The 57,671-nt window shown below is 63.3% G+C and carries 50 protein-coding genes and 1 pseudogene (2 of these 51 only partly in view); 26 read left to right on the top strand and 25 right to left on the bottom strand.

The features are described 5' to 3' along the window. Positions 1-3,232: the 5' portion of a methionine synthase gene (metH, locus tag AC04SH_RS22550; protein ID WP_488576700.1), read on the bottom strand. It extends 578 nt beyond the left edge of the window; only the first 3,232 of its 3,810 coding nucleotides appear in the window; it begins with the start codon at positions 3,230-3,232; the stop codon falls past the left edge of the window. 139 nt (positions 3,233-3,371) lie between these two features. Continuing rightward, the gene (locus AC04SH_RS22545; protein WP_488576699.1) at positions 3,372-4,472 is read right to left on the bottom strand and encodes a KamA family radical SAM protein; all 1,101 of its coding nucleotides are present in this window, start codon (positions 4,470-4,472) and stop codon (positions 3,372-3,374) included. Between the two features lie 271 nt (positions 4,473-4,743). Here AC04SH_RS22545 and AC04SH_RS22540 point away from each other — a divergent pair, with 271 nt between their 5' ends. From AC04SH_RS22540 to AC04SH_RS22530, 3 genes are all read left to right on the top strand, one after another. Next, positions 4,744-6,393: an acyl-CoA synthetase gene (locus AC04SH_RS22540; RefSeq protein WP_488576698.1), complete on the top strand. Its 1,650-nt coding sequence runs from the start codon at positions 4,744-4,746 to the stop codon at positions 6,391-6,393. 310 nt (positions 6,394-6,703) lie between these two features. Further along, positions 6,704-7,387: a hypothetical protein gene (locus tag AC04SH_RS22535; RefSeq protein ID WP_488576697.1), complete on the top strand. Its 684-nt coding sequence runs from the start codon at positions 6,704-6,706 to the stop codon at positions 7,385-7,387. 305 nt (positions 7,388-7,692) lie between these two features. Continuing rightward, positions 7,693-10,296: a bifunctional diguanylate cyclase/phosphodiesterase gene (locus AC04SH_RS22530; protein ID WP_488576696.1), complete on the top strand. Its 2,604-nt coding sequence runs from the start codon at positions 7,693-7,695 to the stop codon at positions 10,294-10,296. A gap of 132 nt (positions 10,297-10,428) precedes the next feature. Here AC04SH_RS22530 and AC04SH_RS22525 read toward each other — a convergent pair whose 3' ends face one another. Then, on the bottom strand, positions 10,429-10,713 hold the full coding sequence (locus AC04SH_RS22525; RefSeq protein ID WP_488576695.1) for a hypothetical protein: 285 nt from the start codon (positions 10,711-10,713) through the stop codon (positions 10,429-10,431). Here AC04SH_RS22525 and AC04SH_RS22520 point away from each other — a divergent pair. Then, positions 10,713-12,233, top strand: coding sequence for a winged helix-turn-helix domain-containing tetratricopeptide repeat protein (locus AC04SH_RS22520; RefSeq protein WP_488576694.1), 1,521 nt, complete (start codon positions 10,713-10,715; stop codon positions 12,231-12,233). The genes AC04SH_RS22525 and AC04SH_RS22520 overlap by 1 nt on opposite strands. A 54-nt stretch (positions 12,234-12,287) precedes the next feature. Here AC04SH_RS22520 and AC04SH_RS22515 read toward each other — a convergent pair whose 3' ends face one another. The 4 genes from AC04SH_RS22515 to AC04SH_RS22500 form a co-directional block, all read right to left on the bottom strand. Next, positions 12,288-13,910, bottom strand: coding sequence for an ABC-F family ATP-binding cassette domain-containing protein (locus tag AC04SH_RS22515; RefSeq protein WP_488576693.1), 1,623 nt, complete (start codon positions 13,908-13,910; stop codon positions 12,288-12,290). A gap of 176 nt (positions 13,911-14,086) precedes the next feature. Continuing rightward, complete coding sequence (locus AC04SH_RS22510; protein WP_488576692.1) at positions 14,087-14,830, bottom strand: 2OG-Fe(II) oxygenase; 744 nt, start codon at positions 14,828-14,830, stop codon at positions 14,087-14,089. A gap of 246 nt (positions 14,831-15,076) precedes the next feature. Beyond that, a complete protein-coding gene (locus AC04SH_RS22505) occupies positions 15,077-15,601 on the bottom strand; it encodes a carboxymuconolactone decarboxylase family protein (protein ID WP_488576691.1) in 525 nt (174 codons plus the stop codon). 13 nt (positions 15,602-15,614) lie between these two features. Further along, positions 15,615-16,040, bottom strand: a complete 426-nt coding sequence (locus AC04SH_RS22500) for an OsmC family protein (RefSeq protein ID WP_488576690.1) — start codon at positions 16,038-16,040, stop codon at positions 15,615-15,617. A gap of 147 nt (positions 16,041-16,187) precedes the next feature. Between AC04SH_RS22500 and AC04SH_RS22495 the strand changes: the two genes are divergently transcribed. The 4 genes from AC04SH_RS22495 to AC04SH_RS22480 all read left to right on the top strand — a co-directional run bounded on the left by AC04SH_RS22495 (position 16,188) and on the right by AC04SH_RS22480 (position 21,141). Beyond that, positions 16,188-16,850, top strand: a complete 663-nt coding sequence (locus AC04SH_RS22495; RefSeq protein ID WP_488576689.1) for a phytochelatin synthase family protein — start codon at positions 16,188-16,190, stop codon at positions 16,848-16,850. Positions 16,851-17,054: 204 nt separating this feature from the next. Beyond that, entirely contained in the window at positions 17,055-17,507 is a 453-nt protein-coding gene (locus AC04SH_RS22490) for a (2Fe-2S)-binding protein (RefSeq protein ID WP_488576688.1), read from the top strand. A 15-nt stretch (positions 17,508-17,522) separates the two neighbouring features. Next, the gene (locus AC04SH_RS22485; RefSeq protein WP_488576687.1) at positions 17,523-19,823 is read left to right on the top strand and encodes a xanthine dehydrogenase family protein molybdopterin-binding subunit; all 2,301 of its coding nucleotides are present in this window, start codon (positions 17,523-17,525) and stop codon (positions 19,821-19,823) included. A 10-nt stretch (positions 19,824-19,833) separates the two neighbouring features. Then, a complete protein-coding gene (locus AC04SH_RS22480) occupies positions 19,834-21,141 on the top strand; it encodes a c-type cytochrome (protein WP_488576686.1) in 1,308 nt (435 codons plus the stop codon). Between the two features lie 22 nt (positions 21,142-21,163). Here AC04SH_RS22480 and AC04SH_RS22475 read toward each other — a convergent pair whose 3' ends face one another. After that, complete coding sequence (locus tag AC04SH_RS22475; RefSeq protein WP_488576685.1) at positions 21,164-22,657, bottom strand: AMP-binding protein; 1,494 nt, start codon at positions 22,655-22,657, stop codon at positions 21,164-21,166. Between the two features lie 33 nt (positions 22,658-22,690). After that, positions 22,691-23,506, bottom strand: coding sequence for a p-hydroxycinnamoyl CoA hydratase/lyase (locus AC04SH_RS22470; protein ID WP_488576684.1), 816 nt, complete (start codon positions 23,504-23,506; stop codon positions 22,691-22,693). 153 nt (positions 23,507-23,659) lie between these two features. Here AC04SH_RS22470 and AC04SH_RS22465 point away from each other — a divergent pair, with 153 nt between their 5' ends. The 9 genes from AC04SH_RS22465 to AC04SH_RS22425 all read left to right on the top strand — a co-directional run bounded on the left by AC04SH_RS22465 (position 23,660) and on the right by AC04SH_RS22425 (position 30,616). Continuing rightward, positions 23,660-24,136: a MarR family winged helix-turn-helix transcriptional regulator gene (locus AC04SH_RS22465; RefSeq protein ID WP_488576683.1), complete on the top strand. Its 477-nt coding sequence runs from the start codon at positions 23,660-23,662 to the stop codon at positions 24,134-24,136. 323 nt (positions 24,137-24,459) lie between these two features. Then, on the top strand, positions 24,460-25,191 hold the full coding sequence (locus AC04SH_RS22460; RefSeq protein WP_488576682.1) for a 3-keto-5-aminohexanoate cleavage protein: 732 nt from the start codon (positions 24,460-24,462) through the stop codon (positions 25,189-25,191). A 182-nt stretch (positions 25,192-25,373) separates the two neighbouring features. Further along, positions 25,374-25,883, top strand: a complete 510-nt coding sequence (locus AC04SH_RS22455) for an Lrp/AsnC family transcriptional regulator (protein ID WP_112560910.1) — start codon at positions 25,374-25,376, stop codon at positions 25,881-25,883. After that, complete coding sequence (locus AC04SH_RS22450) at positions 25,880-27,043, top strand: saccharopine dehydrogenase family protein (protein WP_488576681.1); 1,164 nt, start codon at positions 25,880-25,882, stop codon at positions 27,041-27,043. Before AC04SH_RS22455 ends, AC04SH_RS22450 begins: the two co-directional genes overlap by 4 nt. Before the next feature lie 101 nt (positions 27,044-27,144). After that, complete coding sequence (locus AC04SH_RS22445; protein ID WP_488576680.1) at positions 27,145-27,933, top strand: ABC transporter substrate-binding protein; 789 nt, start codon at positions 27,145-27,147, stop codon at positions 27,931-27,933. Between the two features lie 126 nt (positions 27,934-28,059). Then, positions 28,060-28,737: an amino acid ABC transporter permease gene (locus AC04SH_RS22440; protein ID WP_488576679.1), complete on the top strand. Its 678-nt coding sequence runs from the start codon at positions 28,060-28,062 to the stop codon at positions 28,735-28,737. After that, positions 28,734-29,408 (top strand): amino acid ABC transporter permease, encoded by a 675-nt coding sequence (locus AC04SH_RS22435; RefSeq protein ID WP_142869840.1) that lies wholly within the window; start codon positions 28,734-28,736, stop codon positions 29,406-29,408. Before AC04SH_RS22440 ends, AC04SH_RS22435 begins: the two co-directional genes overlap by 4 nt. Before the next feature lie 25 nt (positions 29,409-29,433). Then, positions 29,434-30,192: an amino acid ABC transporter ATP-binding protein gene (locus AC04SH_RS22430; RefSeq protein WP_488576678.1), complete on the top strand. Its 759-nt coding sequence runs from the start codon at positions 29,434-29,436 to the stop codon at positions 30,190-30,192. 106 nt (positions 30,193-30,298) lie between these two features. After that, entirely contained in the window at positions 30,299-30,616 is a 318-nt protein-coding gene (locus AC04SH_RS22425) for a hypothetical protein (protein ID WP_488576677.1), read from the top strand. Positions 30,617-30,693: 77 nt separating this feature from the next. Here AC04SH_RS22425 and AC04SH_RS22420 read toward each other — a convergent pair whose 3' ends face one another. The 4 genes and pseudogenes from AC04SH_RS22420 to AC04SH_RS22405 all read right to left on the bottom strand — a co-directional run bounded on the left by AC04SH_RS22420 (position 30,694) and on the right by AC04SH_RS22405 (position 36,038). Then, on the bottom strand, positions 30,694-32,574 hold the full coding sequence (locus tag AC04SH_RS22420) for a polysaccharide biosynthesis protein (protein WP_488576676.1): 1,881 nt from the start codon (positions 32,572-32,574) through the stop codon (positions 30,694-30,696). 798 nt (positions 32,575-33,372) lie between these two features. Next, positions 33,373-33,609 (bottom strand): annotated as a pseudogene (locus AC04SH_RS22415) (ATP-grasp domain-containing protein); the annotation flags it as partial. A gap of 44 nt (positions 33,610-33,653) precedes the next feature. Beyond that, a complete protein-coding gene (locus AC04SH_RS22410) occupies positions 33,654-34,394 on the bottom strand; it encodes an alpha/beta fold hydrolase (protein WP_488576675.1) in 741 nt (246 codons plus the stop codon). A gap of 99 nt (positions 34,395-34,493) precedes the next feature. Further along, positions 34,494-36,038, bottom strand: a complete 1,545-nt coding sequence (locus tag AC04SH_RS22405; protein ID WP_477234759.1) for a bifunctional AfsR/SARP family transcriptional regulator/alpha/beta hydrolase — start codon at positions 36,036-36,038, stop codon at positions 34,494-34,496. A gap of 294 nt (positions 36,039-36,332) precedes the next feature. Here AC04SH_RS22405 and AC04SH_RS22400 point away from each other — a divergent pair, with 294 nt between their 5' ends. Beyond that, a complete protein-coding gene (locus AC04SH_RS22400; protein WP_488576674.1) occupies positions 36,333-36,875 on the top strand; it encodes a class I SAM-dependent methyltransferase in 543 nt (180 codons plus the stop codon). A gap of 45 nt (positions 36,876-36,920) precedes the next feature. Here AC04SH_RS22400 and AC04SH_RS22395 read toward each other — a convergent pair whose 3' ends face one another. The 7 genes from AC04SH_RS22395 to AC04SH_RS22365 all read right to left on the bottom strand — a co-directional run bounded on the left by AC04SH_RS22395 (position 36,921) and on the right by AC04SH_RS22365 (position 44,766). Further along, on the bottom strand, positions 36,921-37,967 hold the full coding sequence (locus AC04SH_RS22395) for a glutathione synthetase (RefSeq protein ID WP_488576673.1): 1,047 nt from the start codon (positions 37,965-37,967) through the stop codon (positions 36,921-36,923). 11 nt (positions 37,968-37,978) lie between these two features. Next, complete coding sequence (locus AC04SH_RS22390) at positions 37,979-39,841, bottom strand: flavohemoglobin expression-modulating QEGLA motif protein (protein ID WP_488576672.1); 1,863 nt, start codon at positions 39,839-39,841, stop codon at positions 37,979-37,981. Further along, positions 39,838-40,653, bottom strand: coding sequence for an N-formylglutamate amidohydrolase (locus AC04SH_RS22385; protein ID WP_488576671.1), 816 nt, complete (start codon positions 40,651-40,653; stop codon positions 39,838-39,840). The genes AC04SH_RS22390 and AC04SH_RS22385 overlap by 4 nt, the downstream gene beginning before the upstream one ends. 54 nt (positions 40,654-40,707) lie before the next feature. Further along, on the bottom strand, positions 40,708-41,109 hold the full coding sequence (locus AC04SH_RS22380; protein ID WP_488576670.1) for a GFA family protein: 402 nt from the start codon (positions 41,107-41,109) through the stop codon (positions 40,708-40,710). 23 nt (positions 41,110-41,132) lie between these two features. Next, entirely contained in the window at positions 41,133-42,191 is a 1,059-nt protein-coding gene (locus AC04SH_RS22375; RefSeq protein ID WP_488576669.1) for a Gfo/Idh/MocA family protein, read from the bottom strand. A 101-nt stretch (positions 42,192-42,292) separates the two neighbouring features. Beyond that, a complete protein-coding gene (locus AC04SH_RS22370) occupies positions 42,293-43,078 on the bottom strand; it encodes a ThuA domain-containing protein (RefSeq protein ID WP_488576668.1) in 786 nt (261 codons plus the stop codon). A gap of 173 nt (positions 43,079-43,251) precedes the next feature. Further along, positions 43,252-44,766, bottom strand: a complete 1,515-nt coding sequence (locus AC04SH_RS22365; RefSeq protein WP_488576667.1) for a DUF2778 domain-containing protein — start codon at positions 44,764-44,766, stop codon at positions 43,252-43,254. Between the two features lie 526 nt (positions 44,767-45,292). Between AC04SH_RS22365 and AC04SH_RS22360 the strand changes: the two genes are divergently transcribed. The 3 genes from AC04SH_RS22360 (at position 45,293) to nanR (ending at position 47,289) form a co-directional block, all read left to right on the top strand. Then, positions 45,293-45,844 (top strand): cytochrome c, encoded by a 552-nt coding sequence (locus tag AC04SH_RS22360; protein WP_488576666.1) that lies wholly within the window; start codon positions 45,293-45,295, stop codon positions 45,842-45,844. 135 nt (positions 45,845-45,979) lie between these two features. Further along, on the top strand, positions 45,980-46,402 hold the full coding sequence (locus AC04SH_RS22355) for a hypothetical protein (RefSeq protein ID WP_488576665.1): 423 nt from the start codon (positions 45,980-45,982) through the stop codon (positions 46,400-46,402). Positions 46,403-46,605: 203 nt separating this feature from the next. Beyond that, a complete protein-coding gene (nanR, locus tag AC04SH_RS22350) occupies positions 46,606-47,289 on the top strand; it encodes a transcriptional regulator NanR (protein ID WP_488576664.1) in 684 nt (227 codons plus the stop codon). A gap of 338 nt (positions 47,290-47,627) precedes the next feature. Here nanR and AC04SH_RS22345 read toward each other — a convergent pair whose 3' ends face one another. Together AC04SH_RS22345 and AC04SH_RS22340 are read right to left on the bottom strand one after the other, a co-directional pair. Then, positions 47,628-48,560, bottom strand: a complete 933-nt coding sequence (locus AC04SH_RS22345; RefSeq protein WP_488576663.1) for a dimethylarginine dimethylaminohydrolase family protein — start codon at positions 48,558-48,560, stop codon at positions 47,628-47,630. Between the two features lie 31 nt (positions 48,561-48,591). Further along, a complete protein-coding gene (locus AC04SH_RS22340) occupies positions 48,592-50,184 on the bottom strand; it encodes a zinc-binding metallopeptidase family protein (protein WP_488576662.1) in 1,593 nt (530 codons plus the stop codon). Between the two features lie 83 nt (positions 50,185-50,267). On the opposite strand from AC04SH_RS22340, the gene AC04SH_RS22335 reads away from it, so the two are divergent. The 5 genes from AC04SH_RS22335 (at position 50,268) to AC04SH_RS22315 (ending at position 55,391) form a co-directional block, all read left to right on the top strand. Then, positions 50,268-51,155, top strand: coding sequence for a LysR substrate-binding domain-containing protein (locus tag AC04SH_RS22335; RefSeq protein WP_488576661.1), 888 nt, complete (start codon positions 50,268-50,270; stop codon positions 51,153-51,155). Positions 51,156-51,439: 284 nt separating this feature from the next. Continuing rightward, the gene (locus tag AC04SH_RS22330; protein ID WP_488576660.1) at positions 51,440-52,531 is read left to right on the top strand and encodes an ABC transporter ATP-binding protein; all 1,092 of its coding nucleotides are present in this window, start codon (positions 51,440-51,442) and stop codon (positions 52,529-52,531) included. Between the two features lie 83 nt (positions 52,532-52,614). Beyond that, positions 52,615-53,730, top strand: a complete 1,116-nt coding sequence (locus tag AC04SH_RS22325) for an ABC transporter substrate-binding protein (RefSeq protein ID WP_488576659.1) — start codon at positions 52,615-52,617, stop codon at positions 53,728-53,730. A 24-nt stretch (positions 53,731-53,754) separates the two neighbouring features. Then, on the top strand, positions 53,755-54,588 hold the full coding sequence (locus tag AC04SH_RS22320; protein WP_488576658.1) for an ABC transporter permease: 834 nt from the start codon (positions 53,755-53,757) through the stop codon (positions 54,586-54,588). After that, positions 54,588-55,391: an ABC transporter permease gene (locus AC04SH_RS22315; RefSeq protein WP_488576657.1), complete on the top strand. Its 804-nt coding sequence runs from the start codon at positions 54,588-54,590 to the stop codon at positions 55,389-55,391. Before AC04SH_RS22320 ends, AC04SH_RS22315 begins: the two co-directional genes overlap by 1 nt. Before the next feature lie 34 nt (positions 55,392-55,425). On the opposite strand, the gene AC04SH_RS22310 is transcribed toward AC04SH_RS22315, so the two are convergent. From AC04SH_RS22310 to AC04SH_RS22300, 3 genes are all read right to left on the bottom strand, one after another. Beyond that, a complete protein-coding gene (locus AC04SH_RS22310) occupies positions 55,426-56,316 on the bottom strand; it encodes an alpha/beta fold hydrolase (protein WP_488576656.1) in 891 nt (296 codons plus the stop codon). Next, a complete protein-coding gene (locus AC04SH_RS22305) occupies positions 56,316-56,651 on the bottom strand; it encodes an antibiotic biosynthesis monooxygenase family protein (protein ID WP_488576655.1) in 336 nt (111 codons plus the stop codon). Before AC04SH_RS22305 ends, AC04SH_RS22310 begins: the two co-directional genes overlap by 1 nt. A 277-nt stretch (positions 56,652-56,928) precedes the next feature. Beyond that, on the bottom strand, positions 56,929-57,671 hold the 3' portion of the coding sequence (locus AC04SH_RS22300) for an FAD-binding oxidoreductase (RefSeq protein WP_488576654.1). 697 nt of this gene lie beyond the right edge of the window; 743 of the gene's 1,440 nt are visible here — the last part of the coding sequence; the start codon falls outside the window, past its right edge; its stop codon occupies positions 56,929-56,931.

Raw genomic sequence — 57,671 nt, 5'->3', positions numbered from 1 at the left:
GCGCGACATTGGCCTTGCCGTCGCGCTTGGTCAGTTGCTGGCGCAGCGTGAAGAAGGTCGCCAGCTCCTGCGAGCGTTCCTCATCCGTGAACAGCCTTATGTCGTCGCCGACGGCATTGGCCGGCCAGAAACCGATGACGCCGCGCGGCGCAAACCACTTTTCGGCGATGATCTTCTTCAACATCGCCTGCGCATCCTCGAACAGCTGGCGCGCTGCCGGACCCTGCGCTTGATCCTCGAGGATCTTGGGATAACGGCCCTTCAGCTCCCAGGTCTGGAAAAACGGCGTCCAGTCGATGTAGCGCGCGAGTTCCGCAAGGTCCCAGTTCTCGAAAACCCTCACGCCGGTGAAGGACGGCTTCGGCGGCTGGTAGGCAGACCAGTCGATCTTGTGCGCATTGGCCCTCGCTCTGGCCAGCGGCAGCCGCTGCTTGTCGGCCTCGGAGCGGGCATGGGCGTCGGCGACCTTCTTGTACTCGGCCCGCACCGTCTCGACATAGTCCGCCTTGCCGTCGTTGGACAGCAGCGATGAGACCACGCCGACCGCCCGGCTGGCGTCGGTGACATAGACCGTCTGCCCCTTGGAATAGCGCGGGTGGATTTTCACCGCCGTGTGCACGCGGCTGGTTGTCGCGCCGCCGATAAGCAGCGGGATATCAAAACCTTCGCGCTCCATCTCGGCGGCCATGTGCACCATCTCGTCCAGCGACGGCGTGATCAGGCCGGACAGGCCGATGATGTCGACATTTTGCTCGCGCGCCGTCTGCAGGATCTTCGCCGCCGGCACCATGACGCCGAGATCGATGATCTCGTAATTGTTGCAGGCCAGAACCACGCCGACGATGTTCTTGCCGATGTCGTGGACATCGCCCTTCACCGTCGCCATCAGGATTTTGCCCGCCGTCTGGCGCTCGCCATTGTCGATGCCGTTGGCGGCGTTGGTCAGGTTCTCCGCCTCCATATGCGGCAGCAATCCAGCCACCGCCTGTTTCATGACACGCGCTGATTTCACCACTTGCGGCAGGAACATTTTTCCGGCGCCAAACAGGTCGCCGACGACATTCATACCGGCCATCAGCGGGCCTTCGATGACATGCAATGGGCGCTCGGCGGCAAGCCGCGCTTCCTCGGTGTCGGCGTCGATGAATTCAGTGATGCCGTTGACCAGCGCATGCGAAATGCGCCCTTCGACCGGCAGCTCGCGCCAAGCGAGATCGCGCTCCTTGGCCTCCTTGCCGGCAGCGCCCTTGAAGCGTTCGGCGATCTCCAGCATGCGCTCGGTGGCGGTGCCGCCGGCCTTGGGCACGCGGTTGAGTACGACATCCTCGCAGGCTTCGCGCAGCTCCGGCTCGATCGTGTCGTAGACGGCAAGCTGCCCGGCATTGACGATGCCCATATCCATGCCGCGCTGGATGGCATGGTAGAGGAACACCGCGTGCATGGCCTCGCGCACCGGCTCGTTGCCGCGGAACGAGAAGGACAGGTTCGACACGCCGCCGGAAATGTGGACATGCGGCAGCGTACCGGTGATCTCGCCGGTGGCCTCAATGAAGTCGACGCCGTAATTGTCGTGCTCCTCGATGCCGGTGGCGACCGCGAAGATATTGGGGTCGAAGACGATGTCCTCGGGCGGGAAGCCCGCCTGTTCGGTGAGGAGTTTGTAGGCGCGGGTGCAGATCTCGACCTTGCGCGCCTTGGTGTCGGCCTGGCCGGCCTCGTCGAAGGCCATGACGACCACCGCCGCGCCGTAGGCGCGCACCAGCCTGGCATGATGCAGGAACGCTTCCTCGCCTTCCTTCATCGAGATGGAATTGACCAGCGGCTTGCCCTGCACGCATTTCAAGCCGGCCTCGATGATTTCCCATTTCGAGGAGTCGACCATGACGGGGACACGGGCGATGTCCGGCTCGGCGGCGATCAAATTGAGATACTCGACCATCGCCTTCTTCGAATCGATCAGGCCTTCGTCCATGTTGATGTCGATGATCTGCGCGCCATTGGCGACCTGGTCGCGCGCCACGTCGAGTGCGGCGACATAGTCGCCCGCCGTGATCAGCTTTCTGAACTTGGCCGAGCCGGTGACGTTGGTGCGCTCGCCGACATTGACGAAGGGAATCTCGTCGGTCAGCGTGAACGGCTCCAGCCCGGACAGGCGCATCTTGCGTGCGATCTCGGGAATGGCGCGCGGCGGATATTTTTTGACCGCCTCGGCGATGGCGCGGATGTGCTCCGGCGTCGAGCCGCAGCAGCCGCCGACGACATTGACCAGCCCTTCCCTGGCAAAATCCTCGATCTGCGCGGCCATGAAGTCCGGGCTCTCGTCATACCTGCCGAATTCATTGGGCAGGCCGGCATTCGGATAGGCGCAGACGAAGGTGTCGGCAACGCCGGATATCTCAGCCAGATGCGCGCGCATGGCGTTGGCGCCGAGCGCGCAGTTGAGGCCGATGGTGAACGGGCTGGCATGGCGCACGGAATGCCAGAAGGCTGTCGGCGTCTGGCCCGACAGCGTGCGGCCGGAGAGATCGGTGATGGTGCCGGAAATCATCACCGGCAGATGCACGCCCTTCTCGAGAAAAATCTCGTTGCAGGCGAAGATCGCTGCCTTGGCGTTCAGCGTGTCGAAGATGGTCTCGATCAGGATGATGTCGGCGCCGCCGTCGATCAGCCCGCGCAACTGCTCGCCATAGGCCAGCCGCAAATCGTCGAAGGTCACAGCACGATAGCCGGGATTGTTGACGTCGGGCGACATCGAGGCGGTGCGGTTGGTCGGCCCCAGCGCGCCGGCGACGAAGCGGCGCTTGCCGTCTTCCTGCTCGGCGCGAATGGCGGCGCGCCGCACCAGCCGCGCACCGTCGCGGTTCAGCGCATAGACGGCATCCTCCATGCCGTAATCAGCCTGGGCGATCGAAGTGGAGGAGAAGGTGTTGGTCTCGAGGATGTCGGCGCCGGCGATGGCGTACTGATAGTGGATCTCCTCGATCGCTGCGGGCTGCGTCAGGATCAGCAGGTCGTTGTTACCCTGCTGGTGGCAGGCGCAGCCGGCGAAGGCCTCACCGCGGAAATGCTCCTCGTCGAAACCGAGACCCTGGATCTGCGTGCCCATGGCGCCGTCAAGGATGAGGATGCGCTCGCGCGCCGCCGCGGTGAGTGCCGCAAGCACTTCGGAACCGTCGGGCTTTACCGCGACGGGGCCGAACAACGCATCCAGCGGTGCAGAATTCTGCGACATTTTTTATCCTTGGGGCGACAACCCTCACATAAGGATATCTTTATGTCAATATACGATATGCCGACGAACGTGTCAGGGCCGGTCAATCAACATGATCACAGCGGGTCGCCAGCGGTCATTGGCGGAACCGCCGTGCCTACTACCCCACCACGTCGCGATAGACCCTCACCTCGCCGTCCAGCCCGCGAATGCGCCAGTTGGCCCCTTCCCGCGCCTCGATATAACACGGCCCGAGCGGCACCTTGCCGCCGCCTTCCGGCAGGTCCAGCACATAGACGGGATTACAGATGCCCGACAGGCGCGCGCGCAGCGCGCCGGCCAGCGCCTGTCCCTCGGCAATGGAGGTGCGCCTGTGCGCCATGCCGCGCGCGAGGTCGCCGTGGTGCAGGTAATAGGGCTTCACCCCCAGACGATACATCAGCTCGCGGCAGAGTTCCTCCAGCACTTCCACCGTGTCGTTGACACCCTTGAGCAGGACGCTCTGGTTGAGCAGCACGAAGCCTGCCTGGCGCATGGTGCGGCAAGCCAATTCGGTGTCCGGCGTGATTTCGCGCGCGTGGTTGAAATGGGTGACGATTGTGACCATCAGCCGACCCTGCAAGGCGCCAACCAGCCCCGGCGTGATCCGCGCGGGCAGCACGACAGGCACACGGGTGTGGATGCGCAGCAGCCGCACATGCGCGATCGCCTCGATGCGGGCGCGGATTTCGGCCAGCGCCTTGTCCGGCAGCGACAGCGGATCGCCACCGGTCAGGATCACCTCGCGGATTTCGGGATGGGCTTCGATATAGGCAAAAGCCTCTTCGAGAGCCTCGCGCGTATAGCCACGCCCGATCGAGGTCAGGGACTCCTTGCGGAAGCAGAAGCGGCAATAGACCGCGCATTGGTAGGTCGGGAACAACAGCACGCGGTCGGCATGGCGGTGCGTCAGTCGCGGCACCGGACTGAAGGCATGGTCGGCGATTGGATCGTCGAGTTCGCCTTCGGTTTCCACCAGCTCATCCGGCGACGGAATGATTTGCGCGCGGATCGGGTCGCCGGGATCGTTCCAGTCGATCAGGTCGAGATAGGTTTTTGGGGCACGCACCTTGTGCCGCACGGCGGCTTCCTGCGCCGCCGCGCGCTCGGCCGGCGACAGCGGCAGCGAAGCGAGATCGCGGACGTGGCGGACGCCGGCGCGGACGTCGTCCTGCCAGGCGCTGTCGGCATCGGCGGCTTTGAGATTGGTGTCTGTGGTCATCGGGGGTCTCGGGGCAGCATTTTGCGCGGAGCTATCGGCCGGATGGCGCAGTTGGTCAACCGTCTGTTGCCCCCTCCCACTTTGATCCGCAGAGTCCCGCCATCTCGGAGGCAGGAGCCGCCCCTCATTGCCCTGCCGGGCATTTCTCCCGCAAACGGCGAGAAAGTGGCTGATCCCCGACTTTCGCCTCAATCGACCAGCTGAACGATTTCAGGCAATCTAAAGGACGAGGCGTTCCAGGGGGAGATGGGCGCTGCCAGGGAGGACTGCTATGAGCAAAAGGCCGCGCTATGAGGATGCCGTTCAACGCTTTCGCATCGAAGACGAGATCGCCCGGTTGCATGGCAACCCTACAACCGGCATCAACGCCTATGTCGAATGCTGCGGCCGCTATACCGGAGAAAACCGGCTGGCGCTGCGCGCGATCTCGGCCAGCGGCGAATTGCGAGAATTCAGCTTCGACGATCTCGCCGACATGTCGGGTCGCGCCGCCAATGTGCTCAAGGCTGCCGGCGTCGGTGCCGGCGATGTCGTCGCCGGCATGCTGCCGCGCGTCCCCGAACTGGTGGCGCTGATTCTCGGCACATGGCGCATTGGCGCGGTCTACCAGCCGCTGTTCACCGCCTTCGGCCCGAAGGCCATCGAGCACCGTCTCGGCTATAGCGGCGCCAAGGTCGTGGTGACCAATATGGCCAATCGCGGCAAGCTCGACGAGGTCGAGACACCGGCGCAAGTCGCGACCATTCTTGGCCCCGGCGAGGCACTGCCTCAAGGCGACATGGACTTCCGAGCCGCCCTTGCCGCAGCCTCGCCCGACTGCCAACCGGTGATGCGCAAGGGCGACGACCTGTTCATGATGATGTCGACCTCCGGCACGACCGGCCTGCCCAAGGGCGTGCCGGTGCCGCTGCGCGCCCTGCTCGCCTTCGGCGCCTATATGCGCGATGCGATCGGGCTGCGTGCCGACGACATCTTCTGGAACATCGCCGACCCCGGCTGGGCCTACGGCCTCTATTATGCCATCACCGGTCCGTTGCAGCTCGGCATCGCCACCACCTTCTATGAAGGCGCCTTCAACGCCAAAAGCACCTACGACATCATTGAGCGGCTCGGCGTCACCAGCCTTGCCGGCTCGCCCACCGCCTATCGCTTGCTGATGGCAGAAGGCGCGGAAGCTGCCGCTCGTGTAAAAGGCAAACTGCGCGTGGTCAGCAGCGCCGGCGAACCGCTCAATCCGGAAGTGATCTGCTGGTTCGACGCCAATCTCGCCGCCCCCATCCATGACCATTACGGCCAGACCGAAAACGGCATGATGGTCAACAACCATCATGGGCTCTCGCATGTCGTGCGCACGGGTTCGGCCGGCTTCGCCATGCCCGGCTACCGCATGGTGGTGCTGGACGAGGCAGGTAACGAGCTCGGTCCCAACCAGCCCGGTATCCTTGCCGTCGACATAGGCAGATCGCCGCTGCGCTGGTTCGAGGGTTATCATCAGGCCGAGACGCCGGCGATATCAGGCGGCTACTACCGCACCGGCGACACGGTGGAGTACGAGCCGGACGGCTCGGTGTCCTTCATCGGCCGGGCCGACGACGTCATCACCTCGGCCGGCTACCGCATCGGCCCCTTCGACGTCGAAAGCGCGCTGATCGAGCATCCGGCGGTCAACGAAGCGGCCGTCGTCGGCGTACCCGATCCGCAGCGCACCGAGATCGTCAAGGCCTTCGTGGTGCTGGCGCCGGCCTACAAGGGCAATCCGGACCTCGCCGAAGAGCTTGCCCAACACGTCAAGAAACGGCTTTCGGCGCATTCCTATCCGCGCGAGGTCGAGTTCGTCACCGAACTGCCAAAGACCCCAAGCGGCAAGATCCAGCGGTTTTTGCTGAGGAAGGCGGAAGTGGAGAAGCGCCAGGCAGGCTGAAGCCTTCGATCTTCTTCCAAACCGCTTCTCGTTGATTTCCGCCACGCAATAGCCGCGAAGTCCCCGGAGGCTCTCAGGCCTGTCGATGATCAATGAGGGGACTGCGTCATGCGGTTGATGTGGACGTTTCTGTTCGCGCTCGTCAGCAGCGTGGCTTTCGCGGCCTCGCCGGAGGTTCGCCGCGCGCGACAAGGCGATTGCGGCCATCGCGGCGCTGAACGACGCGAACACGGCGATCGAAACCATCGACGCCCAGAACGAGAAGGCGCTGGCCGACCTGCAACAGCGTCTTTCCGGCATCATCGGCCCCTTGGCGGTCAAGGATTTTCCGGCAACCGGCACGATCAATATCGAAAGCCTCAGCGACTCCGACATCGGCTACGGCATGCTCGATGGGCTGCGATACACCAAAGGCGACGATGGCCCCACCCTGGTGGCAACGACGCGAGGGCTGCTGGAGCGCTGGCTGCAGGCCAAAGCCGCCGAGACCGACGAGAGTTTCACACTGCCTGACAGTATCGATGCGGCGCTGAAGCTCGATGCTTTCTATACCCAGGCGATCAACAGCGACGCCGCCTTTGAAGGGACGCTGGACTTTCCGCTGAAGACGCCTCAAGGCGCCGACATTGCCTTCGCACGGCTCGGCGGCTGGACGCAGGACGTCGGACCGATCTACGAGCAGGAAGTCGTCGTTACGCTCGTCAAAGGCAAGAGCGTCATGATCACAGCAGCGCCGGCGGCCCCTGCCGTTCCGAAGATCGCCGCCTGCGACGCCGTCTGGGCTGCTGCGGATGCCGCCGCGCAGAAATTCCAGGAGGCCTACCAGGCTTCGGACCTCAAGGACGAAAAAGCGTTCGATTCCTCCAACGCCGCCTGGGACAAGGGCGACAGCGACTATCGCGCCTGCATGGGCCAGCATCTGCCGGCAGACCCGGCTTTCCCGGCGCTTCTCACCCAGGCGCAGGCGCTGGCCGATCAGATGGCGGGAGAGTAAGGCTCGCGGAAGAGCCTCGCGGCGAGATCAGTCGGCTTTTCCCGATTTCGGATGCGAAGGTTCCGAGCGGCCGCCCGATGCCGCTTTGCGCAATTCATTGTTCAGGGAACCGCTCTGGACCTTCGTTCTTCGTCGCAAGCACTCAGCTTTCGCCCTCTATGCTGACAACCAAGATCTCAACGTTTATTCTCAGGATCGCCTTGAAGTTCAAATTTAAACTTTAGCTACTATGGTCGATCGACGGACTACTGTCCTGGAAAGGTATTCGGATCGAATTGGCAGGAGCGAAGTTTAATCCCGGCCGGTTGAAACGGGCCATTTTTTCTTCCGCCAACTTGCCGGCGGCGATTGCCTTTGTTGTGCTTCTCGTCTGTGCCCTGGTTGCCGACCAGAGGAACAGAGAGGTTTCCGATCAGCTGGCGCGCGCTGACGTCCTTGCCAAGGTCAACATCATACGTGCCAAGCTCGAAGGCAACATTGCCGGCAACCTCCAGCTGGTTCAGGGTCTCGTTTCGACGATCGTTACCGAGCCCTATATGGGCCAGCAGAGATTTGCGGCGCTCGCCCGCAATCTGTTCGAGCAAAAATCGCAGTTGCGCGACGTTGCCGGCGCGCCCGACCTCGTCATCGCGCTGATATATCCGCTGGAAGGCAATGAAAAAGCCATCGGGCTGGACTACCGCAAGACCGAGGCGCAACGCATGGCTGCGCTTCGGGCCCGTGACCAGCGCGCACTGGTGCTCGCCGGGCCGGTCAAACTGGCGCAAGGCGGGCGTGGATTCATCGGCCGTATCCCGGTCTTCGTGCCGACGGCGGGTGGCGGCGACCGTTTTTGGGGGATTGTCTCGGCCGTGATCGATATCGATCGGCTCTACAGCGCGAGCGGACTGACCGACCCTGACCTGGATATCGATGTGGCGCTCATCGGCAAGGATGCGCTGGGGGGCGGCGGCGAACTGTTCTTCGGCGGCGACAATGTCGTGGCCGGCAATCCGGTGACGGCGGAGGTGCAACTGCCTTCAGGCTCCTGGCAGATTTCGGCCATACCGAGGGGCGGCTGGTCGACCGCTCCGAAAAATGAGTGGCTGCTGTGGACGCTCATGGCGCTCGCCGGCGCGCTGGTGGTGCTGCCGATCCTCGTGGCCGGACGTCTTTTCGGTGAACGACAGAAAAATGACGCCGAGTTGAGGCGCCTGTCCAGGCGTCTGGAACTGGCATTGGAGGCCTCGGGGATAGGCGTGTGGGAGCACGACCTCGTCAGCAACGAGCTCGTATGGGACGACCGCATCAACGAAATCTATGGCAAGCCCGCCGACGGAAAGACCCGCGGCTATGACGACTGGGCGCGGGCAATTCACCCTGAAGATTTCGAGCGGGCGAAAGCGGATTTCGATTCGGCTGCGGCGACAAAAGGCCCCTACTCTTCGCAGTATCGGCTTTTGCGCCCGGACGGCACCATTCGCCATGTCCGCACACGCGCCAGTTTCTTCCAGGACATCAACGGCGGATCAAAAATGATCGGCGCCGAATGGGATGTGACCTGGGATGTGCTGCTCAACGAGAATCTCGTGCGCGAACGTCGCCTTTCAGAAACGAAGAATGCCGAACTCAATATGGCCAAGGCCCGCATCGAGCATGTCGCGCTGCACGATTCGCTGACCGGCCTGCCCAACCGTCGGTATCTGGATGAGATGCTTGCCGAAAACCACGAAGCCGAGGGCCGCGCAGCATTGCTGCATCTCGACCTTGACCGCTTCAAGCAGATCAACGACACGCTCGGCCACGCAGCCGGCGATGCATTGCTGGTGCATGCCTCGAAAGTCATCCAGGCCAGCGTCGGCGGTGCCGATTTCGTTGCGCGCATAGGCGGCGACGAGTTTGTCGTGCTGAGCCATGGACGCGACGACAAGGAGCTCGCCGCGCTTGCCGACCACATCATCGACGCCATGCGCCAGCCGGTCGACTATCTGGGTCACCAGTGCCGGTTCGGCGTAAGCATCGGCATTGCAGCCAACAGCGGCGTCGACGCCAAGCAACTGCTCGTCAATACCGATCTCGCCCTGTACCGGGCGAAAGGCCGTGGCCGCAACCGCTACGAGTTTTTCAACGAAGAGCTGCAGAGCGAGATCGTTCGGACCAAGCAAACCGCCGACGAGATTCTGGGCGGACTCGAGCGGAACGAATTCGTCGTCTACTACCAGCCGCAGTTCGACGCCAGGACGCTGGAGATCGTCGGCGTCGAGGCGCTGTCGCGTTGGGACCATCCGCAACGCGGCATGCTGACCCCCGACGCCTACATCAAGGTGGCTGAAGAACTCAATGTCGTGGCGCTTATCGACCGCACTGTCTTGACGCAGGCGCTTGATGATTTCGAGCGCTGGTCGCGTAGCCACCTGAACATCCCGCGCGTGTCGGTCAACGTCTCCGCCAGACGCCTGGAGGACAAGGACCTGATCAAGGGTTTGCGCAAGCTTGCCATCAAGAAAGGGACCGTGTCGTTCGAGCTGGTGGAGTCCATTTTCCTCGACGAAAACGATGAACTGGTCACCTGGAACATCGAGCACATAAAGGGGCTCGGTATCGACATCGAGATCGACGATTTCGGCACCGGACATGCCTCGATCGTCTCACTCCTGAAGTTGCGGCCGCGTCGCCTCAAGATCGATCGCCAGTTGGTCACACCCATCACCAGCTCAACCGCGCAGCGGCAGCTGGTGTCGTCTATCATCGACATCGGCAAGTCGCTCGGTATCGAAGTGATCGCCGAGGGCGTCGAGACGATGGAGCACGCGCAGATACTAAAAGAGCTTGGCTGCGATATCCTGCAAGGCTTCCTGTTCGGCTACCCGATGGGCGCAAAAGCCTTCAAGGCGTTCGCCCAGTCACGCAAATGGCTGGCGGCGAGCTGACGTCCCAAGGAAAGCGCCAGCTCCGTAACCACGGCGCTTCCTGCCGGTCCGCTCGACATGTGGATCGACAGAAAGATTCAGCAGAATTTCAGAAATCTGCCGGTACGCGCCCGTTCTTAGGCCTCACTGTTCTCATGGACGAACGAACCGGATGAGGTCGAACATGTCACCGAATGAGAACACGCGCCAAGCCGCCCGGCAGGAACTCCTGGAGTATGCATCCACCGTCATGGCTGCGTCGCCTTGTGCGCCCATGCCTGGAACAATGTTCGAGATGCTGGAAATCATGACCATGGAGAGGCGCATGACTTCCAGCCAAAGTGAAGGCGGGTCAAATTCTCCTGATCCCTTGACGTCCAAGCCGATCAAGACCCCAATAGGGCGGCGTTTGGTCACGTTGGTCAGATCGGCATTCAATGTCGCAAGGAAACGCAGGGCACGTACTGGGACTTGGCAGTTGCGAGCTTGATCTTGCGCGCGGGCAGCTTCTCCGCGACGGAAAACCTGTTGCCCTGCGCTCCAAGGCGTTTGATCTGTTGACCTATCTGAGCAGGAATGTTGGACGCGTCGCGACCAAATCGGAACTGATGTCGGCGGTGTGGCCTGATGTCTTCGTGACCGAGGACTCGCTGACGCAAGCGGTCAGGGAGTTGCGAAAGGCGCTGCAGGACGAAAGCCAAACCATCATCCGTACGATCGCCAAACGCGGCTACGTGCTCTCTCTTCTCGAGGCGCCAAAGCAAGAGCGCTCCGGACAGCCGAGCGTCGCGGTATTGCGTTTCAGCAATGAGGGTGCGCCGGAAGACACCCCTTTGATCGACGGTTTCGCCGAGGACATTGTCAATGCGCTGGCTCGCTTCGGAAGGGTCGTCGTGCTGGCACGCAATTCCGGATTTGCATTTGTCTCGGATTCCGCTTCCGATTGGCGTGCCGTTGGCGACAGCCTTGGCGCAACCTATCTGGTCCGCGGCAGGGCGACGACTCGCGCAGACGGCATGCGGGTCACCGTCAGTCTCATTGCTGCTTCGACGGGTGGGGTCCTCTGGAGTGATACTTTTTCTGCTTCCGGCGGCCAGATCTTCGACATGCAGGAAGAAATCGCCCGCCGTGTGGTGAACCGGCTGGTCGCTCGGCTCGACGACGCAGGTGTCAAGCAGGCAACCCCGAAGCCTCCCGACAGCCTGGCCGCATATGAGCTTCTCCTGCGTGGACTGGCCCGGCTGCGCGGTTATGGTGATGATGACAACAAGGCGGCGCGCGATCTTTTCCAGGCTGCGGTCGAAAAGGACCCTACCTATGCCTTGGCGCATTCCTACATCGCACTCGCCGATCTCATTATCGGTGGCTATGCCGAGGCGTCCCCGGAATTGCTTGGTTCACTGATCGAGCGCGCGGAGTGCGCGGTGACCCTGGCACCGGAAGAGCCGCGTTGCCATCGCGTGCTCGCCCAGGCCTTGATCTCTGCCCGCCAGTTCGACGCGGCCGAACATCACCTTCAGCGCGCGCTCGACCTCAATCCCTATGACGCCGATACGATTGCGCAAATGGGGTTCTTGCTGTCGATGAGAGGCAGGCCTCTTGAAGCACTCGCGACGATTGACAGTGCGATACGGATCAACCCGATCCATCCTGATTGGTACCACTATGATCGCGCCATCGCGCTGTACTCGGCTGGAGACTACAAGGCCGCGCTTGTCAGCATGTCCAAGGTCCCCTCGAAGTCGCCCTGGCGACTGACAAGGCTGGCGGGGTGTCACGCGCAACTCGGCGAACTGAAGGAAGCTCAGCGCATTATGGCAGAGGTCAAGCGGATAGCACCTGACTTTTCGCCGATGCAGTTTGCGCAAACCGGGATTGCGTACGAACATGCAAGTGATGTGGAACATCTCGTAGCCGGCGTCGCCAAAGCACTTGCCGCGTGTGAGGAGCAACCCTAGGCGGTGCGGTCGTCGCTTTGGACGAGAGCCGAGGCTTCCGTCTGCCGGGCGGGGTTACCCCCGCAACCCCGGCGCTTCCTGCCCGGTCCGCTCGACATATTCGGTATAGCCGCCGCCATAGGTGTGGATGCCTTCCGGCGTCAGTTCCAGCACGCGGTTGGAGAGTGCGGCCAGGAAATGGCGGTCGTGCGAGACGAACAGCATGGTGCCTTCGTACTGCGACAGCGCCGTGATCAGCATTTCCTTGGTGGCGATGTCTAGGTGGTTGGTCGGCTCGTCCAGCACCAGAAGATTGGGCGGGTCGAACAGCATCAGCGCCATCACCAGCCGCGCCTTCTCGCCGCCCGACAGCACGCGGCATTTCTTCTCGATCTCGTCGCCGGAAAAACCGAAACAGCCGGCGAGTGCCCTGAGAGGCGCCTGGCCGGCCTGCGGAAACGCGTCCTCCAGCGTCTGGAACACGGTGCGCTCACCCTCCAGCACCTCCATGGCGTGCTGGGCGAAATAGCCCATTTTCACGCTCGGCCCACGCGCCACCGTGCCGGCATCGGGGTCGGAGGCGCCGGCGACCAGCTTCAGCAGCGTCGACTTGCCGGCGCCGTTGACGCCCATGATGCACCAGCGCTCGCGGCGGCGGACCTGGAAGTCGAGCCCCTCATAGATGGAGCGGCTGCCATAGCCCTTGTGGACGTTTTTCAACGTGACCACGTCCTCGCCGCAGCGCGGCGCCGGCTGGAAGTCGAAATTGACGATCTGGCGGCGTTTGGGCGGCTCGACGCGGTCGATCTTGTCGAGCTTCTTCACCCGGCTCTGCACCTGGGCGGCATGGGACGCCCGCGCCTTGAAGCGCTCGATGAAGGCGATCTCCTTGGCCAGCATCGCCTGCTGACGCTCGAACTGCGCCTGCTGCTGCTTGTCGGCGATCGCCCGCTGCTGCTGGTAGAATTCGTAATTGCCGGAATAGGCGGTGAGCGAACCGGCGTCGATCTCGACCACCTTGTTGACGATGCGGTTCATGAACTCGCGATCGTGCGAGGTCATCAGCAGCGCACCGTCATAGCCCTTCAAAAACTGCTCCAGCCAGATCAGGCTTTCGAGATCGAGATGGTTCGACGGCTCGTCGAGCAGCATCACGTCGGGCCGCATCAGAAGGATGCGCGCGAGCGCCACGCGCATCTTCCAGCCGCCGGACAGTTTTCCGACATCGCCGTCCATCATCTCCTGCGAAAAGCCGAGGCCGTCGAGAACCTCGCGAGCGCGGCCGTCGAGCGCATAGCCGTCGAGCTCCTCGAAGCGATGCTGCGCCTCGCCATATTGTTCGATGATCTCGTCCATCCGGTCGGCCTGGTCAGGATCGGCCATGGCCGCCTCGAGTTCGGCCATTTCGGCCGCCACGTCGCTGACCGGCCCGGCGCCGTTCATCACTTCGGCCACAGCACTGTGGCCCTCCATGTCGCCGACATCCTGGCTGAAATAGCCGATGGTGACGCCGCGATCGACCTGCACCTGGCCCTCGTCGGGCTGCTCCTGTCCGGTGATCATGCGGAACAAAGTCGTCTTGCCGGCGCCGTTCGGCCCGACAAGGCCGACCTTCTCGCCCTTCTGCAAGGCAGCCGAGGCCTCGATGAAGACGATCTGGCGGCCGTTCTGCTTGCCGATGCTTTCAAGACGGATCATGGGGCGGTCCGGGAAGGTAAAAGGGGATGTGCGGGATTGCCCGAGCGCTTACCCGAATGAAGGCGACGAGGGAAGAGCGCAAACGCCGCAGCGTCGACAGTGAAAATTGGCGATGGCGACGGTGACAGCCGATCTCCCCCACTTGGGGGGAGATTGGCAGCTTCAGCGCCGCACCTTTACTTCGCGTCGTGGAAGATAATCCCCACAGTATGCCGCTGTCCCGAACGCAAGCGACTGACACCGTGCCTCAGGTTGACCCGGTAATGCCCTTTCGTTCCCTGCACCGGGCGGTTGTGGACAGCAAAAATCACCGCGTCGCCCTGGGTCAGCGGCACCACCTCGGCGCGGCTCTGCATGCGTGGGCGCTGCTCGGTCAGCACGAATTCGCCGCCGGTGAAATCCTCACCCGGCTGCGACAGCAGGATCGCCACCTGCAGGGGAAAGGCGAGATCGCCATAGAGATCCTGATGCAGGCAGTTAAAGTCGCCGGGACCATATTGGAGGAGCAGCGGCGTCGGTCGCGTTTGGCCGTTTTCGTGGCAAAGCTGGAGGAAGGCGGCGTGATCGGCGGGATAACGCTGTGCTGCGCCCATGCGCTCGTTCCAGTCGTTGGCGACGCCGGCCAGCCTGGGGTAGAGCGCGGTGCGCAGGCCGCCGATGAGATCCGGCAACGGGTAGCGAAAATAGCGGTACTCGCCCTTGCCGAAGCCGTGACGGGCCATCACCACATGGCTACGAAAATGTTCCTCATGCGGATAGAGCGCGGCGATTTCGGCGCATTCCTCGGGTGAGAGCAGCGCCGGCATGACAGCTGAGCCGTAGCTGTTCAGCTCCGAGACAAGAGCGCCCCAGTCCTGCGCGGCGACACGCGCTTTGGCCGAATGGGCTGCACGTTGGGTGGTTAGGGAATGGACGGTCATGGATGCCTCCTTTGCTTGTGGGCAAAGTGGGGCGAAGGAGAGACGCTAACCACCCGATTCATGCGGAGGTGAAGCGCGCTCTTCCCTTCTCCCCCTGTGGGAGAAGGTGGATCGGCGCGATAGCGCCGAGACGGATGAGGGGTGTTCCAGCGGAGTGAGGCGTTGGCGTTCCCTGGAACACCCCTCATCCGACCGAGCTTCGCTCGGCCACCTTCCCCCACAAGGGGGGGAAGGGAAGAGCGCGCTTCACCGCTTGCGATACCCCTCCAACTCCGGGTCGAGATCTACCCTCACCGCGTTGGTGAACACGCAGGTCGCCACCATGATGCCGGCGAAGGCGACGAGGTTGACCAGCAGCGTGTCGTCGTAGCGGGTCTTCAATGCTGCCCAGATATCATCGGGAACCGCATTGGCGTTGGCGGCGACCGCGTTGCCAAAATCGATCAGCAATGCCTCGTCGGAAGTGGGAACAATTGCCTCCGGCTCGAGGCCGCTATCGATCAGCGCGCGTCGGAAGAAGGTGACCGGAATCTCCGCACGGCAGACTTGCGAGATCGCCAGCGACAAGAGCCAGATGGCGCGGTCGTCGAGCGCGGGCCGCAGCAGGTCCCGCAAGGTGAACCATTCGGCATAGATGCGATGCGCCACCGGCGAATGCAGCAGGATGCGCTTCATGTTGGTCATTCGGCCGCGCAGGCTGAGTTCCCTGTCATGCTCGGCGCGGATTTCGGGCGAAGCCGTGTCGTAATCAACAGGGGAAATGCGTGCCATGGGATGGTCCTAGTTACCCGGCGAGCGTGGTGTGAAGCTCGGGCGGCGTGCGCAGTGTGTTGCTCACCGTGCAGATCGTTTCGGCGTCCTCGACAATCCGCCTTTTCGTCGCTTCGTCGAGATCGCCCTGGACGTCGAGCACGATCATGAACCGGCCGACGCGGGAGACATCGCCTTCTGCCTTCTCGCCCCTCACATCGGCGCGGATCTCGCCAAGCTCGGCGGCGACGCCGAGGCGCGTGGCGGCAATGCGGGCGCTCAGCACCATGCAGGCGGCGACGGAGGTATAGAGCAGGTCGAGCGGATTGAAGCCCGGAGCGTTGACCCCGGTCACCACATCGACGCTGCCGCCGGTCGGTGTTGTCACGACCGGCAAGCCGCCCGGCGGCATGACGGCCAGCGCGCCGGTCTCTCGGGTCCTGACCTTGAGTTCTGCCATTTCAACTATCCTTTCGGGGCCGGGCAAAATGCAAGGCGCAGACGCCCTGTCGGCGCGCCCTGCCACGCAATGCCGGTATATGGTAGTCTCGGGGCCGACATCGCAACATCGACCGACGAACAAAATCGTCTGCTTCGAGGTTCAGCAATGAAGCGCAGTTTCATTTTGGCTGTGATTGCCGGCGCTAGCCTGCTCTGCGGTGCCGCATTTTTGATTGTCGGTCCGTCCCCAGTCTCGCCGGACGCCATCCAGTCGTCGGTTGTTCGTACCCCGGCATTGATCGACAGCGCCTGGAAGTTGCCCGTGGCTGCTACCTTCAATGCCAACCTTGACTGGCAATCGAACGCGTCACGCTGCGGTCCGGCAAGTGTTGCAAACACATTCCGCTCGATCGGCGAAGAGGAGACGACCGAAGCCGAAGTGCTCGCGGGAACCGGAAAATGCTGGACCGGCTTTTGCATCGTCGGTCTGACGCTGGACGAGCTTGCCGACGTCGCTCAGGCGAAAACCGGGCGCAAAGTCTCCGTGCTCCGGAATCTGAGCGCCGACGAGTTCCGCGAGCACATGAAGCACGCCAACGACCCCGGCCGCCGCTACATCATCAACTTCACCCGCGAGACGATTTTCGGCGCCGGCAGTGGTCATTTTTCACCGATCGGCGGCTATCTGGAGGCCGAGGACTTGGTTTTCGTCCTCGACGTCAACGAGCGCTACAAGCCTTGGCTGATCGAGCGTGAACGCCTGTTCTCGGCCATGGACACCATCGACAGCGATGGCGACAAGAAGCGCGGGTTGCTGCTGATCGAGTAGCAGGGTCCCTAAGCGGTTTCGCACCAACGATGCACTCGCTACCTCAACCCGGCCAGCCACGCAAAATGTGTTTCTGGATCTTGCCGGAGGCGGTGCGCGGCAACGCCTCTATGGGCCGAAACAACATGCATGTGATTAGACACGACCGGCAAACGGGTGCCTATTGCATTGTCCACGGGGATGCGGACAACCGAGGAGTGACCCATGATTGCGCTCAATGTAAACGGCGAGGATCGCAGTGTCGACGTGCCGGACGATATGCCATTGCTGTGGGTGCTGCGCGATGTCATCGGCCTGACCGGCACGAAGTTCGGTTGCGGCATCGCCCAGTGCGGCGCCTGCACGGTGCAGCTTGACGGGCAACCGGTGCGCTCCTGCGTGCTGCCGGTCGCCTCGGTCGGCGCGCGCCATGTCACCACCGTCGAAGCGATTGGCGCGACGCAATCGGGCAAGAAAGTGCAACAGGCCTGGCTCGACCTCGAAGTCATCCAGTGCGGCTATTGCCAGTCCGGCCAGATCATGTCGGCCTCGGCGCTGCTGGAGCGCAATCCCGACCCCAGCGACAGCGATATCGACGCGGCGATGTCCGGCAATATCTGCCGGTGCGGCACCTACACGCGAATACGAGCGGCCATAAAACAGGCCGCGAAGGCCTGAGGGAGATAGCCAGCCATGAGCAAGCCGTCCTCCTCCCCGCAAAAAGTCACCTCGCGCCGCGCCTTCCTGCAAGGCAGCGGACTTGTGCTCGGCTTCACGATGCTGGGCGCCGGCATCAGGCCCAGTTTTGCCGCGGCTGAGCCCGTCGAAGGCGACGTCACCGCCGCCTTTTCACCCGACGCTTTTATCCGCGTCGACAGCGACGGCAAGATCACCTTCATCCTGCCCAACATCGAGATGGGACAAGGCACCCATACCGGCGAAGCCACGCTGATCGCCGAGGAACTGGAAGTCGGCCTCGACCAGGTCAAGGTCGTCGACGCGCCGCCCAACGAGAAGCTTTATACGACTGCGCTGCTGGGCGGCCAGGCAACGGGGGGCTCAACCTCGATGCGGGCAACCTGGGAACCGCTGCGTAAGGCAGGTGCTGCAGCCCGCACGATGCTGGTTTCGGCAGCAGCCGCACAATGGTCGGTTCCGGTTTCGGAATGCAGCGCCAAGCTTGGCGTGGTCACGCATCAGCCGACAGGCCGGCAGCTGGCCTATGGCGCGCTCGCCGACGCAGCGGGCAAGCAGCCGGTGCCGAGCGATGTCAAGCTCAAGGACCCCAAGGATTTTCAGCTGATCGGCAAGTCGCTGCGCCGGGTCGACACGGCAGGCAAGGTCAATGGGGCTGTGGTCTACGGCATCGATGTGCGCGTGCCCGACATGAAGGTGGCGACGGTCGCCGCCTGTCCGGTCATCGGCGGCAAGCTCGGCGATGTCGACGAGACCGCGGCCCGCGCCATTCCCGGCGTGCGCGACATCGTCAGACTGGACAATGCGGTCGCCGTGATCGGCGATCATTTCTGGGCGGCCAAGAAAGGCCTTGAGGCCCTCACCATCACCTGGAACGAAGGCGCCAACGCCAAGCTTTCAAGCGCCGACATCATGAACACCTTGAAAGCAGCGTCCAAAAACAAGACCCCGATCATAGCGCGCCAGGAAGGCGACGTCGCCGGCGCACAGAAAGCCGCCGTCAAGACGGTCGAGGCGAGCTATGAATTGCCGTTCCTGGCGCATGCGCCGATGGAGCCGATCAACTGCGTCGTGCATGTGCGCGCCGACGAATGCGAGATCTGGCTCGGCACCCAGGTGCCCACCCAGGCGCAGGGTTGGGCCGCCAAGGTCACGGGCTTTCCGCTCGACAAGGTCATCGTGCACAATCATCTGATCGGCGGCGGTTTCGGCCGCCGGCTTGTCGCTGAATATGTCGGCCAGGCGGTGGCGATCGCCAAACAGGTGAGCTACCCGGTCAAGGTCATCTGGACGCGTGAGGAAGACATTCAGCACGATCTTTACCGGCCGACCTATTTCGATCGTCTCTCGGCCGGTCTCGGTGCCGACGGCCTGCCAACGGTGTGGATCGACCATGTCGCCGGCGGCTCGGTGCTCGGTAACTACATTCCGGGCGGCTGGCCGCAGGACAAGCTTGACGACGACGCCGTCGACGGCGCCGCCAAACCGCCTTACGACCTACCCGTCATCCAGGTCGACTGGGTGCGCGAGGACCCGCCGATGCCTATCACCTGGTGGCGCGGTGTCGGACCGACGCACAATGTCTTCGTGGTCGAGAGTTTTATGGACGAACTCGCCCATGCGGCGGGCAAGGACCCGGTGGAGTATCGCCGGGCACTGACGAAGAACCAGCCGCGGGCCGCGGGCGTGCTCGAGCTTGCGGCCGAGAAATCCGGCTGGGGCTCGTCGCTTCCGGCGGGTAGCGGCCGCGGCATTTCCCTGCACGACGCCTTCGGCAGCTTCATGGCTGCGGTGCTGGAAATCTCGGTTTCACCGGCCGGCGAGATCACGCTGCAGCGGGCGGTAGTCGCCGTCGATTGCGGCATCGCCATCAATCCCAACACGGTCGAGGCACAGATCGAAGGCGGATTGATCTTCGGCCTGTCGGCGGCGCTCTACAGCGGCATCACCTTCAGCAATGGCCGCGTCGACCAGAGCAATTTTCACGACTACCGCATCCTGCGCATCAACGAGGCGCCGAAGATCGAGGTCTATCACGTCAAGAGCCTGGAATCGCCTGGCGGCATCGGTGAGACGGCAACGGTTTCGGCCGGCCCTGCCCTTGCCAACGCGATTTTCGCCGCAACGGGAAAACGCCTGCGCAGCCTGCCCATCGACCGCAACCAGTTGAAGAGCGACGGCGCCGACAAGACCAGTGTATCGATGATGCCGCCGCTGGCAGCGCCCTTGCTGGCGGCGTTGGTGAACAGCAAGGGGCGCCCGGAGACCGGCGTCGAAACCAAAGCCGAAACGCTGTGAGGGCCGAGCCATGAAAAGATTGGTCCGGACCATCCTCGCTGTCGTGGTCGTCGCCGCCGTTGCCGTTGCGTTCTTCCTGTTCAAGCCGGCGCCGCTGCCGGATGTCTCGGTGGCGGCGGCAAAGCTGCCGACCGGCCAGGCACTGATCGATCGCGGCGAATATCTGACGCGGGCGGCCGATTGCGTCGCCTGCCACACGACATCAGGCGGTCAACCCTATGCCGGCGGCCTTGCCTTCAAGCTGCCGTTCGGCACCGTCTATTCCCCCAACATCACCGCCGACAAGGAAACCGGCATCGGCGACTGGAGCGACGCAGAGTTCGCACGCGCCCTGCATCAAGGCATCGACAAGCAAGGCCGCAATCTCTATCCGGCCTTTTCCTATGCGGCCTATGCACAGATGACCACGGAAGATGCACTGGCGATCAAGGCCTATCTGTTCAGCCTGCCGCCGATCCACGCCGAGGCGCCGAAGAACGATCTCGGCTTCCCGTTCAACCAGCGCTATGTCCTGCGGTTCTGGAACCTGCTGTTCGTTCCCAACGGTCCGCTGCCGCAGGACGAAAAGCAGAGCGCGGAATGGAACCGCGGCGCCTATCTCACCGAAGCCATGGCGCATTGCGGTGAATGCCACACGCCGCGCAACCTGCTCTATGGGCTCGATAACGGCAAGAAATTCGCCGGCGCCGAACTGCAGGGCTGGAAGGCCTACAATATCAGTTCGGACAAGACGACCGGCATCGGCAGCTGGAGCGACGAACAACTGTTCGATTATCTGTCGAAGGGCCATGCGGAAGGGCGCGGTGCGGCCACCGGCAGCATGGGCGAAGCCGTCGACTACAGCCTGCGCCATCTGACGCCGGAAGACATCAAGGCGATCGTCGCCTATGTGAAAACCGTGCCGCCGCAAGTCAGCAGCGACAAGGCGATCGTCGAAGCGCAGCCACCGGCAACACTGACGACTTCCATCGCCTACGCTCCGTCTGCCGATTCGGTGGCGCAAGGCGGGCTCGGCCTGAAGTTGTTCCAGGGCGCCTGTGCCAGCTGTCACGGATGGAATGGTGAAGGGTTGCAGACGCCTTACGCGGCTCTGCGCGGCAGCCGCACGGTCAACGACCCCGACGGCACCAATCTCATCCAGGTCATCCTGAAAGGCGCGCATATGACGACGCCGCTGGGCAAGCAGGCGATGCCGGCTTTCGCCAGTGCCTATTCGGATACCGAGATCGCAGCCCTCGGCAACTATGTGCTGGCGCATTTCGGCGGCAAGCAATCCGCCATCACACCGGCTGACGTCGCCAAAGCGCGGGCGCAATGACGCCAGGCGGTGATGCTCCAGCTCACTGCCGGCCGCGCAAGATGTGCTTCTGGATTTTACCCGACGCGGTGCGCGGCAACGCGTCGGTAAGCAGGAATTCCTTCGGCACCTTGTAGCGGGCGATGCGGGCGGCGCAGTGGGCCGCGAGCACTGCCGGGTCGAGGATGCAGCCGGCCTTCAGCACAACGAAAGCCCGTCCGACCTCGCCCCAGCGTTCATCGGCGATGCCAATGACGGCCGCTTCGGCAATGTCGGGATGGTCGAGCAACGCCATTTCGACCTCAGCGGGATAGACGTTTTCGCCACCCGAAATGAACATGTCTTTGCGGCGGTCGACCAGGGTGACAAAACCCTCAGCATCCCGGCGCGCAATGTCGCCGGTGCGGAACCAGCCATCGGATGTGAAGGCCTGCGCCGTCTCGTCCGGCCGGTTCCAGTAGCCGGGCGTGATGTTGGGGCCGCTGAGCCAGATCTCACCGGCCTCGCCCGGGGCGACGTCGTTGCCGTCATCATCGACGATGCGCAGGCAAACCGAAGGTCCCGGCAGGCCGGCGGAACCTGCCTTGCGGGCGATCTGGCCGGCCTCGAGCGGCATGCCGAGCACGGTGCCGGCCTCGGTCATGCCGAAACCGTCGACCATGCGCACGCCCTGCTCCAGCCACCAGCGGATGTCGGCGGCGGGATTGGGAGCGCCGCCGGTGAAGATAGCGGTGAGCGTGGTCCAGTTCGCCGGATCGAAACCTACGCCGTCGCGCAGCATTTTTGCCATTTGCGGCACGCAGAAATAGTGGGTGACGCCGAGTTCAGCATCGGCCAGCCGCCGGTTGGTGAGACCGGCCTCGAAGCCGGGCGAGATCAGCACGGTGCCGCCCTGCAGCAAGGGCGGACGCAGGCTGGTGATGAGGCCGATGACATGGAACATCGGCGCATCGCAAAGGAAGACGCTTGCATTGCCGACCCGCCCCAGCACGCCGAAATTGACCGTGGTGGCGAAGGCGTTGGCCTCGGTGATGATGACGCCCTTGGGGCGACCCGAAGTGCCGGAGGTGTAGAGGATGATCGACGGCTGATCGGCCGCAGGCAAGGGCCGGCGCGTCGCCGGCGCCTGCGCTTCCATAGCCGCCGCAAAATCGGCGACCTCGACCGTCATGCAGTTTTTGGGCGGCGCTCTATCAAACGCGGCATCGTGCAGCAGCAGTGCGGGATCGCAATCGGCGAGGATTGCTTGTTGCTCAGGCGCAGCGAGGCGCCAGTTCACCGGCACGAAGACGGCGCCGAGGCGCATGGCGGCCTGCTGCAGGATCAGCAGGTCGGCGCTGTTGCGGGCGACGGTGGCGATGCGCTGCCCCGGCTCGATGCCGTAGCCGCCCTCAAGCACGGCGACGGCACGCTGGATGGCATGATCGAGCGCATGATAGGTCCAGCGCCGCCCGGAAGCGAGGTCGACGCAAGCGAGGCGCTCGGGTTGCGTCGCGGCATGCAAGGCCACGGGATCTGGCGTCGTCCAGGCCGGCATCTCGCATCTCCTCCCCGATCGGATCTTGGCTGATCACCTTGCCTTGTCGTAGGCGCCGAGGCCGGGCTTGTAGCTCTTCTCATCAATGAACTGGCGGATGCCTTCCTTGCGGCCGTCATTGTCGTAGGAGTTGGCCGCCTCCTGCGCCCGCACCAGATAGTCCTCGGCATTGTCATAGGTCATCTCAGCGACGCGGCGGATGGCGTCCTTGGTCGCCTTCAGCGCGACCGGGTTTTTCTTCAGCAAAATGTTCGCCACCTCGGTGACGCGCGCCTTCAGCTCCGCCAGCGGCACGCTTTCATTGACCAGCTTCCAGGCCGCCGCCTTCCTGCCGTCGATGAGTTCGCCGGTCAGCGCATGATACATGGCGTCGCGCATCGACAAGAGGTCGACCACCACCTTGGTGGCGCCACCGCCGGGCAGGATGCCCCAGTTGATCTCGGAGAGCGCAAACTGCGCCTCGTCGGCGGCGAAAGCCAGATCGCAAGCAAACAGCGGGCCATAACCGCCGCCAAAGCACCAGCCATTGACCATGGCGATGGTCGGCTTGCGGTACCAGCGCAACCGCCGCCACCAGCCATAGGCTTCGCCCTGCGCCTTGCGGACGGCGCCCAGCCCCTTGGCCTCGGTCTCGCGAAAATACTCCTTGAGGTCCATGCCCGCCGACCAGGCGCTGCCCGCGCCCGACAGTACCAGCACCCCGACATCGTCGCGGTATTCCAGCCCATCCAGCACTTCCATCATGCGCCGGTTGAGCGCCGGGTTCATGCAGTTGCGTTTTTCGGGTCGGTTGAAGCGCACCCAGGCGATGCCGTTCTCGACGTCGAAGGCCACGGTCTCTTCGGTCATGGCAATTCTCCTCCTGCTTGCGTGCATGGCAAGCGAAGAGCCGCGCTCCAAACCCGCTTGCATTAATCGCTATGCTACATAGCTTTCACAATTGCTATGTCGCATAGTATTTTCTGCTTGACAAGGGCCTTGATCGCGGTGATCGCTTGCAGCATGGACGAGGCCACAATCCGCAGCAAACCCCGCAAGGCCAGGATAGCGCCGGAAGACACGCTCGACGCGCAGATCGGCTACAATCTGCGGCGCGCTTCGGCCCTGGCGCTCAATGATTTCGCCGTCGAGATGGCCGATGCCTCGTTGCGCCCGGTGACCTACGGCATGCTCGCGTTGATCGACGAAAGGCCCGGTATCCGCGCCGCCGAGCTCTGCCGCCTGCTCGGCATGAAGAGCGCCAACATGGCGCCGCTGCTTGCCGAACTCGAGGAGCGCGGCTTGGTTGAACGCGACGACCATGCGCAGGACAGGCGCGTGCAGGTGCTCGCTTTGACCAAGGCAGCCAAAGCGGCCATGCCGGCATGGCGCCGGCAGGTGCGCCGGCACGAGGACCGGTTCCTGCGGCAGCTGACGAAAAAGGACCGGGCAACGCTACTGCGCCTGCTGCGCCTGATCTGGACCGACGAAATCGATTGAAGGCAGCCCAAGCGGCGCCATCACCGATTGCCAAGCTGGCGCTCTACGGCGCCCCCCTCTGTCCTGCCGGACATCTCCCCACTTGGGGGAGATCGGACGTCGCGCCCGCTTTCGCTAATCACCAACGTTGCAAGAAGATGGCCGGCGCCGAAGCTGCCAATCTCCCCCCTCGTGGGGAGATGTCCGGCAGGACAGAGGGGGGCGCGAAGGATCGCGGCGCTTCAAGACATCTACTCGTCTGTCAGGAGACTCCTTTGCCCCGAATTCCGATTTTCTCCGCCCTGCGCTAGGCTCGCGCCATCCGCAACAGGAGCGCGAAAATCATGATCGTCCAGGCCTGCATCAATGGCGCCCGCGCCGCCGATTTCCACCCTGCCCTCCCGCTCGACGCCGAGGCCATGGCGCGCGACGGTGCGGCTTCGATTGCCGCCGGTGCGGCCGAGTTGCATGTCCATGCGCGCGGAGCGGACCGCCGCGAGAGCCTTTCGCCGGCAGCGATGGATCCGACGATCGCGGCGCTGCGCCGCGCCTGCCCCGGCACGCTGATCGGCGTCTCCACCGGCGCCTGGATCGAGAACGACGATATCGGTACGCTGGTCGCCATCGCCGGCTGGCGCGAATTGCCGGACTATGCCTCGGTCAATCTCAGCGAGACGGCGGCGCCCCTCGTCATGGAAAGCCTGCGCCAGCGCGGCATCGGCATCGAAGCCGGTCTGGCTTCAGTCGCCGACGCCGAGCGTCTCGTCAGCCTCGACCATGGCGGACGCGTGCTGCGCATCCTGATCGAGATTTCCGAGCAGACGCTGGACGAAGCGGTCGCCCTCGCCGACGGCATCGAACAGGTGCTGGCGCGCGCCGGCATCAGGCGCGCAGTCCTGCTGCATGGGTCCGACGCCACGGTCTGGCCTTTCGTGCGGCGTGCGGCGGCGCGCAACTGGTCGACGCGCGTCGGGCTGGAAGACGGCAAGGACCTCCCGGATGGCACGGTCGCCTCCGGCAATGCGGCACTGGTGGCGGCCGCGGTGGCGATCTTCCGGGCCAGCCTATCGGCGTAGCGGCTGACGAATGCGTCGATAGCGTCTGATCTCGCGCTCGCGGGGGAGATCGCCATCTTGCCGAAGCTGGCACAACAGCGAGCCGCAACTCCGCTCTTGCTGTTATTAAAAATTTCTCATAGGCTGTTTTCATATCTGGAAGAAATTTCTTCTTATTTTTCTCCTTTATGAAAGCCTAGCCTTTGCGTGAACATCTCGATCAAACCGATCGACGGCTGGTCAAGCTGTTGTCGCAGGACGCCCAACCCGGCATCAACCGGCTCGCCGAGACGATGGCGATTTCGGTGCCGACGGTGCGCTCGAGGCTGCGCAATCTGCTGGACCGCAATTTGCTGAAGATCGTCGGGCTGCTCAATTTGACCGAGCGCCCGGAGCTGATTTCGGCCATTGTCGGCATCAACGCGCAAGGCAGAGGCCGCGCCCGCGAACTGGCGCAGCGAATCTCGGAACTGCCTTTCGTCAACTCGGCCTCGGTGGTCACCGGGCGCTTCGACATCATCGTCGACGTCACCGTCGCCGGCGATGTCGCCGACCTCTACCGCATCACCAGCGAGCTGATCCCCGGCGCCGGCATTCCCGGCGAAGTGGTGCGCAGCGAGACCTTCGTCGTCATGGCGTCGTGCAACAAATGGGTCAGCCTTCCCGAAGGCTGCTGGTCGGAAGAAACACCGGCCCGCAAGGAGCCGGCATGAGAATAGCAGTTCTCGGCGGCCTCGGCCTGCAGGGCCGCGCGGCCATCGCCGATCTCGTCGCCAGCGCCGGCGTCGAGGAGATCGTCTGCGTCGATACCGCAGCCGACGGCCCTGCCCGGCTTGCCGGCCTGACCGACCTTTCCCGTGTGCGTTTCGTCGTGCCCGAAGGCGCGATCGGTCCGGCACTCGCCACTGTGCTGGCCGATGTCGACGCCGTCATCGATCTCCTGCCGCAGCCGCTGATGCGCGAGGCGGTGCAGGCGGCGATCGCGACGCGCACGCCGCTGGTCACCACCAATTACGGCAAGGCCATTGCCGATCTGGCGCCGGAGGCTGAACAGGCCGGCGTTTCGATCATGACCGAATGCGGGCTCGACCCCGGCATCGACCTCGTGCTCTACGCGCGCGCCGCAAAGCAGTTCTCTACGATCTCCTCAATCGATTCCTATTGCGGCGGCATCCCGGAACCGAAGGCGATGGCCAAGCCGCTCTGCTACAAGGTGAGCTGGAACTTCGACATGGTCCTGGTCAGCCAGAACCGCGACAGCGTGATGATCGAGGACGGCAAACGCGTCGAAGTGTCGGCGGGCCAGCAGCACGACAACCGCTTCATCCATGAGATCGAGGTCGCCGGCCTCGGCCGGCTGGAAGCTTTCCCCAATGGCGACGCGCTGCACTATGTCGAGATGCTTTCTGCCGCCAAGGGGCTGCAACGCTCGGGCCGCTATACGCTGCGCTGGCCGGGCTGGTCGGCCTTCTGGGCGCCGCTGAAGGAACTCGGCTTCCTCTCCGAAGACAAGGTGCCCGGCACAAGCGCCAGCCCACGCGAGTTTCTGGGCAGGCTGCTCGGCCCGCAACTCCAGTACGGCGCCGACGAGAAGGACCTTTGCGTCATGCGCAATGTCTTCTCCGGCCTTGAAGGCGGTCGCCGCAAGACGGTGACATCGGACCTGATCATCGAACGCGACCTCGCCTCCGGTCTGTTCGGCATGAGCCTCGGCGTCGGCTATCCCGCCAGCATCGTGGCGCAGATGCTGGCGCGGCGCGAGATCACCACGCCAGGCCTTTTGAACCCGCTGCAGCATGTTCCGGACGAACCTTTCTTCGACGAGCTGACCAGGCGCGGCATCAGGGTTGCCGAGACGGTGACCTGGGACTGAGGATTTTCGAACGGTGGCGCCGCCGGCAAACGGCGCTGCCGCTCAAAAACAGCCCACGGGATCCGCGGGCAAAACAACAACCACAACGGGAGGAATGCCACATGAAAATTGCCAGACTTTTTATCGCCGGACTTGCGCTCGCCGGGCTCACCACGGCGGCCAGTGCCGGGACGCTCGACGACATCACCAAGCGCGGCGAACTGCGCGTCGCGGTGCAGACACAAGGACCGCCCTTCTCGCTGGTCGGCGCCAATGGCGAACGCACCGGCAGTTCGGTCGAACTCGCCGAACTGATGGCCAAGGAGATGGGTGTCAAGGTCACCTTCCTCGACTATGACTGGGACGGGCTGATCCCGGCGCTGTTGTCGGGTAAGGCGGACCTTCTGGTCGCCGACATGACGCCGACGCTGGCGCGCGGCATGAAGGTCGCCTTCACGACGCCCTATATGTACACGGGCAGCACCGTCTTCACCAAGGCCGACAGCAAGTTCAAGACCACCGAGGACTGCAAGGCCAAGGGCACCAAGATCGCCGTGCTTTTGGGCGCCACCGGCGAGAAGGAAGCCAAGACCGCTTTCCCCGATGCCGACATCAAGAGCTACAAGGGCGGCGGTCCGTTGCTGCTCGACGCGGTCAACAACGGCCAGGTCGATTGCGGCGTCAACGACGTCTCCGCGGTCAAAGGTCAGTCGACCGCTTATCCCGCCGGCACCTTCACCATCATGCCGGAGTTGTTGTCTAAGGAACCGCTTGCCTTCGCCACCCGCTATGACGAGCCGGATCTGCTGGTCTGGATGAACCTGTTCCTCAACCAGGTCAGCATCGACGGCCGCCTGCAGAAGAACCTCGACTACTGGGTCAACTCCGACGCCTGGAAGAAGGATCACTGAAGAATTAGCGAATAGGGAGTAGCGAATAGGGAATGGCCGTTCCGGCCATGCTTGGCTGCTCCCTACCTCCCTACTCGCTATTCGCTACTCGCTATTCGCCCTTCCCTCATCACCGCCGCGCGCCCGATGCTCGAAAACTTCAGCTTCCGCACCATCATCGAATATCTGCCGCTGTTCGGGCAGGGTCTGATCACGACCGTCTGGCTGTCGGCGCTGTCCTTTGCCGGCGCGCTTGCCGTCGGCATCGTGCTCGCCGCCATGAACCTGCAGCGCGGCCAGCTGTTTCGCATTCCGGCCAAGGCCTATATCGACGCCGTGCGTGCCACGCCCTTGCTGGCGCAGCTCTACTTCCTCTATTTCGGCTTGCCGCGGCTCGGCTTTGTGCTGCCCGAGCTCCTCGTCGGCATCCTCGCTTTGTCGCTGAACAGTGGCGCCTATATCGCTGAAATCATTCGCGCCGGTATCCTGTCGATCCCGCGCGGCCAGGTGGAAGCCGGCGTCGCCTCGGGGATGACCTATGTCCAGCGCATGCGCCTCGTCATCCTGCCGCAGGCATTCAAGGTGACGATCCCGCCACTGCTCGGCCAGGCGATCGTGCTGGTCAAGGATTCGGCGCTGTTGTCGCTGATCTCGGTTTCCGAACTGACGCGCGCCGGCCAATTGCTGGCGTCCGACCGCTTCATGCCGGCGGAAGGTTTTCTCACCATCGCCGCTTTTTATCTGCTGCTCTACTATTGCCTCAAAGGATTGGCGGGGCTGTCCAGTCGCTGGCTCGGCCTGCAGCCGGCAAGGAGCAGCACATGATCTGGCAGCAGCTGCAAAGCCTCGCCGGTAGCTATCCCCTCGCCTTGCGAGGCCTCGGCATGACCGTGATGCTGTCGCTGATCAGCCTGGTGCTTGGCACGGCGCTCGGCTTCGGCCTCGGCATATTGCGCACCGGCGGCAACCGTCTGATTTCAAGCGTGATCGGCGCCTGGGTCGACCTGATCCGCGGCACGCCGTTCCTGGTGCAGATCTTCCTGATCTTCTTCATCCTGCCGGAGTTCGGCATCGAGCTCGACGCCTTCACCGCCGGCATCATCGCGCTGACCAATCTGGCCGCCTGCTTTATCTGCGAAATCGTCGCCGCCGGCATCCGTTCGGTGCCGACCGGCCAGGTCGAGGCGGCGCTGGCGTCCGGCCTGTCGCGCTGGCAGCGCATGCGCCAGGTGGTGCTGCCGCAAGCGATGCGCATCGTGCTGCCGCCGCTGGTCGGGCAATATGTGCTGCTGATCAAGGATTCCTCCGTCGTCTCGGCCATCGGGTTGACCGACCTCACCCGCGTCGGCTGGCTGGTGGTGCAGCGTGTGCCCAACGGCCTGCTGGTCTTCTTCCTCGTCGGCGTCGGCTATTTCATCGTCTGCTATCCGCTGATCATGCTCGCCCGCCGGCTGGAGCGCCGCATGGGTGCGGCGCATGGCGAGGTGCAGCTGTGACATCGAACCCAAAGGGCCGACCGCCATGACCAACCCAAGCCCGACCAAAACCGGCATGATCGACTTTCGCGGCGTCAACAAATGGTTCGGCGCGCTCAATGTGCTGAAGGACATCACACTCAGCGTCGAGCCGCGCGAGGTCGTCGTCGTCTGCGGCCCCAGCGGCTCGGGCAAGAGCACGTTGATCCGCTGCATCAACGGCTTGGAGACGATCAAGGGCGGCGACCTGGTCGTCGACGGCCAGCGCCTCGGCGACCCCGCCACCAACATGACGCTGCTGCGCACCGAGATCGGCTTCGTCTTCCAGTCGTTCAATCTCTACCCGCACAAGACCGCGCTGGAAAACGTGACGCTGGCGCCGATCCATGTCCGCAAGATCCCCCGCGCCGAAGCCGAGCAGGCCGGTCGCGCCTTGCTGGCCAAGGTCGGCCTCGCCGACAAGGTCAACGCCTATCCCTCACAGCTCTCCGGCGGCCAGCAGCAGCGCGTGGCGATCGCCCGCTGCCTCGGCATGCGGCCGAAGATCATGTTGTTCGACGAGCCGACCTCCGCACTCGACCCCGAGATGATTTCCGAAGTGCTCGATGTCATGGTGGCCGTCGCCGAGGAAGGCATGACGATGATGGTGGTGACGCACGAAATGGGCTTCGCCCGCAAGGTTGCTCAGCGCGTCGTCTTCATGGACGCCGGCGCCATCGTCGAAAGCGGCACGCCGGAGGAGTTCTTCTCCGCCCCGAAGACTGACCGCAGCCGGGCTTTTCTGAGCAAGATTTTAAGGCATTAGAGTCGGGACTCGAACGGCAGGCTGCCTCCGGTGGTGGGAATTGGACATTCGAAGCCGGTCGTCCGAATGGCCGCTGCGCGCTAACTGCCGCACTCAGCGGCAGCCAATGAGCGTCCTGTTTTGGGCCGATTCCGGTCAGGCAGCTTTTCAAGAACTACCCTACGAAAGCAGACGTTTAGGTCGGTTTGAATTGACGATCCATCGGCTGATGGACCGAAGTGAGAGCTTTCGCGACATCTGCCAGGAACTCCCCGATGCAGAGTTTGCGCTTTCGAAGGTCGCCGAGGCCTCGTTTGCATTGCGCGAAGCCAGACGAGCCGAATGGCAGGAACTGGTGGATCGGTTGGTTGAAGAAGTAGGAGCAGCAGTGCTGAATACCGACGCTGCCCGGAAATCCGGTATCAACCCATGGCCGCCACGGTGAACATACACGAATGGTCAGAATGAGGGTCTTCCGATTGTCAGCTTGCGGGGGGCAGTCGGTGGGCACCGCGATGAGGTTCAGTGCTTGCTCGAGTCCTTCCCGCTCATCAGCAGGTGAATCTCGCTCCCCGGAGTAAACTCCCCGACGGTCGATTTCAGAAGCCGTAGGGCACCGGGCAAATCTTGGGCGTCGATCCTCCGCTTCATTTCGTCGAAGATGCGCACGATCAGCGCTCTCTCAATCGACCGTGGAGATGCGGCCAGGATCCCCGACGCACCGGTCCCGCTCAAGGTTTCCTTGTTGTCGAAAAGTTCCTCGTAGAGTTTTTCCCCCGGCCGAAGCCCGGTGTAGACTATCTGAATGTCGGTGTCCGGGCGGCGCCCCGAGAGACGGATGAGATTTCGAGCAAGATCCACGATCTTCACCGGCGAGCCCATGTCGAGAACGTAAATTCGGCCGCGCTCCTCCTGTCGTGCGTGGCTATGCGCCGCCGCCTGCAGGACGAGGAGGCAGGCTTCCGAAATTGTCATGAAAAAGCGTTCCATGTCCGGATGGGTAACTGTCACAGGCCCGCCGGCCCTGATCTGCTTCTCGAACAGCGGGACCACGGATCCGGCCGACCCCAGGACGTTGCCGAACCGAACGGTGACGAAACGTGTGCCGTTGACCTGCGAGTCGATATCCATCGCCTGGCAGAACATCTCCGCCATCCGTTTAGTCGCGCCCATTACGTTAGCGGGATTCACAGCCTTGTCGGTCGACACCAGAACCATCGTGGAGACGTTGGCATGAAGCGCGGCCTCGGCAACATTGCGCGTCCCGATCGCGTTGGTGAAAAGGCCTTCAAGCGGTTGAGCCTCAACGATCGGTACGTGCTTTAGTGCCGCGGCGTGGAAGAGCACCTGGGGTCTGTGGGCCTGGACAATGGTGTTGACAGCGTCTTTTTCACGCACGTTGCAAAGGGCAGCATGCAGTTCGAGGCTCGGGCGGGTGCCAGTGAGTTCAGTCGCGATAGAGTAGAGAAGGTGCTCGCTGGCATCCAAAAGAACGAGGGTCCGTGGGTTCAGGGCCGCGACCTGACGTGCCAGCTCGGATCCAATCGAACCGCCCGCGCCGGTGATCATGACGGTCCTGCCCTCGATCATCGAGGCGATCTTGGGCACATCAAGCCTAAGGGGCGGACGTTGCAGGAGATCTTCCAACTTGATCGGACGGAGTTCGATTTCAGCGTCGATGCTTTGCATGTCGAGGAGGTTCGGGAGCCTGAGGATTTCGACTTTCTGCTGTGCCGCGATCTCAACCAGCGCCTCGATGCTGGCGTGCCGCTGATAATCCTCGCGCGAACGTGTCAGAATGAGCGCCTCGGGCCGGCGCCCCTGGGCCTCGAATTGATCGAAGATCTGCGGCAGTCTTTCCAGCGGACCCAACACTGGAACCCCGCGAATAGAACGCCCGGTCCTGCGATCCCGTTCGTCGATTATCGCAAGGACCACGAATGACAAGGCACTGTTTCTCTCCTTAATGGTCCTCACGAAGGCGTCGGCGTTGTCGGTGGCTCCAACCAGCAGCACGAACTTACAGGTGCTGCGATCGAACAAGCGATCGGTGTCGTGGCGGTTGCGATAGAGCCGATACGCGGCACGCGGCCCGGCTAGCAGCACGATCACGAAGGCCCACGCGATAAGGATCGAAGAACGGGGAATCAAGGTCAGTCGATCCAGCAGAAACTGGGCAACTGTGAAACTAGCGACGGACGCAGTAGCTGCATAGGTGATTGCCAGGAGATCCGACAGCGACGCATAGCGCCAAATACCACGGTTCAGCCCGAGCACAAAACCTGCGCCGCCGACAATAATCCCAAATAGCGCCGCCGCGCCAAGGAAATTCGTCAAGTTTTTAACAACTATATCAAAATCAAACCTCAACGCGACCGAGAGAAACATTGCGGCAGCACCCATTGTGCCATCGTGCACCAGAGCCAGGCCCCGCAATACTATCAGTCGAGAAACTCGCCAGGACCGAGTCGTTTTGTCTCCAGCATAAACATGCTTTCGCTGTTTCCATTCTTCTGGAGACACTAGTTTTAGACCTTTCGATAAAAGGCGGCGATCAACTCGATCCGCCGACGTCCAATGTCCGAACAGCCGAGGTTCGGTCGCTCGGAGTCGCAGTATAGAGCCTTGGTGCTGACATGTGCCAGTAACGTCTGAAAATGTGAATCGTCCACGCGGCGATTATCAACACTTCCCCGAGGGAGGACGCCCAAGTTCAAGGCGATGGTCGAGCCGGTGCGATGGGATCTTGTCGATGTCGGAAGCCACACCGTCTGGCAGGGCGCCGAAGACTTCATCGAGGAACTCGACCTTTCAAAGATCGCAATGTCGCCAAATGGGACAACGCGGTCCATCTTCAGCCAGACTGCGATTTTCAACCAAGCCGCTCCATACCCAGCTGACTCCATCAAGTGCCTTGACCTCGCAGAGAACGCAGGTATCCGAAAGCGTCGACAGCGCTCAAAATCGAGTGGCCGCCCCTTGACCCATTAGAGAACACTATCGACGCTAAGCAGACGTAACCGATCGCTTCTCGCTATGCCCGCGAATGGCGCAACCGCGACCTCCAGCGCGGTCGCCGGTAATGTCCGCCTTAAGGCGGTGGCCGAGCTAACTTCAATGGCCGAGATGCGGCGCAAAGCAGTCATGCACGCCTCCCCTGTGATGTCTGCTTCGGCTCAGATCGCGTCTTTCCCGCATTCCTCACAGCGTCGCCAGCCGCGAATTGGTCATGGCCTTTCCATAGGCTTGCCGCAGCGTTTGCTTCTCCTCCAGCGCAGCGATGACGCTTGCGGCAAAATCCGTTGCGTACATGTCGGCCAGCCGGCTCAGCCCGCCCGGTGTGAAGACGTTGATCTCCAGAAGTTTGTCGCCGACGATGTCGAGCCCGACCAAGAACATTCCGTCGCCGATCAATTTGGGACGCACCATTTCGGCAATGCCCGGCATCTTGGCCGTCACTTGACCTTGCGGGCCCTCACGCACTAGCGGCAATCGACAAAAAACTTCTCCATGCGCGCGCATATCGGGTCGACCGCCAAGAACGCCTGGAAATGATTGCATCCGATGAGTTCGAGATAGTCGGCGCCGGCAAGGGCTGCAAAATCACGGACCTTCGGACACAACGGATCGGCCTCTCCGCTAATCGCAAGGATCGGTCGATCAAAGCCGACAAACGGTGCCGACCGATCGGACCGGTCCAGTGCAACGCATGCCCGCAGGGCCTCAAGATCATTGCTTCTGAGTTGCCTGACGTTCCCGACTGTCAACGGCCAGTTCTCGGTGCGCAGATACGAGATCCAGGGTTCTATGTCGACGCTCACGGCCGCCCTGAGCAGGCTCAGATCCTGACCGAAGGGATGCGCCCCGTTGACGACAAGCGAGCGCACCCGGTTCGGGTAGTGGGCGGCAAACGCCAGGGCAATCGTGCCGCCCAAGGAATGCCCACAGATGTCGGCGTTGACTGCGCCGATATCATTCAGAACCGCCGCGACATCTGTCGCGCATCGCCCGGCATCATACGCTTCGGGCACATGCGGCTTGTCGCTTCTGCCGTGACCGCGAGCGTCGATCAGTATCAGTTGCCGCCCCGCCAACCGCTCGACGTAGCCCACTTCACGCCAAATCGTGTGATCTGCTGTAAAGCCGTGCAGCAGCACGAGCGGCTTTCCCGTCCCGACCACCTCATAGGCAATGCGGGTTCCGTCTTCCGATACGACGAACATGATCGTTCCTTCTGCAGGGCGCAAAACTTCACAACCGACATCAAGAGTTGTGAGCGTCGCCCTACACAGGGGGTGTCCCCTGATCGTCTCCGGCTGCGATCAGCTGCCTCGTGCAAACGCGCTGATGCTGTCGAGCAGCGGCTGCTGATCGCCGACCCAGAACCAGTGGTCGTCACCGGCGACCTCGATGAAACGCGCGTCCGGGATTTTGGCTGCGAGGAACCGCCCGGCCTCGACGCGCACGGCACGGTCGCCGGAGCGGTGCAGAACCATCGTCCTGGTCGAAACTTTTGCCAGGAGGTGGCGGACGTCGGTATCACGCAGCGCTTCGAGCAGACCTGCGACCGCGCCGGGACTGGAGGCTGCCCTGAGCAATCCGGCCCACCAGCTCTGCGCCTGGCGGTCTGCGGCCAGGCTCGGGGCGAAGGTCTGGATTTCCGCGGGACCACCCCAGCCGGCGAGCAGGCGTTGCTTCCACAGGTCGTATTGGGCAACGGTCAGGGCAAAAGGATAGTCGGGCGCGCGGCTGCCTTTCGCCAGGGAAGCCCAGAGAACGAGGCCGATCAGGCGATCAGGATGGTTCACGGCAAAACGAATACAACCCGGCCCACCCTCCGATGCACCGATGAGCAAGGCCCTACGGCTGCCGGCCGCGTTCATGACCGCCAGAATATCCTGCGCCGTCGCTTCAACGGTTGGGCGGTCGCCAACGCGGTCGGAAAGTCCCATGCCGCGCCGGTCGAAAAGGATCAGACGACCGAGACGCGAAACCGCGGTGATCCAGGAGCGGCAGCTTCTGTCTTCCCAAACCCGCTCGACATGCGAAATGAACCCCGGAACAAGCACGATATCCATCGGGCCGCTGCCGACGATCTGGTAGGCAATATGGACGCCGTCCACGTCGACATAGCGCGTTCTGGGCACGTCCGAGCCAATATCGCGCGTTGGTTCACGCAGCAGGGCAAGCGTGGCGGAGTCTGGCGCTATGCCGAGTTCGTCCCGCAATAACCGAACACAGGTCTCGGCCTGGCGCTCGGCTGCCGCCCTGTCCCCGGCCGCCAGGTGGGCGCGGATCAGGTGACGGTGTGCGCTTTCGCTCAAGGGGTCCAGTGCCGCAAGGCGCGTCGCATGCACGACCGCGCTGCGAGGCTCGCCGCCGGCGATCTTCGCTTCGACGAGCCGCTCCAGCGCCTGCACCAGCCGGCCGCGCAGGGCCTCGCGCCTGAAGAAGACCCATTCCTCGAATTCCAGACAGTCCGGCAGTGAGAAGCCGGCGAGATAGTCGCCCTTGTGGATATCAGCGGCCTCTTCGAGAGGACCGACATCACAGGCATGCTCGAAAACCCTGGAGTCGACCTCGACAGACAGCGCCGGATGCAGGCTGAGGGATGTTCCGCTGGCGGCGATAACCTCGCTGCCGAACGCGATGCGGATTTTATACAGCGTGCGCCGAAGGCGCGCCCGTGCGGCGTCCTCGTCGGTTTCGGGCCACAAAAGCGTAGCGGCAACCTCGCGCGCCACGGGCCTATCGGCCTCGGCGAGGTAGATGAGGAGCGCGGCTGCCTTGCGCAAGGCAAGCTCCACCCGCCGCCCGTTCAGACGGAACTCCGGAAAACCCAGAAGTCGGAACTGCAATCGCTCCATCGATCCGTATGCGCCGAGCGGGGACGTTGAGGGGACGCAGGCCTTCTACCTATCCCCACGACGTTGGGCCATTTGGCCCGTCTGAAGACACCCTTGGAGCGATAAATGTCACTGGTCAATACTCTCACCTTTCAGCGCATGCCCGAGGCTGGCGGCCCCATCGGCGCCTCGAACACCGAGCAGGGAGGCTGAGACATGTGCCAATCCTGCCTCTCCTGGTACGCACGCTGCATTGCTCCCTACTTCGTCCACGCGGGCTGTTCGGCCAACGCATTCGCGCACATGCGAAAGCGAATGATCCCGCAGGCAGAGGGCATTGTTGTGGAGGTCGGCTTCGGGTCCGGCCTGAACCTTCCCTACTACGACCCGGCCAGGGTGCAGCGGCTGGTGGGCGTCGATCCCGACGGCACGATGCTCGGGTTGGCCGGACCGAAGAGCCGTTCCATGCCTTTTGATGTCGAATGCCTCCGCGCCAGAGGCGAAACCCTGCCGTTGGCCGATGACTTTGCCGACACCGTCGTCGTCACCTACGCTTTCTGCACCATTCCGGACCCTGAGGCGGCGCTAAGTGAAATCCGGCGTATCTTGAAGTCCACGGGCCGACTGATCTTCATCGAGCACGGCCAAGCAGAGGGGCCGCGTTGCCGCAGGTGGCAGGAGCGCCTGAACCGGACGTGGGGAGGAATCGCCGGCGGCTGCCAGCTCAATCGCAATCCATTGCGCCTGATCAGCGGGGCGGGCTTTCGGCTCGTCCATGATGAGCGCGGACTATTTCCGCTGTCCCTCTGGCATCTGGGAAGTCACCACGCCGGGGTCGCGGTCCCACCACCAAGTTGACGGACTTTCGCGCAGAAGATCAGTTCGCGTCCTGCCTCGCATTCCTCACAGCGTCGCCAGCCGCGAATTGGTCATGGCCTTTCCATAGGCTTGCCGCAGCGTTTGCTTCTCCTCCAGCGCAGCGATGACGCTTGCGGCAAAATCCGTCGCGTACATGTCGGCCAGCCGGGTCAGCCCGCCTGGCGTGAAGACGTTGATCTCCAGAAGTTTGTCGCCGACGATGTCGAGCCCGACCAGGAACATGCCGTCGCCGATCAATTTGGGACGCACCATTTCGGCAATGCCCAGCATGGTGGCGGTTACCTTGACCTTGCGAGCCGTTCCGGCGGCATGGATGTTGGAGCGGACGTCGCCCTTGGCCGGAACGCGGCGGAAGGCTGCGTATTTGCCGTCGCGCACGAGCGGCAGGCCGTTCATCAGGAACAGACGCACATCGCCGGCCTTGGCTTCCGGAAGATAGACCTGCGCGATGAGATAGCCGTCACCGCTGGCCGCCTCGAAAATCTGGTTGAGGTTGGAATCGGTGGGCTTGGCAATATGGAAGACGTTCTTGCCGCCCGACCCTTGCAGCGGTTTGACGATACAGCCCTTCGGCTGTTTGTCGATGAAGGTGCGGATCTCGGCAATGCTGCGCGATATCAGGCTCGCCGGCCTGACCGCTTCGGGGAAAGACTGCAAATAGAGCTTGCTCTGTGCCTGCGCCAGACCGCCCGGATCGTTGACGACGATGGTGCCGCGTTCGGCTGCGAGCCGACCGAACATGATGCCGGCATTGGCCGCCCATGGCCGACCGGTGCCATCCAGCGACGGGTCGTTACGCAGAAGCAATATGTCGATGTCGCCCATGGCGACGGTCTTCTTCTGCTTCGCGGCATCCTGCAGGGCAGCATGAAGCTTGCCTGATGTCTTGTAGGCAGCATCGGGCAGAGCCGTCACGCTGACGGCCAGATCATCATCCGGGCGCAGTATGAAATCGCCCGGCTCGACATAGACGACGGAATGACCGCGCTGGACGGCCGCCAGCGCCAACGCCGTCGTCGTGTATCCCGGCGTCTCGGTTTCAATGGAATTGACGAAGAACGCAATACGCATTGTGGAGCCCCTCAGCTTTCAACCATATCGATCGGATCGATTCCCACCATCGCTTTCCTGAGGCGCGGCCGCGCCGCTTCGGAAGAGAGAAACGCAGGTTCGAGGCGCGGCGCTCGTAGCAGACCGCGCGCGTTAAGTTCCTGGATCGCGCCGAAATGCGCGGCGGCGATCTTGCCGATCCAGAACGGCGTCAGGCTGCCGCCATTCCTCAAGTGATCGAGGATCTGCAACAGGCCGCGCAGATAGATGGCGTCCTTTGCAAGACCGCCGCCTCTGTAGACGCGCAGAACGACGTTGAAGGCCTCGCGATCGTCGAGATCCCTGCGCAGACTGCGGAAGGCTTCCTCGAATGTTGCCCCCTCGAGCATCGCCTGACAGGCGATCACTCTCGCCGCGATCAGCCGCAGACGCGCCGCAGTCATGCCGCCGACCAGATACTCCGCCAGCACGGCCAGTCCCTCCTGCATGCCTTCATAGCCGGCGAGGCCGCTGCAGAAGATGGCGAGCCCCTGCGCGGCACCGTTGAAATAGGTCAGCAGATGAACACCGATCTCGTGGCTGAGCAGCGCCGTCAGACGTTCCGGCGGAAGGTTGGTATCGCGCGACACCAGCAATCGGTTTCGCGACACCAGCAGGCCGGCCGGCAGGTCGCCGCGGATCTCCACGGAAGCGTCGAAATCGGGATAGGCGGCGCGGTACCCAGCGATCATGTCGCGCGCGGCGGCAGCGACGGCGTCGGCATCGAGGCCCTTCTGCCGGGCGACCGAGGCAACGCGCGGGAGCCTTTCGAGAATGGAGCGTGCCCTCGCCGCCAGGCTCGGCTCGACGCTGCCATAGAGGGCTCGTCCGAGTTCGACGAAGCGGGGCGTTTCGCGTGCCGCGAGCATCGACAGCTGTAGATCGAGCTCCTGCTGCTTTTCGGAGAGCAGCCTGGTCAGGAGCGTATCTTCCAGATGATCGAGCGAGATCGAATAGAGCTTCCGCTTCTGGTCGGCGACCTCGAGCTCGAGCGGCCGGTAAAGCAGTGCGGGCACACGCTCGAAATCGCCTGCCTGGAATTCCCGCCAAGCGGGTTCAGCATTGATCGGCGTGACGGCCAGCAGAAAATCGAAGGTCGAAGCGACATTGTCGATCGCACGGTCAGCGCGCGCGACGGCATCGATATAGGCGCGGCGGCCGAGGGAACGATGGGTCGCCGGTTGTTCCAGGCTCGATGCCTTGAGGAAGGTGCTGACGGCCTGAAGCGCGGAATCGACCATGTTGGCGACGACGAGATCGTGGAGTTCGGGGTAGACGCGCTTGGTGCCCGGCACCCTGTAGATTGGTGCGAAGCGCACCGTCAGCCACGCCACATCACCGGGATCGTCCCAGAGCCGTGCTTCGGCACGTGTGGTGGGACTGAGCTCGTCGACGCGGGGCGTGCGGTATTTGGCTTCGCGCGCGGATGCAGCATCAGCGAAGCGCTTGCGTGCCGCCTTCTCCGCCGCTGAATTGCCGCTAGCCAGCGCAATCTCGAAAGGCGGCAGAAACGGAACATCCTCGGTCAGGAACCGGTCCTCGGCCAATTCGCCGATGTCCAGCAAGAGGAATGCGCCGCAGTGATCGTGTAGCCGGCCCGCCACCAGCCGCGCGACCTCGCCGGCGAGCTCGATGTCGGCGGCGATCAGATAGGAGGCGTTGGCGGAGACGGCATGGAATGCGGCATCCTGATGCGACCCGACACGGACACACAGAAAGGGCAGCGGCCGATCCATGTGCAATCGATTGCCGTTACCGAACTCGCGGCGGATCGGCTTGCCGTCGCGGAAAAGCGCGTCCAGATCCGCATCGATTTGCGCCAGTGGAGAGGTGGGCTCGACAAGCTTGGGCTTCATCGCATGGCCCGCAGCGCCTCAGCCAGGACGGGCACAGTCGACGCCAGTATGGCGCGCAGCTGATCGATTGCTGCCCAGTCGGGTTCGCCGCTCCATTCGTCCATAAAAATCTTCTTGAACTCCACCGCGATGGCACAGCCGGTCTCTCGGAAATTGGTGTGGACGAAGCGGGTCTGTTCGCCCTTACCCTGGAAGGATACGTTTTCGCGCACATCGATCTGTTCGCCGTTGAGATGGTGACCGCGAAGCGCCTCGATGAACGCGTCGACGATAGGCACCCAGCGCTCGCGGTCCATGGAAGACGTCCCGATGTTGATGTCGGGCGCGAGGTCGCGAGACGTCGGCTGAGCCTGCGGTCCATCGCGCCGGTGATTGTAACTGTGGACGTCGATGAGCACGAACCGGCCATAGCGCTTCTCTATATCGGCAAGGACGCGCTTCAGCTCACTGTAGAAGGCGTCATGAAAGGATAGAGACTCCTCCACGATGGCCTCGCCCGGCTGCTCTCGCCAGACTTTCAGGCCCCAGGACTGGTCCGAGGATAGGTAGACGGCAGCGTCGCGCGCGCGGTTCAGATCGACCTGGAAGCGCGACCTATGAACGATGATCCGGGTGGGAAAATCCGCGATGAAGCGCTCGGTGAACGGATCCTCTTCTCGAAGCCGGTCTGGATCGGAGAGACACATGAGCGCTCGAGAAGCGCTGCTAACGTCGGTGCCGCTGTGGATGGCTGTACCGATGACAGGACCGTCTCCGCGCTTGATCGTCCAGCCTGACCCGCCCTGATCGGTGTTGGAACTCGTCTTGTCCATGCTCCGAAATGCGCGGAGCGTGCGGACGGTTCCGCTTCATGTCGAAAGCGGCCTTCAGTCGAACGTCGCCAGCGGCTCAGCTTTGATCTCGACCCAGTCGCAGCGCCGGCTGTTGTGGTAGAAGGACTGGAAGGGCGGCGGGAACGACGGGTCGGCGAAGGCTCCGACGGGAATGGCGATGACACCGGGCTGCGTGTCTATGCGATAGTGGACGCTGGTGCCGCATTCTGGGCAGAAGTTATAAATGACGCGGCCGCCCTCGTCACCGATGCGGGTGAACTGCTTCGCCCGTCCAGCGATCGACACGTCGCCTTCCGCAAACCGGACGTTGTAGCTGAAGGCGCTGCCGGTGCGGCGCTTGCAGTCCAGGCAATGGCAGACCGAGATACGCACCGGCTCGCCCGTACAGACGGCTGACAGTTGGCCGCAGAGACATTGCGCGCGGCGCGTGATCATGGCTGCTCCTCCCTCGAAAGACGTTACTGCGTGTCGGCGCTGGCCCTCAATTCCGTACGCTTCTCGTCCGACACGACAGCCAGATCCAGCACCTTCTGCAGTTCGGCGGCATGATGGAATGACGGTTCGGTCTGCACGCCGCTTGCGACCGCATCGACGAAGCGCTGGTAGTTCGTCGGCACCGTGCCGGCGTCGATCACCTGCCATTTGGCGGTCTCGATATCCTCGCCGATGCACGCCTTCAGCTCCGAGCCCTCGAGATTGTGCACGACCTCGATGCCGCCCTTGTCGCCATAGATGCGCAGGCGCAATTCGTTCATATGGCCGGTCGCCCAGCGGCTGGCATGCACGACGCCGAAGGCGCCGTTGGAAAAATCCAGCGTCATGGCGAAACTGTCATTGGCGTCGAGGTCGTATTCGCCGATGCGGTTGCCCGGCGCCTTGTCGAAGGCGCGCAGCCGGCAGAACACGCGGTCGATGTCGAGGGCCGCGCCATAGCTGGCGAAATCGAGGATGTGGATGCCGACATCGCCGAGCACGCCATTGGAACCATGGCTGCGCGACAGCCGCCACAGCCATTTCGGATCGGTGCGCCAGTCGCCCCAGAATTTCGACACCAGCCAGCTCTGCAGATAGGAGGCCTCGACGTGGCGGACGGTGCCGATCGCGCCGGCCAGCACCATCTGCCGCGCCTTCTGCAACGGAGCGACATTGCGATAGGTGAGGTTGACCATGTTGACGATGCCGGCGGCTTGCGCCGCGTCTGCCATCTCGCTCGCCTTAGCGAAGGTTTCGGCGAGCGGCTTTTCGCACAGCACCGGCTTGCCGGCAGCGATCAGGGCCATGGTCGTCGGATGGTGGATACGGTCCGGCGTGACGTTGGCCACCGCATCGAAGCCGCCCCAATCGAGCGCGGCCTCCAGTGAGGTAAAGCGCTTCGGGATCTTGAAGCCGTCGGCGAATTCGCCGACGCGTTTTTCGTCGACATCGACAGCGCCGACGATCTCGACGCCGTCGATGGCGCCAAAGCGGCGGGCATGCTCCTGCGCCATCCAGCCGGTACCCAATATCAAAAGCCGCATTTTGCACTCCGAGCGAAATTGGTTCGATTCAATCATAGGGGACGAATTCGGTCCAGGCGACTCTGTAGGGAAGCCGCTACGCCTTTTTCTTGGATTTTGTTTTAGCGGAAACCCGCCTCGCCCGAGGCATGCAGCTTGCCGCCGCGCTCGACGATCGGCTCCAGCGCCTTGCCGACCGGCACATTCGGCGCATCGAGAATCGCCGACTTGGTGCCTTGCGGGTTGTGCGCCCACTTCACCGCGTTGCGCAGCACCTTGTGCACAGTGGCGTCGTGATAGGTCGGATAGGTCTCGTGTCCGGGGCGGAAGTAGAAGACATTGCCGGCGCCGCGCCGGTAGGTCAGCCCGGAACGGAACACCTCGCCGCCCTGGAACCAGGAGATGAAGACAGTCTCCAGCGGCTCCGGCACGGCGAACTGCTCGCCGTACATTTCTTCGTTCTCGAGCTCGAAATATTCGCCGACGCCTTCGGCGATCGGATGGCTGGGGCTGGTCACCCAGAGCCGCTCGCGCTCGCCGGCCTCGCGCCATTTCAGCGTGCAGGGCGTGCCCATCAGCCGCTTGAAGATTTTCGAGAAATGGCCGGAATGCAGAACGATCAGCCCCATGCCTTCGAAGACGCGGCGAGCGACGCGTTCGACCACGTCGTCGGCAACGGCGCCATGGTCCTTGTGACCCCACCAGACCAGCACGTCGGTCTCGGCCAGACGATCGGCCGGCAGGCCATGCTCGGGCTGTTCGAGCGTGGCGGTCGAGGCGGAGATCGCCTTGTCGGTGTTCAGCGCCTTGGCGATGGTCGTGTGCATGCCCTCGGGATAGAGGGCGGCGACCACCTCATTGGTCCGCTCATGGATGTTCTCGCCCCAAACGACAGCGCGTATTGTCATGATGTCCTCGTGGTGAAGCCGACCCGCCGCGGTCAGTCATAGTCTGCCCGGAGCGGAATGGAAACGATTTTGGGGAGTAAGACAGTAGGGGAATAGGGGAAGAAAATGGAAAGGGCAGCGAGAGCCTGAGGCCCTACTGCCCTACTGCCCTACTGCCCTACTGCCCTACTGCCCTACGCTCCCCGCCCATCCTGGGCGACCTGCTTCAGCGCTTTCGACATGCGCGGCACCACGACGAGGCGCTTGATCTTGCCCTTCTTGTAGGCGGCTAGGAAGCGCGCATAGTCCCTGAAGGCCACGCAGCCATGGGATTCCGCACGGCCGCCGCGCAGCAGGTAGGAGTGGGCGAGCAGGCCGTCGCGGCCATATTGGTTGCTGCCGCTGGTTGGGGTGAGACGTATCGCCTCGACACCGTAGAAGCGCGATTCGCGCAGCTTCAAGTCATAGGTGCCGGGCGGTGTCGGGCCGACATTCTTGCGGTTGGCGTAGCGCGGCTGGTCGGCCATCGAGCCAATTCCCGAATGCGCCTCGAGCCGCGAGCCATCGGGCATATAGACGGTCTTGGCCGAGATGTCGTAGACGGCGACGCCGCCGCCCATTCCGGGCGTGGCGAACAGATCCTTGAAGGCCCGGCCGACACCCCCAGCGGGGAGGTCGGGCTTGGCATAGGCCAGCATCTCGCCGGCTTGCGCCTTCACCCGCTTGCCCGGCTTGGTGCGGATGGTCTCGCTGCCTGGCACGCCCGGCAGTGCGGCGACGTCCTGGGAATTGCGCGGCGAGCGCGGCGACACAATGCCCGGCGACTGGGGTGCCGCGGTCTCGGCCGCCCTGTCCGCCTGAGGCTTGGCCGCTTGCGCCTTGGGCTTGCTGGGCGCCTCGGCAGGCTGAGCGGTTTCGGCGCGCGGACGCCGACCCGGCAGCGCAATGTTGTCGGGCAGATCATCCTGCGGCGGCAGCGAGGCGACCTGAACCTCGGCTTGCTCACTATTTTGCGCTCCGACGATTGCCGCGACGGCCGGCGGCGGCGCCAGCATGTCGGCGCCCTGATCCGGCAAGGTGTTGGCCAGGGCCAACGCCAGGCGCGACGAGCGTTCGATCTCGGCCACTTCCGGCCCAAAGCGCTCCGAGGCCGGGCCATGCTGGTCAGGCATGCGGACTTCGGCGAAACGGGCAGCGGCCGGAAGGCTGGCAAGCATGAAGGGCGCATTCGAGGCCTTGGCGAAGGCGGCAGCCAGCTTTTGCGGCGACAGCTTTGCCTTGGCCATCACGCCGTCGAAGCGCGCATCGCGCGGGGTGACAAGTGCGATACTGGTGTTGGGCTGGGCGTTGGTGCTTGCGACGACCGCGTTCGGCGCGATGGCATGCGCGGCAGGCTTCAGCCGCGCCGTCTTGCCGTCATGCGCAAAGCTCGCGGCGGTGCGCCTGCAGCCGACGTCGCATTGGCTGAGCAGCGATGCCTGTAATTTTTGTGCCGAAAGCCGCGGCGCCCACGAATTAGCGAGGCTGCGACGCGAATCGGCCAGCGCGGCGTTTGGCAGAAGCAGGCTTTGCGGCAAGGTGTTGGAAGCGGCGGTGAGCGAGGTTCCCAGCGAATAGAGGCCGGCCATGGTCGCCACCGACCACAGCGCAAGGGCCGCGCCGATAACCGGCACAACCACCCAGCGCTGGCCGGATCTCTTCGAAGTCAAACCCCGTTCAGGATTGTCGCCCCGGTCTTTCAAACGCAAAAACGCCATACAACCACTCTCAATCGGCATGCAGGCTTGCGACCCTCGCATCCGTGACATCCACAGTTCGCTGGTGCCCCCTGCACCTTTCGCGTCTGTTGCCGATTGAATCAAAAGATGGACAAAGTTGGTTAACCAATCCCTCCACCGGTCGCACATTGTGCGGCGGTCGATACGAAAAAAGAGCCCTCCATGGTCTGCGCCACGGTAGAAATGCTCTCCCTCACCCGCCTTTGCTGCCCGTTTTTGGCTGCCAAGTCAAGGAAACGCAGCGTCAGCTTGCTGCAAGTCCAAGCCGATTACCCGTTAATCGGCTGCTTTATGCCGTTGACCTTCCAGTGGCTGGAAGGTCTATGAGTCGCCAAATAAGCACCCTCCATGATGGACATCGGCCCATGAGCAGCGGCATCGCGACCGAAGAATTCGACCTGCCGGCGAAGTCCCGCTGCCCGGCCATCGACAGATTGGCCGGCATGGACGTGGCGCCATGAGATGGACGGCGCGAGCGGCGCTGCTGTTGCTAGTCTGTGCCTTCACGATGGCCGCCTCCGCCGGCGGCGGGCCGATCGTGAAAGCGCGGCAGGGGTCGATGAAGGAGATGGCGGTGGCCGCGAAAACCATCGCCGGCATGTTCGACGGCAGACAAGCCTATGACGCCGCGACGTTCAAGGCAGCGGCGCAATCCCTTCGCGCGCGCACCGGCCCTGCCCTGATTGCCGAGTTTCCGAGCGCCTCGTTGGGGCCGCCTTCGCAGGCCAGGCTGGAGATCGATCCGGGGCGTGCGGAATTCGAGGCGCTGGCAAATCACATCGGGACGCTGGCCGACGCTCTCGCCGCCAAGGCCGAGCACGCGCCTGAAAGCATCACCGACGACATGCGCATGGGCACCGGTCTGGCAATGGGCGGCGGCAGCCTGCTCGGCAAGCGCGCGATCCCGGCGGAAGCCGACCCGGCCAAACTGCCGGCGGAACATATCCTGCACCTCATCCTGCAGGATTGCTCGAACTGTCATTCGAAGTTCCGGCAAAAGGTGCAGTGAGACAACCTTACCCGACGGAGCGACCCCCCCCTTTGCGGATCCGCGCCACAGCCGCTTTGCATACAAGTAAATTCGTTTGTGCTAATATATTCCCGGTCGTGCATATCCATGCACGACGAGCATCGGGAGGATGCGATGAAAACCATGAATCGCAGGTCTGCAATTGCCCTCGGTCTGACGACCGCCGCAGTAACGCCTTTGTTCACCCTGGCGGCATCCGCAAAAATCAAGAAATACGGCCCGAAAGAGGGCAAGGAGATTGCGCCCGGTGTCAGGATGGTTGAGGTCGGCACCGGCAATGCCGACATTCCCGCCTACAAGAGCATCGCGATCGTCGACGTGGTCTTCCAACCCGGTGCACACGCGCCTCAAACTGTGATGGACAACGACATGGTCTGCACGATTACTTCCGGTGCATTCACCATCAAGAAGGTAGACAAGGAATTCAAGCTCAAGACGGGTGACATGTATACCTGCTCCAAGGGCAAGACCGACGAGGCAACGAATACAAGCAAGGAGGTCGGCGTGCATCGCATCGCCGTATTGATACCTGCGTAGCAGATGGGACTCCGGCCGAACGGGCGGTTGCACGCCGTCGCGAGTCCGGCCGGGCCAGACGAGGCGATCGCGTTCCGTCGTCAGCGCGGCCATCTCACGCCAGCCACTCTCTGATCGCCGGGCGGGCGAGAACGGCGCGCATCCGATCCTCGGCATCGGTGACAGCAGGCGCCATCGGCACAATATGCCGGTTCGAAAAAAAGTTGCCGGATGAAGTTCGCCTTCGCCTGGAGGCGATGATCCGCGACGAGGTCTATCCGGTCGGCGCCTCGCTGCCGTCCGAGCGAGACCTGATGTCGATGTTCGACGTCGGCCGCCCCTCGGTGCGCGAGGCGCTGTTTGCATTGGAAAAGATGGGGCTGGTGAAGATCAACAGCGGCGAGCGGCCGAAGGTGACGCGGCCGACGCCGAAAAACATGCTGGAGCAACTGACCGGCACGGCGCATCTTTTGATGGACCAGCCCGATGGCATCGGCCATTTCGAGCAATTGCGGCTGTTTCTCGAAGTCTCGATCGCGCGCCATGCCGCCGAGGTGGCGACGCGCGAACAGATCGACGCGCTGGCCGCCGCCCTTGCCGAGAACGAGCGCGCCATTCCAAGGGCGCGAGCCTTCGCCGTCACCGACGTCGCATTTCACCGCGCCTTGACCGTCATCCCCGGCAATCCGATCTTCCTCGCCGCGCATGAGGCGCTGGTCGAATGGCTGATCAATCAGCGCATCCACGTGGCCAATACGGAGATCGAAAACCGCAGGAGTTTCGCCGGCCACCAGGCAGTGTTCGAGGCGATCGAGCGCCATGACCCGGAAGCCGCCGGGCAAGCGATGCGCGCGCATCTGGAAAACGCCAGGCGCAAATTCAATTCAGGTTCGGACAGACCGGACTAGCCGGCTGATACGCGGCGCGTGGCTTTGCGCCACGGCGCAAAGCCAAAAGCCCGCCGTTCAAAGCCGGCGGGCTGGCATGAAATCATACAATTCGATCGGTTGTCGCTGGTCAGGACAACCGAATTGCGGCCTGCAACAGCTGGCTGCGCTCAGGGGGCGGGCTTCGACGGGTTTGAGGCGACCAGTGATCCGAGTTTGCCTGCTTTGGCCAGACTCGGCTTTTCGTAGGTTCTCTTCACAGATTCTCTCCTCGCAATGAAGGCACATGTTTCCGCTGTCGGGTTCGTCTTGTCAAATGCGCCCGGGGACGAGTCCCAAACCGACCCGGGTCGTTCTCCTTATGCCGGCTCGCGCTTCAGCGCCTGCGCCATGCAGTGGATGCCGCCGCCGGTCTTGGAGATCTCGCTCATGTCGACGGCCGCGACCTCGAAGCCTCGCGCCTTGAGCTGGCCGATCAGCGACTGGCTCGACGTCGGGGCGATCACCCTGTCCTTGCCGAGCGACATGAAGTTGCAGCCGAGCGCCATCGTGTCTTGGAACGGCACGTCGATGATCTCGTGGCCCTTGCCCTTCAGCCAGTCGACGATGCCCGGCTCGGTGCAGGCGAGGCAGACGGCGGTGAGCTTTTCGGCGATCGGCACCACCATCAGGTCGATATGGACATAGTACTCGTCGATGAAGGCTAGCCGTGTTTCCCAACCCTCCTTGTCGAACCAGGCCTGCACCTGGCGCGCGCCCTCTTCCTGCGTGCGGGCGCCGCCGCAGCCGATCAGCACCACGCCCTCCTCGATGACGTTGAAGTCGCCGCCCTCGAAGGTCCCGGCGGTGACCATGTCGTAGATCGGGATGCCGAGCTTTTCATAGGTGCGGATGGCGGCATAGTTCTCGCCGCGCCGCCACCAATTGGCCATGGCGGTGATGAAGGCGCCATAAGGTGTCATGACGCTGGAATCGCGGGAATAGACCTGCATCGGCAGTTCCGGCGTCGGCTCGTGCCAGTGGATGTTGACGCCGAAATGCTCATAGGCGGCGACGAGGTCCTTATGCTGCGCCTGCGCGATCTGGACGTTGCAGGGCGCCTCGCGCAGATGTTTGCGCGACAGCGAACTGGTCGAGAGGTGCCGCAGGAAGTTTGGCGAGCCGAGCAGCACGTCGGTCAAGACATCGGTCTCGTTGGCAAAACCCCATGATGTCAGCGGCTTGGTGCCGCCGGCGGGGTTGCGGCGCTGCAGCGAGAACGGTTCGGCGACGATGCGGTCATGGACGGTCATGGGGTTCTCTCTTGGTGATATCGGTGGTCGATCATGCGGTGCCGGCGGACGGAATCCACCAGTCGCGCCCGCGAGCGGTGGTGACATATTCCGGCCAACGGAAATTGATCGGCGGGTCATAGTCGCAAAGCGGCGCGATCCAGTTCGAGCCGCCGATGCCGCCGCCGGTGCGGGTGGTAAACTCATCCATCGCCGCATCGCGCGCGGTCTTGTCTTCAAGCAAGCGGAGGGCTGCAAGCGCAACAGTCTTCGCCGCGCAAATGACCATCGGATCGATGGTGGCGCCAATGCCGCCCAGCGCATTCATCGCCCAGGACGGATAGGCATGGCCATTCGCCGAGCGCAACGCTGGCCGGGCGACATAGAAGCGTGCCGTCGGCGCGTGCCACGACATGTCGGTGTAATCGTCGGAGGTGGAGTTGATCTGCGAGGGCGGCAAATCGCGGCGCAGGATGGCCTCGGCGTCTTGCGGCGTGATCAGCCGTTCCATCTCGTCGATGAACGGGTTTTCGGTCGCGGTGCCGCCGGCATTGACCTGCACCTCGCGGGCGATCGCTTTGGCCGCCTCATCCCAGTGTGGCGGGCCGACCGTGGACAGCGCTTCATAGGCGATCTCAGCCATTGCGTGATTGGCGAGCCCCGGCCGCGACTTCGACACCCAATGGCGCTCATAGCGGCAGCCGCTGATCGTAGCGGCGGCTTGCGCATTGCGGTCGAGCACCGCGGTGACCTGCTCGGCCATGGCAATGGTCGGCACGCGGATCATGTACTGGATCTCGGAGAGCCCCGCCGGCAGATTGTCGGCCGTCGCTTGTCCTGCGGTGAGAATCGCCTCGCTGATTGACCAGCCGCCTTGGTGCGGCAGCATGGAATCACGCTGCGCCTTGGAGGCCATGTACATCGTCATCAGCGCATCGTTGGCGCCTGGCGCCCGCACGGCCGAATGCGCCTGCGGGATCGGCGCGCCATCACCCGCGCGCACCCAGTTTTCGGGTTCGTCGCAAACGAAACGGTAGATCATCGCATAAGCGGCACCGCAATGCGTGTCCCAGCGCGCCGTGTTGCAGAGCGGCAGCATGTAGAAGGGGTGGAAAGAGATCATCCCGGCAAGGCCATCATAATAGCCTTTTGCCGCATGAATCGGTTTCGAGCCCCTCACCTTCTCCGCCGGCTCGCCGGTGAAGCGCAGCGTGCCCTCGATGCCGTGGCGCTGCATTGCCGCCCTGGTCGCCAGAAGCCCGCCGAGGCCGGCAACGCCAAGCCCGGAATGCGGATCGGTGTGGCCGCCGGCCTCGCTGCCGAGACCCGGGCGTGGCCGCTTCACCGTCGAAGCATCCTGGCAGTTGCCAGGCACGGCGTCGTATTCGGCGTACATGCCGATGGTCGGACCGGGGCCGTTCGTCCAGTGGGCGCAAAAGGCGGTCGGCATGCCGGCCGACCCTTCCTCGACCGAAAAGCCCTCATGCCTCAGACGCGCAACATACCAGGCGGCAGACTGGTATTCGCGCCAGGCGGTCTCGCCGAAATCGAAAATGGTGCGCGTCCACGCCGACAGCGACGGCTGGATGCCATCGAGACAGGCAAGCGCGGTGGCTTGCGCCGAGGTCGTCACCGGTTTCTCCATGCGGTCCAAGAAAGCAGTGAAGCGGCTTTCCAAAAAGTGATATGTTTTCCCGGTTCGTGCAAATTCGGTTCACCTGAGGCCTCTTGCGAATACCCTCCACACAGGCGCTGCGCGCCCTTGATAGCTTTGCCCGTCACGGCAGCGTCTGGCGCGCCGCCGACGAACTGCACCTCACCCGCAGCGCCGTCAGCCATCAGTTGCGGCTGCTCGAACGCGATCTCGGCTTCGACCTGCTTGAGCGCATCGGCAAGGGCGTGGCACTGACACCGCGCGGCCAGCGCTATGCCGCCGATGTTCGCAAGGCGCTGACCGTGCTTGGCGACGCGGTGACACGCCAGGCCGGCACCGGCCTCGGCGGCTCGTTCGCCGTCTCCTGCACGCCGGGCTTCGCCTCGCTGTTTTTATGCACCCATATCGGCGAGTTCCGGCAGATGTATCCGGATGTGGCGCTGTCGATCCTGACGCCAAGGCGGCTGGACGACGTCAGCAATCCGGACGCCGACGCCTTCATCGCCTTCGGCGTCGGCAACTGGCCGAACCGGGCGGTCGAATTGTTGTGCGAAATTTCGTTCACGCCGCTCTGCAGCCCGACCTTGCTCAACAAGGTCGGCGGCTTCTCCAAACCGGCCGACGTGCTGCGTGCCAATCTCCTGCATCTCGGCGACACCGAGGACTGGGCGCGCTGGCTGGCGCTGTCCAAGGTGGAAAACCCCGACACTGAAGGTGGCATTTTCTTCTCGGACATGAATCTCGTCTTCTCGGCGGCGATCGCCGGCCAGGGCATCGCCATGGGCGACGAACTGACCAGCCGCCGGGCGCTCAGCGAAGGCCGGCTGGTGAAGCCGTTCGACATCGCGATCCCCTCGCCGCGCTCTTACTTTTTGGTTTCGGAACATGCCAAGGCGAGCCACCCGGTGCTGGACGCGTTCGGCGGGTGGTTAAGAGCGAAGCTGTCGGAGGATCAGCGCTAATCTCCCCCCTCGAGGGGGAGATGTCGCCAAAGGCGACAGAGGGGGTCGGTCCGACTGGGCTCGGCCTGTTACTGCAGAAGGAGGTTAGCGCTCTACGCGCGGCGACCCCCTCTGGCCTGCCGGCCATCTCCCCCTCAAGGAGGGAGATCAGCAGCTTCGGCGCCCCGCCTCCTCTCAAACGCCCCCCATCCGTGAATCAAATTTGCCGATCACGCGAAAACTATTCGGTTGCGGTGAGCCAGCGCCCTGCCCTACGCTCAAGCCACGACCAAGGAAGAGGCAGGATGCAGCAACCCGGCCGGGCCGCAGAGATCAAGGCAATCGGGATCGGCAAGAGCTTCGGCTCGTTCCGTGCACTGGACGATCTGTCGCTCAACATCGGCCGCGGCGAGTTTTTGACGCTGCTCGGTCCCTCCGGCTCGGGCAAGACCACCTTTCTGATGATCCTGGCCGGCTTCGTGCAGCCGACCGAGGGCAAACTTTTCAGCGACGGCGTCGACATCACCGAGCGGCCGGCCGAGCAGCGCGCCGCCGGCATGGTGTTCCAGGGCTATGCGCTGTTTCCGCATATGTCGGTCGAGGCCAACATCGCCTTCCCGCTCAAGGTGCGCAAGAAATCTGCCTCCGAGATCAAGCGCCGCGTCGCCGAGATGATCGAGCGCGTGGGCCTCAAGGGCCACGAGACCAAGCTGCCGGCGCAGCTTTCCGGCGGCCAGCAGCAGCGCGTGGCGCTGGCGCGCGCTTTGGTGTTCGAACCCGGCGTGCTGCTCCTCGACGAACCGTTCTCGGCGCTGGACAAGAGCCTGCGCGGCCAGATGCAGGCCGAGATGAAGCGGCTGCACCAGGAGACCGGCACCACCTTCGTTTTCGTCACCCACGACCAGAGCGAGGCGCTGGCGCTGTCGTCGCGCGTCGCCATCTTCAACCATGGCAAACTGCTTCAGGTCGGCGCGCCGGACGAGGTCTATGACCGGCCCGCCAACCGCTTCGTCGCCGAGTTTTTGGGCGAGATCAACATGCTGCCGCTGAAGGGCGTGAAGCGCGCCGATGATGGCGCCACCGCACTCTGCGAGGACCGCGCGATCACGCTGCGCGGCAATGCCGAGGCGGTCAACGGCAACGCCATTCTGGCAATCCGCCCCGAGCATATGTCGATCGCGCGCGAGGCAGCCACCGGCGAGAACGGCATTGCCGCCACCGCCGTCGGCTCGACCTATCTCGGTGCGGCGACCAAGCTCGACCTGACAACGCGTCAGGGCGCCAAGGTGACGGTGTCGGTGCCGAACGAGGTCGCGGCAGCGGCGCTCAGCAAAGGCAATTCCGTCTGGCTGACCTGGCCGGCGGAAAAGGGTTTCCTCCTTCCGGACGGAGGATGACGACCACACCGGCGAAGTCTTCCAGCAAAGAATCTGGAGCGCGCCACAACCACCGGAACTATCAACGAAAAAGGGGAACTGACATGACAAATGAAACCAAAAAACAAGCGATCGACGGCCTGTCCGCCAGGGCAGCGCGCGGCGAGATTTCGCGCCGGCAATTCACGCAGCTTGCAGCCCTCGTGCTGGCCGGCACGCCGATGCTGTTGCGCTCGACCGGCGCCTTTGCGCAGGCCAAGGAACTTGTGCTGGTCAATTGGGGCGGCGACGCCATCACGGCTTATGATGCCGCCTATGGCCAGGCCTTCACCAAGGACACCGGCATCACCGTCAAGATGGACGGCTCGGGTCCGACCGAAGGCGCGATTGCCGCACAGTTCAAGAGCGGCGCGCCGACCTGGGACCTGGTCGACGTCGACCCGTTCTCGGCCATCACGCTCGGCGCCCAGGGCGCACTCGAGCCGATCGACTACACCATCGTCGACAAGAAGAAGATGCGTGAGGGCTTCGGCTGGGAATACGCGGCATCGACCTATTTCTTCTCCTATGTCATCGCCTATGACTCCGAGAAATACGGCAAGGACGCGCCGACCGGCATGGCCGATTTCTTCGACGTGAAGAAGTTCCCGGGCAAGCGCTCGCTCTACAAATGGGGCGTTTCGAGCTGGGAAGCAGCACTGCTCGCCGACGGCATCGCGCCGGCCTCGCTCTACCCGCTCGATTTGAAGCGCGCGCATGACAAGATCGCCGCCTTCAAGGAAAATGTCGTGGCCTATTGGGGCGGCGGCGCCGAGAGCCAGAGCGTGCTGCTCAATGGCGAAGCCTCGATGGCGATCGTCTGGTCGACGCGCGCCTCGCTGATCGAGCAGGACTCGGGCGGCAAGATCAAGTTCATCTGGGACCAGGGCCTGATCTCGCCCGGCGCGCTGGCCGTGCTCAAGGGCAACCCCGGTGGCAAGGACGCGGCGATGAAGTTCATCGCCAGCGCCCAGGACCCGCAAAAGCAGCTGGTGATGTTCGACAAGCTTGGACAGGGTCCGGCCAATCCGGCCGCCGACGCGCTGATCCCGGCCGACAAGAAGCGCATCAATCCGGTCGACCCCGAGAACATGAAGAAGCAGATCGCGCTCGACATGGACTGGTACGCCAAGAACTACGGCCCGGCGCTCGACGAATACACCAAGATCATCTCGGCCTGATCAGGCCGGGATCATCGGACCGACATGAGAGGCACCCTCTCCGACAGGATGGGCGCGGCGCTGTTGATGGCGCCGCTGCTCCTGTTCCTTGTGCTGGCCTATGCCTGGCCGTTCCTCGGCGTCGTCAAATGGAGCGTCACCCTGCCGACGCCGGGGCTCGGCCAGTATGGTGCGCTCGCCACCGATGCGCTGGTGCAGTCGGTGTTCATCCGCACGCTGCGCATTGCGCTGATCGTCACCGTGGTTTCGGTGGCGGCGGCCTATGCCATCACCATGGTGTGGGTTCGCGGCAGCCCGGCGCAGCGCATAGTCGCTGAATTCTGCATTCTCGTCCCCTTCTGGATCTCGGTGCTGACGCGCGCCTTCGGCTGGGTGGCGCTGCTCTCCAACCGCGGCCTGATCAACACCTGGCTGCAATCGATCGGCTTCATCTCCGAGCCGCTGACGCTGGTACGCAACGAGTTCGGCGTCATCGTCGGCATGACGCATTTCCTCATTCCCTTCGCGGTGTTTCCGCTGGCTTCCGCCATGCGTAGCCTCGACGAGCGCGTGCTGCTTGCGGCGCGCGGGCTGGGCTCCCGCCGCATGCGCACCTTCTGGACCGTGTTCGTGCCGATGACGCGCTCCGGCATCATCGGCTCGGCGATGATCGTGTTCGTCTTCTCGCTCGGCTTCTTCGTGACGCCGGCGATCCTCGGCGGCGGCCGCAGCGTCATGATCGCCGAGCTGATCTATCTCAGGATCTTCCAGAGCCCCGACTGGGGACTCGGCGCGGCAATCAGTGTCGTGCTGGTGTTGTTCGTCGGCGCGCTGATGGCGCTTTTGTTCCGCTATGTCAGACCGAAGCAGCTGATCTGATGCCGACCTATCGCACCGGCCCCGTCTCGCTGATCCTCGCCGTGCTGGTGGCGCTGTTCCTGCTGCTGCCGCTGCTGGCGGTCATCCCTGTGTCGCTGACGCCGAGCCGCATGCTGGCAATGCCGACGGGCGAACTGTCGCTGCGCCACTATCGCTCGCTGATCGAGGATCCGCGCTGGCTCGACGCCATCCTGCTTTCGATCCGCATCGGCATCGTCAGCAGCGTCATCTCCACCGTGCTGGCGCTCTGCTTCAGCCTTGGCGTCTGGATGTTCCAGCCGCGCTTTACCGCAGCGCTCGTTGGCTTTGTCCTGTTGCCGATGGTGGTGCCGCCGGTGGTGTCGGCGATCACCCTCTACTTCCTGCTGACCTCGATCTCCGGCATGAATTCGTTCTTCGGCTACGACACCTGGCTGGGCGTCGCCATGGCACATTCGGTGATGACGGTGCCCTTCGCCACGGTGCTGATTCTGGTCTCGCTCAGCCAGCTCGACCGCCGCATCGATCTGGCCGCGCGCGGCCTCGGCGCCAGCGTGTGGGAGCGCGCGACGCGCATCATCATGCCCAACATCAAGTTCGGCATCGTCACCGCCGCCCTGCTCTCCTTCGTCCTGTCCTGGGAAGAAATCGGCGTCACTTTGTTCATCACCTCGGTCAACGCCATCACGCTGCCCAGGCTGATGTGGATGGGCTTGCGCGATAACATCGACCCGGCGATCGCAGCCCTTTCGGTGATCCTGATCATCATCACCGTGCTGGTGCTGGCGGTGCGGACCGTGGTGGTGAAGGCGCGCGGGAACTGACGGTTCAACCCGGCGCCTGATTGTCAGCCAGAGTTCACGCCGCAAAGAATTTCGAGAGCGCGGCCGCCGTCTCGCCAGGATGCTCCTCCGGAAAGAAATGGCCACCCTTGACCGGGCCGCCCTCGACGCTGTCGGCCCATTGCCGCCAGATCGCCAGCGGGCCGCCCTCGTCCGCATACCAGTTTTCCAAGCCGCCCTCGCCGCTCCACAGCGCAAGCAGCGGGCATTTGATACGACGGCCGTCAGCCTGATCCCGCGCGTCGTGCCCGCGGTCTATGCCGGCGGCAGCGCGGTATTCCTCGCAAATGGCATGCACATGGGCGGGATCGCGCAACGCCTCGATGTAAGCCTCTCTCACTTCGGCGGGGAAAGCATCGGGAGCCGAGCCCCAGCCGGCGATCGCATTGTCGACGACGGCATCGGGTGCGGCAGCCAGCAGGCGCTCCGGCAGCGGCTCGGGCTGGGCAAGCAGGCTCCATGGCCAGAAGGCAAGCGCCAGCCTGGCATCGGCGCGATCCCAGGCGGCGGCAGTGGGGATGACGTCGAGGACGGCGAGTTTCGACACGATTTCGGGATGGTCGAGCGCCAGCCGATAGGCGACGCGGCCGCCACGATCATGGCCGGCAAGCATGAAGCGGTCGAAGCCTAGCGCGTTCATGACCTGCACCATGTCGTGCGCCATCGCGCGCTTGGAGTAGGCAGTGTGATCAGCATCGGAACCCGGACAACCGCTTTGGCCGTACCCCCTGAGATCGGCGACGACCACGCTGAAGTGCTGCGCCAAAGCCACGGCGATGTCGCGCCACATTGCGTGCGTTTCGGGAAAGCCATGCAGAAGCAGCAAAGGCGGCCCTGAGCCACCGACCCTGACGAAGATCGATGTCTCCTCCACTTGAACGGTTCTGGCGCCAAAGCTCGAAAACATCAGTCGCCGCCGACCATACCGTGACTGGAGCGGATGCGAACAACCTGGACACCCTTCGGCAATTCGATCAGGAACTCCTTGTCGCGGTCGAGATGGTGGATATCCCTCGGATCGCCGCCGGTGAAGGCCGCCATCGCCTCGACGCTCTTCCAATAGGAGATCGTGACGAATTCCGAATGCGTCGGCGTGTCCTCGCGAAAGGTCTGCACGCCGAGCGCTTTCTCCATCAGCGGCTTGATGCCGGCCTCGTAGTTGTAACGCTCATAAGCGTCGGCCTTGTCGGGCAAGGTCCTGCCGCGCCAGATGCGGGCGATGGTCGGAGTTTTCGGTGTCATCTCCCATAAACAGCTGGGCGCGAGCCGCGTTCCAGCAGTCAGCTGAAGCTCCTGACAAAAGGGCGGCAGGAAAAAAGGCGATCCCGACAGGATTCGAACTTGTGACAATCAGCTTGCTTCAGGGGTACTGAGACCCGGGCCTTGAGGCCGGACGGCCAGGCCGGCGCCATAGGCGACAACCAGGCCTCAACCCACTCCGAACCGAAGGTCAATGCAGCAAAATCGATTCCAATATTCGCACGCACGGATCTCCGGTTCGGGATCACGCGCTGCCACCTCAAGCGGCGCGCTGGCTTTCTTTCGGCCGCAGATTCTGGTTCATGCGGAACAGGTTCACCGGGTCGTAGCGCTGCTTGATTTCCAGAAGCCGGCGATAGTTGCCGCCATAGGCCGCTTCGACCCGGTCGACCTCGTCCTCCGGCATGAAGTTCACGTAAGCCGTGCCGGCGGCATAGGGCGTGGTCGCCTCGTAGATACCACGAGCCCAATCGATGCAGGCCTTGTCCATTGCCGGTTCGCGCCAGCGGGCGTGAACATTCATGACGAAATGCGAGTTGCGCTGCGGAAACGCCGTTGCATCTGCCGCCACACGGCCCGCCACGCCACCGACATGACCGAAGAAAATTTCACATTCCGGGCCTGGAAGCCTGGCAATCGCCGCAGTGGTGGCACCAATCGCGCCGTCCGAAAGCCCGGTCAGGTCATGGCTCTTCCAATAGTTGCGGGCGCCGGGCGCCAGCAGCGGGTCGAAGGCCTGCTGCCAGCCGGTGAACGGGTTGGGGCCGACGACATCGGCAATCGGCGTGCCGATGGCGCGAAGCTTCTGCGTCGCCTTTTCGCCCGCCTGGATGTCGCCGCAATAGCACATGGCCAAAACCAGCACCTCCTTGCCATGCCATTCGTTCGGCAGGAACGGTAGCGGCGGTGCCTGCCGCATGACCACCCAGCAGGTCAGTTCGTCGGGCGCGGTTTCGAGCGCCTTGCGATAGTCCCGCAGCACCTTTTCGGCATCGGCGAAGG

The sequence above is a fragment of the Mesorhizobium sp. CNPSo 4688 genome (genome assembly GCF_057784295.1).
Note: the sequence above shows the minus strand (reverse complement) of the source record. Positions and strands in the feature narration are given on the sequence as shown.

Coding starts and splice junctions, on each gene's coding strand:
- AC04SH_RS22545 (WP_488576699.1), bottom strand. CDS start 4,472: ATGACCACAGACACCAATCTCAAAGCCGCCGATGCCGACAGCGCCTGG.
- AC04SH_RS22540 (WP_488576698.1), top strand. CDS start 4,744: ATGAGCAAAAGGCCGCGCTATGAGGATGCCGTTCAACGCTTTCGCATC.
- AC04SH_RS22520 (WP_488576694.1), top strand. CDS start 10,713: ATGTCGCAAGGAAACGCAGGGCACGTACTGGGACTTGGCAGTTGCGAG.
- AC04SH_RS22515 (WP_488576693.1), bottom strand. CDS start 13,910: ATGATCCGTCTTGAAAGCATCGGCAAGCAGAACGGCCGCCAGATCGTC.
- AC04SH_RS22510 (WP_488576692.1), bottom strand. CDS start 14,830: ATGACCGTCCATTCCCTAACCACCCAACGTGCAGCCCATTCGGCCAAA.
- AC04SH_RS22505 (WP_488576691.1), bottom strand. CDS start 15,601: ATGGCACGCATTTCCCCTGTTGATTACGACACGGCTTCGCCCGAAATC.
- AC04SH_RS22500 (WP_488576690.1), bottom strand. CDS start 16,040: ATGGCAGAACTCAAGGTCAGGACCCGAGAGACCGGCGCGCTGGCCGTC.
- AC04SH_RS22495 (WP_488576689.1), top strand. CDS start 16,188: ATGAAGCGCAGTTTCATTTTGGCTGTGATTGCCGGCGCTAGCCTGCTC.
- AC04SH_RS22490 (WP_488576688.1), top strand. CDS start 17,055: ATGATTGCGCTCAATGTAAACGGCGAGGATCGCAGTGTCGACGTGCCG.
- AC04SH_RS22485 (WP_488576687.1), top strand. CDS start 17,523: ATGAGCAAGCCGTCCTCCTCCCCGCAAAAAGTCACCTCGCGCCGCGCC.
- AC04SH_RS22480 (WP_488576686.1), top strand. CDS start 19,834: ATGAAAAGATTGGTCCGGACCATCCTCGCTGTCGTGGTCGTCGCCGCC.
- AC04SH_RS22475 (WP_488576685.1), bottom strand. CDS start 22,657: ATGCCGGCCTGGACGACGCCAGATCCCGTGGCCTTGCATGCCGCGACG.
- AC04SH_RS22470 (WP_488576684.1), bottom strand. CDS start 23,506: ATGACCGAAGAGACCGTGGCCTTCGACGTCGAGAACGGCATCGCCTGG.
- AC04SH_RS22465 (WP_488576683.1), top strand. CDS start 23,660: ATGGACGAGGCCACAATCCGCAGCAAACCCCGCAAGGCCAGGATAGCG.
- AC04SH_RS22460 (WP_488576682.1), top strand. CDS start 24,460: ATGATCGTCCAGGCCTGCATCAATGGCGCCCGCGCCGCCGATTTCCAC.
- AC04SH_RS22450 (WP_488576681.1), top strand. CDS start 25,880: ATGAGAATAGCAGTTCTCGGCGGCCTCGGCCTGCAGGGCCGCGCGGCC.
- AC04SH_RS22445 (WP_488576680.1), top strand. CDS start 27,145: ATGAAAATTGCCAGACTTTTTATCGCCGGACTTGCGCTCGCCGGGCTC.
- AC04SH_RS22440 (WP_488576679.1), top strand. CDS start 28,060: ATGCTCGAAAACTTCAGCTTCCGCACCATCATCGAATATCTGCCGCTG.
- AC04SH_RS22435 (WP_142869840.1), top strand. CDS start 28,734: ATGATCTGGCAGCAGCTGCAAAGCCTCGCCGGTAGCTATCCCCTCGCC.
- AC04SH_RS22430 (WP_488576678.1), top strand. CDS start 29,434: ATGACCAACCCAAGCCCGACCAAAACCGGCATGATCGACTTTCGCGGC.
- AC04SH_RS22425 (WP_488576677.1), top strand. CDS start 30,299: ATGAGCGTCCTGTTTTGGGCCGATTCCGGTCAGGCAGCTTTTCAAGAA.
- AC04SH_RS22420 (WP_488576676.1), bottom strand. CDS start 32,574: ATGGGTGCTGCCGCAATGTTTCTCTCGGTCGCGTTGAGGTTTGATTTT.
- AC04SH_RS22410 (WP_488576675.1), bottom strand. CDS start 34,394: ATGTTCGTCGTATCGGAAGACGGAACCCGCATTGCCTATGAGGTGGTC.
- AC04SH_RS22405 (WP_477234759.1), bottom strand. CDS start 36,038: ATGGAGCGATTGCAGTTCCGACTTCTGGGTTTTCCGGAGTTCCGTCTG.
- AC04SH_RS22400 (WP_488576674.1), top strand. CDS start 36,333: ATGATCCCGCAGGCAGAGGGCATTGTTGTGGAGGTCGGCTTCGGGTCC.
- AC04SH_RS22395 (WP_488576673.1), bottom strand. CDS start 37,967: ATGCGTATTGCGTTCTTCGTCAATTCCATTGAAACCGAGACGCCGGGA.
- AC04SH_RS22390 (WP_488576672.1), bottom strand. CDS start 39,841: ATGAAGCCCAAGCTTGTCGAGCCCACCTCTCCACTGGCGCAAATCGAT.
- AC04SH_RS22385 (WP_488576671.1), bottom strand. CDS start 40,653: ATGGACAAGACGAGTTCCAACACCGATCAGGGCGGGTCAGGCTGGACG.
- AC04SH_RS22380 (WP_488576670.1), bottom strand. CDS start 41,109: ATGATCACGCGCCGCGCGCAATGTCTCTGCGGCCAACTGTCAGCCGTC.
- AC04SH_RS22375 (WP_488576669.1), bottom strand. CDS start 42,191: ATGCGGCTTTTGATATTGGGTACCGGCTGGATGGCGCAGGAGCATGCC.
- AC04SH_RS22370 (WP_488576668.1), bottom strand. CDS start 43,078: ATGACAATACGCGCTGTCGTTTGGGGCGAGAACATCCATGAGCGGACC.
- AC04SH_RS22360 (WP_488576666.1), top strand. CDS start 45,293: ATGAGATGGACGGCGCGAGCGGCGCTGCTGTTGCTAGTCTGTGCCTTC.
- AC04SH_RS22355 (WP_488576665.1), top strand. CDS start 45,980: ATGAAAACCATGAATCGCAGGTCTGCAATTGCCCTCGGTCTGACGACC.
- AC04SH_RS22345 (WP_488576663.1), bottom strand. CDS start 48,560: ATGACCGTCCATGACCGCATCGTCGCCGAACCGTTCTCGCTGCAGCGC.
- AC04SH_RS22340 (WP_488576662.1), bottom strand. CDS start 50,184: ATGGAGAAACCGGTGACGACCTCGGCGCAAGCCACCGCGCTTGCCTGT.
- AC04SH_RS22330 (WP_488576660.1), top strand. CDS start 51,440: ATGCAGCAACCCGGCCGGGCCGCAGAGATCAAGGCAATCGGGATCGGC.
- AC04SH_RS22325 (WP_488576659.1), top strand. CDS start 52,615: ATGACAAATGAAACCAAAAAACAAGCGATCGACGGCCTGTCCGCCAGG.
- AC04SH_RS22320 (WP_488576658.1), top strand. CDS start 53,755: ATGAGAGGCACCCTCTCCGACAGGATGGGCGCGGCGCTGTTGATGGCG.
- AC04SH_RS22315 (WP_488576657.1), top strand. CDS start 54,588: ATGCCGACCTATCGCACCGGCCCCGTCTCGCTGATCCTCGCCGTGCTG.
- AC04SH_RS22310 (WP_488576656.1), bottom strand. CDS start 56,316: ATGTTTTCGAGCTTTGGCGCCAGAACCGTTCAAGTGGAGGAGACATCG.
- AC04SH_RS22305 (WP_488576655.1), bottom strand. CDS start 56,651: ATGACACCGAAAACTCCGACCATCGCCCGCATCTGGCGCGGCAGGACC.